The sequence below is a fragment of the Pseudomonas poae RE*1-1-14 genome (assembly GCF_000336465.1).
In the GTDB taxonomy this organism is placed as follows: domain Bacteria; phylum Pseudomonadota; class Gammaproteobacteria; order Pseudomonadales; family Pseudomonadaceae; genus Aquipseudomonas; species Aquipseudomonas poae.
The window spans coordinates 3,670,046-3,727,716 of the sequence record NC_020209.1; the positions used below are offsets into that span (position 1 = coordinate 3,670,046).

General features: G+C 59.7%; 48 protein-coding genes, 1 tRNA gene and 2 pseudogenes (2 of these 51 running past the window's edge). 15 read left to right on the top strand and 36 right to left on the bottom strand.

Going from position 1 to position 57,671, the window contains the following annotated elements:
- The 4 genes in view from H045_RS16015 to H045_RS16030 are tightly spaced (at most 44 nt apart) and all read left to right on the top strand, a layout consistent with a single transcriptional unit that may run on beyond the window.
- Nucleotides 1-1,127 carry the 3' portion of a ShlB/FhaC/HecB family hemolysin secretion/activation protein gene (locus tag H045_RS16015; RefSeq protein ID WP_015372901.1) on the top strand. 577 nt of this gene lie to the left of the window's left edge, so only the last 1,127 of its 1,704 coding nucleotides appear in the window; its start codon lies off the left edge, out of view; it ends in the stop codon at nucleotides 1,125-1,127.
- An 11-nt stretch (nucleotides 1,128-1,138) separates the two neighbouring features.
- A complete protein-coding gene (locus H045_RS16020) occupies nucleotides 1,139-1,657 on the top strand; it encodes a toxin-activating lysine-acyltransferase (RefSeq protein ID WP_015372902.1) in 519 nt (172 codons plus the stop codon).
- Nucleotides 1,658-1,701: 44 nt separating this feature from the next.
- Complete coding sequence (locus tag H045_RS16025) at nucleotides 1,702-10,797, top strand: hemagglutinin repeat-containing protein (protein WP_015372903.1); 9,096 nt, start codon at nucleotides 1,702-1,704, stop codon at nucleotides 10,795-10,797.
- Nucleotides 10,794-11,699, top strand: coding sequence for a PoNe immunity protein domain-containing protein (locus tag H045_RS16030; protein ID WP_015372904.1), 906 nt, complete (start codon nucleotides 10,794-10,796; stop codon nucleotides 11,697-11,699). The genes H045_RS16025 and H045_RS16030 overlap by 4 nt, the downstream gene beginning before the upstream one ends.
- A gap of 220 nt (nucleotides 11,700-11,919) precedes the next feature.
- On the opposite strand, the gene guaA is transcribed toward H045_RS16030, so the two are convergent.
- The 4 genes from guaA to H045_RS16050 all read right to left on the bottom strand — a co-directional run bounded on the left by guaA (nucleotide 11,920) and on the right by H045_RS16050 (nucleotide 16,612).
- The gene (gene guaA, locus H045_RS16035) at nucleotides 11,920-13,497 is read right to left on the bottom strand and encodes a glutamine-hydrolyzing GMP synthase (RefSeq protein WP_003238499.1); all 1,578 of its coding nucleotides are present in this window, start codon (nucleotides 13,495-13,497) and stop codon (nucleotides 11,920-11,922) included.
- 81 nt (nucleotides 13,498-13,578) lie between these two features.
- A complete protein-coding gene (gene guaB, locus H045_RS16040; protein WP_003238496.1) occupies nucleotides 13,579-15,048 on the bottom strand; it encodes an IMP dehydrogenase in 1,470 nt (489 codons plus the stop codon).
- 105 nt (nucleotides 15,049-15,153) lie between these two features.
- Complete coding sequence (locus H045_RS16045) at nucleotides 15,154-15,702, bottom strand: hypothetical protein (protein WP_003238495.1); 549 nt, start codon at nucleotides 15,700-15,702, stop codon at nucleotides 15,154-15,156.
- A gap of 142 nt (nucleotides 15,703-15,844) precedes the next feature.
- Nucleotides 15,845-16,612 (bottom strand): sulfite exporter TauE/SafE family protein, encoded by a 768-nt coding sequence (locus H045_RS16050; protein ID WP_015372905.1) that lies wholly within the window; start codon nucleotides 16,610-16,612, stop codon nucleotides 15,845-15,847.
- 98 nt (nucleotides 16,613-16,710) lie between these two features.
- Between H045_RS16050 and xseA the strand changes: the two genes are divergently transcribed.
- From xseA to leuA, 4 genes are all read left to right on the top strand, one after another.
- Complete coding sequence (gene xseA / locus H045_RS16055; RefSeq protein WP_015372906.1) at nucleotides 16,711-18,090, top strand: exodeoxyribonuclease VII large subunit; 1,380 nt, start codon at nucleotides 16,711-16,713, stop codon at nucleotides 18,088-18,090.
- Between the two features lie 3 nt (nucleotides 18,091-18,093).
- A complete protein-coding gene (locus H045_RS16060) occupies nucleotides 18,094-18,915 on the top strand; it encodes a M23 family metallopeptidase (RefSeq protein ID WP_003238489.1) in 822 nt (273 codons plus the stop codon).
- A 164-nt stretch (nucleotides 18,916-19,079) separates the two neighbouring features.
- Nucleotides 19,080-23,204 (top strand): membrane-targeted effector domain-containing toxin, encoded by a 4,125-nt coding sequence (locus H045_RS16065; RefSeq protein WP_236277549.1) that lies wholly within the window; start codon nucleotides 19,080-19,082, stop codon nucleotides 23,202-23,204.
- A 366-nt stretch (nucleotides 23,205-23,570) separates the two neighbouring features.
- Nucleotides 23,571-25,250, top strand: coding sequence for a 2-isopropylmalate synthase (leuA, locus tag H045_RS16070; RefSeq protein WP_015372908.1), 1,680 nt, complete (start codon nucleotides 23,571-23,573; stop codon nucleotides 25,248-25,250).
- A 120-nt stretch (nucleotides 25,251-25,370) separates the two neighbouring features.
- Here leuA and H045_RS16075 read toward each other — a convergent pair whose 3' ends face one another.
- The 21 genes and pseudogenes from H045_RS16075 to trmJ all read right to left on the bottom strand — a co-directional run bounded on the left by H045_RS16075 (nucleotide 25,371) and on the right by trmJ (nucleotide 44,211).
- Entirely contained in the window at nucleotides 25,371-26,162 is a 792-nt protein-coding gene (locus H045_RS16075) for an amidohydrolase (protein WP_015372909.1), read from the bottom strand.
- On the bottom strand, nucleotides 26,150-27,298 hold the full coding sequence (locus H045_RS16080) for a pyridoxal phosphate-dependent aminotransferase (RefSeq protein WP_015372910.1): 1,149 nt from the start codon (nucleotides 27,296-27,298) through the stop codon (nucleotides 26,150-26,152). Before H045_RS16080 ends, H045_RS16075 begins: the two co-directional genes overlap by 13 nt.
- 156 nt (nucleotides 27,299-27,454) lie before the next feature.
- Nucleotides 27,455-28,924: a ribosome biogenesis GTPase Der gene (gene der / locus H045_RS16085; RefSeq protein ID WP_003238479.1), complete on the bottom strand. Its 1,470-nt coding sequence runs from the start codon at nucleotides 28,922-28,924 to the stop codon at nucleotides 27,455-27,457.
- Nucleotides 28,925-29,058: 134 nt separating this feature from the next.
- A complete protein-coding gene (gene bamB, locus H045_RS16090) occupies nucleotides 29,059-30,210 on the bottom strand; it encodes an outer membrane protein assembly factor BamB (protein ID WP_032871575.1) in 1,152 nt (383 codons plus the stop codon).
- Nucleotides 30,203-30,844, bottom strand: a complete 642-nt coding sequence (locus H045_RS16095) for a YfgM family protein (RefSeq protein ID WP_003238475.1) — start codon at nucleotides 30,842-30,844, stop codon at nucleotides 30,203-30,205. The genes bamB and H045_RS16095 overlap by 8 nt, the downstream gene beginning before the upstream one ends.
- 42 nt (nucleotides 30,845-30,886) lie before the next feature.
- On the bottom strand, nucleotides 30,887-32,176 hold the full coding sequence (gene hisS, locus H045_RS16100; RefSeq protein WP_003238473.1) for a histidine--tRNA ligase: 1,290 nt from the start codon (nucleotides 32,174-32,176) through the stop codon (nucleotides 30,887-30,889).
- 23 nt (nucleotides 32,177-32,199) lie between these two features.
- On the bottom strand, nucleotides 32,200-33,309 hold the full coding sequence (gene ispG, locus H045_RS16105) for a flavodoxin-dependent (E)-4-hydroxy-3-methylbut-2-enyl-diphosphate synthase (protein ID WP_003238471.1): 1,110 nt from the start codon (nucleotides 33,307-33,309) through the stop codon (nucleotides 32,200-32,202).
- A 2-nt stretch (nucleotides 33,310-33,311) separates the two neighbouring features.
- Nucleotides 33,312-34,298 (bottom strand): RodZ domain-containing protein, encoded by a 987-nt coding sequence (locus tag H045_RS16110; protein ID WP_015372911.1) that lies wholly within the window; start codon nucleotides 34,296-34,298, stop codon nucleotides 33,312-33,314.
- The gene (gene pilW / locus H045_RS16115; RefSeq protein ID WP_015372912.1) at nucleotides 34,298-35,056 is read right to left on the bottom strand and encodes a type IV pilus biogenesis/stability protein PilW; all 759 of its coding nucleotides are present in this window, start codon (nucleotides 35,054-35,056) and stop codon (nucleotides 34,298-34,300) included. The genes H045_RS16110 and pilW overlap by 1 nt, the downstream gene beginning before the upstream one ends.
- 25 nt (nucleotides 35,057-35,081) lie before the next feature.
- Nucleotides 35,082-36,217: pseudogene (gene rlmN, locus H045_RS16120) on the bottom strand (dual-specificity RNA methyltransferase RlmN); the annotation flags it as partial.
- 29 nt (nucleotides 36,218-36,246) lie between these two features.
- Nucleotides 36,247-36,672 (bottom strand): nucleoside-diphosphate kinase, encoded by a 426-nt coding sequence (gene ndk, locus H045_RS16125; RefSeq protein ID WP_003175956.1) that lies wholly within the window; start codon nucleotides 36,670-36,672, stop codon nucleotides 36,247-36,249.
- A gap of 91 nt (nucleotides 36,673-36,763) precedes the next feature.
- Nucleotides 36,764-36,964 carry a Fe-S cluster assembly protein IscX gene (gene iscX, locus H045_RS16130; RefSeq protein ID WP_015372913.1) on the bottom strand — a complete coding sequence of 67 codons (201 nt, stop codon included), beginning with the start codon at nucleotides 36,962-36,964 and terminating at the stop codon, nucleotides 36,764-36,766.
- 14 nt (nucleotides 36,965-36,978) lie between these two features.
- A complete protein-coding gene (gene fdx, locus H045_RS16135) occupies nucleotides 36,979-37,320 on the bottom strand; it encodes an ISC system 2Fe-2S type ferredoxin (protein WP_015372914.1) in 342 nt (113 codons plus the stop codon).
- A 3-nt stretch (nucleotides 37,321-37,323) separates the two neighbouring features.
- Entirely contained in the window at nucleotides 37,324-39,186 is a 1,863-nt protein-coding gene (gene hscA, locus H045_RS16140) for a Fe-S protein assembly chaperone HscA (RefSeq protein WP_015372915.1), read from the bottom strand.
- 53 nt (nucleotides 39,187-39,239) lie between these two features.
- On the bottom strand, nucleotides 39,240-39,761 hold the full coding sequence (gene hscB, locus H045_RS16145; protein ID WP_015372916.1) for a co-chaperone HscB: 522 nt from the start codon (nucleotides 39,759-39,761) through the stop codon (nucleotides 39,240-39,242).
- A gap of 8 nt (nucleotides 39,762-39,769) precedes the next feature.
- On the bottom strand, nucleotides 39,770-40,093 hold the full coding sequence (gene iscA / locus H045_RS16150; protein WP_003175963.1) for an iron-sulfur cluster assembly protein IscA: 324 nt from the start codon (nucleotides 40,091-40,093) through the stop codon (nucleotides 39,770-39,772).
- A 28-nt stretch (nucleotides 40,094-40,121) separates the two neighbouring features.
- Complete coding sequence (gene iscU, locus H045_RS16155) at nucleotides 40,122-40,508, bottom strand: Fe-S cluster assembly scaffold IscU (protein ID WP_003175965.1); 387 nt, start codon at nucleotides 40,506-40,508, stop codon at nucleotides 40,122-40,124.
- A 101-nt stretch (nucleotides 40,509-40,609) separates the two neighbouring features.
- Entirely contained in the window at nucleotides 40,610-41,824 is a 1,215-nt protein-coding gene (locus tag H045_RS16160; protein WP_003238453.1) for an IscS subfamily cysteine desulfurase, read from the bottom strand.
- A gap of 49 nt (nucleotides 41,825-41,873) precedes the next feature.
- Nucleotides 41,874-42,365 (bottom strand): Fe-S cluster assembly transcriptional regulator IscR, encoded by a 492-nt coding sequence (gene iscR / locus H045_RS16165; protein ID WP_003238451.1) that lies wholly within the window; start codon nucleotides 42,363-42,365, stop codon nucleotides 41,874-41,876.
- 287 nt (nucleotides 42,366-42,652) lie between these two features.
- Entirely contained in the window at nucleotides 42,653-43,438 is a 786-nt protein-coding gene (cysE, locus tag H045_RS16170) for a serine O-acetyltransferase (RefSeq protein ID WP_003238449.1), read from the bottom strand.
- Nucleotides 43,439-43,440: 2 nt separating this feature from the next.
- Nucleotides 43,441-44,211, bottom strand: coding sequence for a tRNA (cytosine(32)/uridine(32)-2'-O)-methyltransferase TrmJ (gene trmJ, locus H045_RS16175; protein ID WP_003238447.1), 771 nt, complete (start codon nucleotides 44,209-44,211; stop codon nucleotides 43,441-43,443).
- Between the two features lie 145 nt (nucleotides 44,212-44,356).
- Between trmJ and suhB the strand changes: the two genes are divergently transcribed.
- A complete protein-coding gene (gene suhB / locus H045_RS16180) occupies nucleotides 44,357-45,172 on the top strand; it encodes a type III secretion system regulator SuhB (RefSeq protein WP_003175971.1) in 816 nt (271 codons plus the stop codon).
- A gap of 212 nt (nucleotides 45,173-45,384) precedes the next feature.
- Here the strand turns inward: suhB and H045_RS16185 are convergent, their stop codons facing one another.
- The 6 genes from H045_RS16185 to queA form a co-directional block, all read right to left on the bottom strand.
- Nucleotides 45,385-45,927 (bottom strand): glycine zipper 2TM domain-containing protein, encoded by a 543-nt coding sequence (locus H045_RS16185; RefSeq protein WP_003238445.1) that lies wholly within the window; start codon nucleotides 45,925-45,927, stop codon nucleotides 45,385-45,387.
- 124 nt (nucleotides 45,928-46,051) lie between these two features.
- The gene (gene secF / locus H045_RS16190; RefSeq protein WP_003238443.1) at nucleotides 46,052-46,966 is read right to left on the bottom strand and encodes a protein translocase subunit SecF; all 915 of its coding nucleotides are present in this window, start codon (nucleotides 46,964-46,966) and stop codon (nucleotides 46,052-46,054) included.
- A 9-nt stretch (nucleotides 46,967-46,975) separates the two neighbouring features.
- On the bottom strand, nucleotides 46,976-48,847 hold the full coding sequence (gene secD, locus H045_RS16195) for a protein translocase subunit SecD (RefSeq protein WP_003238441.1): 1,872 nt from the start codon (nucleotides 48,845-48,847) through the stop codon (nucleotides 46,976-46,978).
- Nucleotides 48,848-48,909: 62 nt separating this feature from the next.
- Nucleotides 48,910-49,248, bottom strand: coding sequence for a preprotein translocase subunit YajC (gene yajC, locus H045_RS16200; RefSeq protein WP_003238439.1), 339 nt, complete (start codon nucleotides 49,246-49,248; stop codon nucleotides 48,910-48,912).
- A gap of 44 nt (nucleotides 49,249-49,292) precedes the next feature.
- Complete coding sequence (tgt, locus tag H045_RS16205) at nucleotides 49,293-50,408, bottom strand: tRNA guanosine(34) transglycosylase Tgt (RefSeq protein ID WP_003238437.1); 1,116 nt, start codon at nucleotides 50,406-50,408, stop codon at nucleotides 49,293-49,295.
- A 5-nt stretch (nucleotides 50,409-50,413) separates the two neighbouring features.
- Nucleotides 50,414-51,463, bottom strand: coding sequence for a tRNA preQ1(34) S-adenosylmethionine ribosyltransferase-isomerase QueA (queA, locus tag H045_RS16210; protein ID WP_003238435.1), 1,050 nt, complete (start codon nucleotides 51,461-51,463; stop codon nucleotides 50,414-50,416).
- 108 nt (nucleotides 51,464-51,571) lie between these two features.
- Between queA and H045_RS16215 the strand changes: the two genes are divergently transcribed.
- Nucleotides 51,572-51,656: transfer RNA gene (locus H045_RS16215), tRNA-Leu, on the top strand.
- Between the two features lie 83 nt (nucleotides 51,657-51,739).
- On the opposite strand, the gene H045_RS16220 is transcribed toward H045_RS16215, so the two are convergent.
- Both H045_RS16220 and H045_RS16225 read right to left on the bottom strand, forming a co-directional pair.
- Nucleotides 51,740-51,988: a hypothetical protein gene (locus tag H045_RS16220; protein WP_041931524.1), complete on the bottom strand. Its 249-nt coding sequence runs from the start codon at nucleotides 51,986-51,988 to the stop codon at nucleotides 51,740-51,742.
- 167 nt (nucleotides 51,989-52,155) lie between these two features.
- Nucleotides 52,156-53,052, bottom strand: coding sequence for a hypothetical protein (locus tag H045_RS16225; RefSeq protein WP_015372918.1), 897 nt, complete (start codon nucleotides 53,050-53,052; stop codon nucleotides 52,156-52,158).
- Between the two features lie 235 nt (nucleotides 53,053-53,287).
- Between H045_RS16225 and H045_RS16230 the strand changes: the two genes are divergently transcribed.
- A complete protein-coding gene (locus H045_RS16230) occupies nucleotides 53,288-53,617 on the top strand; it encodes a hypothetical protein (protein ID WP_003238429.1) in 330 nt (109 codons plus the stop codon).
- Nucleotides 53,618-53,626: 9 nt separating this feature from the next.
- Here the strand turns inward: H045_RS16230 and H045_RS16235 are convergent, their stop codons facing one another.
- A complete protein-coding gene (locus tag H045_RS16235) occupies nucleotides 53,627-54,262 on the bottom strand; it encodes a LysE family translocator (protein WP_015372919.1) in 636 nt (211 codons plus the stop codon).
- A 154-nt stretch (nucleotides 54,263-54,416) separates the two neighbouring features.
- Here H045_RS16235 and H045_RS25295 point away from each other — a divergent pair, with 154 nt between their 5' ends.
- The 4 genes from H045_RS25295 (at nucleotide 54,417) to H045_RS16250 (ending at nucleotide 56,761) form a co-directional block, all read left to right on the top strand.
- Nucleotides 54,417-54,572 (top strand): hypothetical protein, encoded by a 156-nt coding sequence (locus H045_RS25295; protein WP_003238425.1) that lies wholly within the window; start codon nucleotides 54,417-54,419, stop codon nucleotides 54,570-54,572.
- 121 nt (nucleotides 54,573-54,693) lie between these two features.
- Entirely contained in the window at nucleotides 54,694-55,848 is a 1,155-nt protein-coding gene (locus H045_RS16240; protein WP_015372920.1) for an S-type pyocin domain-containing protein, read from the top strand.
- A gap of 7 nt (nucleotides 55,849-55,855) precedes the next feature.
- Nucleotides 55,856-56,113: a colicin E3-like toxin immunity protein gene (locus tag H045_RS16245; protein WP_003238422.1), complete on the top strand. Its 258-nt coding sequence runs from the start codon at nucleotides 55,856-55,858 to the stop codon at nucleotides 56,111-56,113.
- Between the two features lie 24 nt (nucleotides 56,114-56,137).
- The gene (locus H045_RS16250; RefSeq protein ID WP_003238420.1) at nucleotides 56,138-56,761 is read left to right on the top strand and encodes a DUF3916 domain-containing protein; all 624 of its coding nucleotides are present in this window, start codon (nucleotides 56,138-56,140) and stop codon (nucleotides 56,759-56,761) included.
- Here H045_RS16250 and H045_RS25525 read toward each other — a convergent pair.
- A pseudogene (locus H045_RS25525) lies at nucleotides 56,758-57,251 on the bottom strand (sensor histidine kinase); the annotation flags it as partial. The gene H045_RS16250 and the pseudogene H045_RS25525 sit on opposite strands and share 4 nt — an antisense overlap.
- A 106-nt stretch (nucleotides 57,252-57,357) precedes the next feature.
- On the bottom strand, nucleotides 57,358-57,671 hold the end of the coding sequence (locus H045_RS16265) for a Rho GTPase-activating protein (RefSeq protein ID WP_015372923.1). Its footprint extends 1,732 nt past the window's final position; 314 of the gene's 2,046 nt are visible here — the last part of the coding sequence; its start codon lies beyond the right edge, outside the window; the stop codon is at nucleotides 57,358-57,360.

Sequence of the window (57,671 nt, forward strand, 5' to 3'; positions counted from 1 at the left end):
TCAAGCGCGTGCCCACTGCCGATGCCGACATTCAGATCACACCCACCTTGGCGGCTGATGCCAAGCCCGGCGAAAGCGATGTGGTGATCAAATGGAGCCAGCAGTTTCCGGCCCGCGTGAGCCTGTCCGTCGACAACTCGGGCAGCAAATCCACAGGCAAGTATCAGGGCAATGTGTCGCTGTCGCTGGACAACCTGCTATCGCTCAACGATTTGTTCTACGCCAGCTTCAACCACGACCTGGGCGGCGGCGAGTCCGGCCGACACGGCTCCAATGGCAATACGCTCCACTACTCGCTGCCGATGGGTTACTGGCAACTGGCGTTCACCACCAGCGAGTATAACTACGAGCAGTCGGTCGCCGGCGCCACCCAGACGTACCAGTATCGAGGCGAAAGCCGTACCAACGATCTGCGCCTGTCTCGCCTGCTTTACCGCGATGCCGTGCGCAAGACCACGGCGTGGGGTGGCCTGTGGACACGGTCTTCTGAAAACTTCATCGACGACACCGAGATCGGCAACCAGGATCGGCGCATGGCGGGCTGGCAGCTCGGCCTAGATCACCGGGAATTTATCGGCACCTCTATTCTGGACCTTGGCGTCGCCTACCGTCGCGGCACCGGCGCACATGACTCGCTGCCGGCCCCCGAAGAAGCCTCTGGTGCAGGCACATCCCGCTCGCAGATCATCACCGCCGACGCCCAGCTGCAAGTGCCATTCGCCCTCAGCGACCAGCGCCTGCGCTATATCGGCAGTTGGCGGTCGCAATGGAACCGCACACCGTTGGTGCCGCAAGACCGCTTCTCGATTGGCGGACGCTACAGCGTGCGCGGGTTTGACGGCGAAAATATTCTTTCTGCCGATCGCGGCTGGACACTGCGCAACGAAGTAGGCCTGGCGCTGGGGCAAACCGGCCAGGAGCTTTACACCGGTGTCGACTACGGCGAAGTCAGCGGTCAGGCCAGTAAGTTCCTGATTGGTAAACGACTGGCGGGGGCTGTGGTGGGTGTGCGTGGTGGTTACAAGGGCCTGTCTTATGACTGGTCGGTAGGCACGCCGCTCAAGAAGCCCGATGGCTTCAAGACCGCCAACGTGACCAGCGACTTTACCGTCATCTGGTCGTTCTGAGGGGTAATGCCATGCGTTTTGAAACCCTGGACATCACGGCACCCGGCCTGATCGACGAGCCTTGGAACGAGGCGGCAGTGCTGGGCTCGGTCACTTGGTTGTGGATGCATTCCAGCGCTCACCGTGATGCGCCACTGCACAGCTTACCGACACTTCTGCTGCCGGCGCTCAAGCATCGCCAATTCGTGCTGGGCAGCGAGCACGGCAAGCCGGTGTGCTACCTCTCTTGGCTTAACGTCGATGAAGCAGCAGAACAGCGCTATTTGCAGCAATCACCGTTGACATTGAGCGACGTGGACTGGAATTGCGGCGAGCGCCTCTGGCTCAACGACTGGATCGCGCCGTTTGGCCATACGGCCACCTTTACCAGAATCCTCCAGCGCCACCTGTTCGCCAACCGATGCGGTCGCGCGCTGTATCACCGGGGCGACGAGCGAGGCCTGCAAATCAAGACATTCCAGGGCATCGGTGTGATCCCTGAACAGGCCAGAGCCTGGTTTGCAGCTCACCCGGTTGCCACAGCACCGTAACTTCAACTTTTGTATCGCGGGCCGGCTCCGCAAATGGAATTGCTATGAACAAGCACCTGTACCGAATTGTTTTCAACAAGGCACGCGGGCTGTTGATGGTGGTGGCGGAGAACGTCACCAGCCAGGTCAAGGCGCCGGGCACTCGCGTCAGCCTCACCACCGCCGACGCGGGCTGCACGGCAACGCTCGGGCCGATGCGTTTTGCATTGATGATCGCGCTCGGGCTGGTGTCATGGAGCACTGTACCGGCGTGGGCGGCGGGCACGATTGTGGCCGATCCGACTGCCGCAGCCGGCCAGCGTCCGACGGTGATTCAAAGCGCCAACGGCACGCCGCAGGTGAATATTCAGGCGCCCAGCGCGGCCGGGGTTTCGCGTAACACCTACAATCAATTCGATGTCGACCCGCGCGGCGTCATCCTCAACAACAGCGGCGCCAACACCCAAACGCAACTGGGTGGCTGGATCGAAGGCAACGCAGCGATGGCCAAAGGCAGCGCGCGGGTCATCCTCAATGAGGTCAACGCCAGCAACCCCAGCCAGTTACGCGGCTATGTCGAAGTCGCCGGGCAACGCGCCCAAGTGGTCATCGCCAACCCGGCCGGCATTACCTGCGACGGTTGCGGCTTCATCAACGCCAACCGTGCGACCCTGAGCACCGGTCAGGTGCAGCTGGAGAACGGCAGCATCAGCGGCTACACCGTGAACGGCGGCACCCTGAACATTCAGGGCAAGGGCCTTGATAGCCGCGACGCCGATTACACCGACCTGATTGCCCGTACCGTGCAGGTCAATGCGGGTATCTGGGCCAATGACCTTAAGGTCACTGCCGGACGCAATCAGGTCAACGCCGATAACACCCAGGCCAAGCCTCAGGCCGGCGCCGACGGCGACAAGCCAGCCGTCGGCATCGACGTGGCGCAATTGGGCGGAATGTACGCCGGGAAGATCGTGCTGGTGGGGACCGAATCGGGTGTCGGCATGCGCAATGCCGGGCAAATTGGCGCCATGGCGGGTGAAGTGGTCGTCAGCGCAGACGGCAAACTGCACAACATGGGCACAATCAGCGGCACCACGGCCACCCGTATCACTGCCACAAGCGTTGACAATAGCGGCTCGCTTTACGCCAAGGGCGATTTGAACCTCACCAGCTCCGGGGATATCGACAACAGCGGCACGATTGCCAGCCAGAATCAAACAACCCTCAGCGCCAAATCGATTCGTAGCACCCAGGGCTCAAGCCTGGCGGCGGGCACAGGCGTGGACGGCAAACTGGGCAGCAGCGGCAACCTTGCGGTGCGCGCCACCCACGTCAAAGCGCAGGGTCAAAACCTGGCGGCAGGCGATGTCAGCATCCAGGCCGATGATCTGGACCTCAGCGGCAGCCAGACTCAAGGCCGCAATGTCACCCTGACCGCCAACAACGGCGATAGCAATCTCAGTGGCAGCCGCGTGGATGCCAGCCAGACCCTCGCGGCCAACGCGACAAAAACCCTGCGCACAGACAGCGCCAGCGTCAACGCCGACAACCTGCAACTGAACGCCGGTGATCTGTCCAACGTCGGCGGCGAGCTGGTGCAGACCGGCGTCGCCGACACATCGATAAACGCCACCGTGAGCCTCGACAACCGTAGCGGACGAATTGCCTCAAACGCGACCAATACCCGGATCAGCGCCGGTCGCATCGACAACGGCAGCGGCAGCATCGAACACGCAGGCAAGGGTTCGCTGGGCATTCAGGCCAACCAACTCGGCAGTACCAAAGGCAGCATTGCCAGTAATGGCAGCGTGTCGATCAAGGCTGACGACGTGGTGCTGGATGAAGGTCTGGCCCAGGGCCAACAGCTCACGCTCCAGGCCCGCACCCTGTCCAATCAATACGGGCGCATTCTGCAAACGGGGCTGGAGCCTTTACAGATCAATGTCAGCGAGCAATTCAACAATCAGAACGGCCAGGTCAGCAGCCCTGGCGCTGTGGTGATCGACGTTGGCACGCTGAATAATCAGAACGGCAAAGTTGTTGCAACCGACGGCGGCCTGCTGACGGTGACCGCCAGTGATTTGATCGACAACAGCGGCGGAACGCTGGCTGCCAGCGGCGGCGCTGAACTGAGCGGCGCGCGCCTGGAAAATGCTCAGGGCACCCTCAGCGCCGGCAGCACGCTGCAAGCCCGCTTCGGTCAACTGAACAATATCGGCGGCACGCTCGCCTCGACCCAGCGCATGGCGATCATCGCCGGACAATTCAACAACACCCATGGCGTGCTGGGTTCGGTGCAGTCCGGGCTGTCGGTGAACGTGACCGATGGCGCACTGAACAACGACGCAGGGCGTCTCGAAGCCCAGGGCGACATCGCCGTGGCGGCGCAAGGTGTGAACAACCACAGCGGTGTGATCAGTGGCCTGGCACTGGACCTCAACAGCAACGGCAATCTGTTTGACAACAGCGATGGCACGCTCGACGCACGCGCCACGCTCGACTTGCGCAGCGGCGAATTGCGTAACGCGGCGGGCTTGATTCAGTCTGCAGGCAAACTGTTTATCGACACCGGAAATCAGGCCGTCAATAACCTCGACTCCGGCACCACCAAAGGCATCAGCGGTCAGGATGCCGTGGAAATCCGCAGCGCCAGCGTCAATAACAGCACTGGTTTTTTGAGTACTAAGGGCAATCTGTTGCTCACCGCCAGCGACGTGGTCAACACCAACGGCGGCCAAATCATTGGCGAGAAAACCGTACACGTCGACGGCGCACGCCTGGATAACCGTGGCGGCCAGTTGCAAAGCCTCGGCGACGTCGAGCTGGCACTGGGTCAGGCCCTCATCAATCAGGGTGGGCTGGTCCGCAGTGCAGGCGCGTTGAACCTGAGCACCGATGTGCTCGACAACAGCGCCACCCAGGGCACCAACCTAGGCCTTGAAGGCCGCAGCATGAACCTGGCGGTCAACACCTTCAACAACCAGACCGGTGCCGTGCGCACTGATGAAGGCCTGCTGCTGGGCGTGAGCCAAACGCTGAATAACCAGAGCGGGCTGATCTCTTCGACCGGTGACCTGACCATCCGCGACCGCGATACCGCGCAGCGTCGCCAATCGGTGAATAACCTCGACGGCACGCTGATTGCGGGCAAGCTGCTGTCGCTCAACGCCGCGTATTACAGCGGCACGGGCCGGGTGCTGAGCCTGGGTGACATCAACTTCAGGTTGCAGAGCGGCCTTGATTTGAGCGGGCAGATTCAGGCCAACAACAACGTTGATCTGAGCACCGCCGGGGCGCTCAACAACACCGGGCGTTTGCTGGCGGGCAAGTCCCTGCTAGTCAGCGCGCAGACGCTCGACAACAGCGCCAACGCCGAAATCAGCGCGGGCCAGGTTCGTCTGAACGTCGCTGACACCCTGACCAACCGCGGGCTGATCGACGGCCAGCAAGTCCGCGTGCAGGCAGCGACGCTGAATAACCTCGGCACCGCGCGCCTGTATGGCGACCAACTGGCGATAGCCACCTCGACGTTGAACAACCTCGATGAAAATGGCACCGCAGCAACGATAGCAGCCCGTGAATCACTGAATATCGGCACCTCAACCCTGAATAACCGCGAGCAATCGCTGGTCTTCAGTGCTGGCGACCTCGCCATTGGCGGGACCTTGAGCGCGCTCGATACCGCCGAGGGTCGCGCTCAATTACTGACCAATGCCAGCGCGACCCTCGAAGCGCTTGGCGATCTGTCTTTGAACGTACAAAGCGTGCGCAACACCAACGAACATTTCAGCACGCGCGATGTTGAGGTCAGTCGAACACCCGAGCAGGAGTTTCAACTCACCGGCTCGACCAACCGCTACCAAGCCAACGAGATCTCCCTACGTCACGATGAGGTGAATTACCTGGTCACCCCCGAGGGCCAGCGCGACAACTGGAACCGCTACGACTACACCCGCGTCGTCAACGAAACCCAGATCGCCACCTCGGCCCCGGCGCAGATCCTGTCTGGCGGGACAATGCAGATCAGCGCCGGCGACGTGCTCAACGACAAGAGCCGCATCATCGCCGGCGGACTATTGCAGGCAGACGTCACCAGCCTGACCAACACCGAAGTGTCGGGCCAGCGCACCACCGTCGACAGCGGCAGCGTCACCAACTTCTACCGCATCCAGCGCAAGGGCCGCGACCGGCAAGGCGCGAACACCGCAGCCTATACCCCTGCCCCGCTGATTCAGGATATCTCCCTGCAACCTACCGTCTTCGCGCAGAACACAGCGGTCAGCGGCACGGGCACCCAGATCAGCGCACGCGGTACTCAGGCCGTCGGTCAGCAGATCGCTTCCACCGGTACGGTCAGCGCTCCGGCCGCCCGTACCTTTCAAGTAGCTCCGATCGTTCAGGTCGCAGCGCAGACCACCCAGAACGCACAAGGCGTGGCCGAGCAAATTCGCACCGGGGGCCCGTCTCTGGAATTGCCGAATAACAGCCTGTTCACCACCCATCCGCAGACCACCAGCAATTACCTGGTCGAAACAGATCCGCGTTTCGCCAGCTATCGCACCTGGCTGTCGTCGGATTACATGCTGGAGCGCTTGCAAGTCGACCCTGCCTTGACCCAGCAGCGCCTCGGCGATGGCTTCTATGAGCAGAAACTGATTCGCGAACAGGTCGCGCAACTGACGGGGCGACGCTTTCTCGACGGCTACGCCAACGACGAAGCGCAATACCGGGCGCTGATCGACAACGCCGTCACCCTGGCCAATCAATGGCAACTGGTGCCCGGCGTCGAGCTGTCCCCCGAGCAGATGGCGCAACTGACCAGCGACATCGTCTGGCTGGTGCAAAAAAAGGTCACCCTCGCCAACGGCGAAACCCGCAACGTGCTGGTGCCACAGGTCTACGTGCGGGTGCAGGAAAGCGACCTCAACGGCTCCGGCTCACTGATCGCCGGGCAACGTCTGAACCTGAATATTGCAGGCGATCTGGTCAACAGCGGCAGCCTGGCCGGGCGCAGCGTGATGGCGATTACCGCGCAGAACATCGAAAACCTCGGCGGACGCATCCAGGCCGACAAGGTCTCCCTGACGGCACGGGACAACCTCGACAACCTCGGCGGCCTGATCGGCGCCACCGATACCCTGGCGATCAATGCAGGGCAAAACGTCAACGTTGTGTCCAACAGCCGTGACAGCAGCAGCACCCAGGGTACGCGCACCAATCTCTCGCGGGTGGCCGGGCTGTTTGTCAGCGGTGCTGGCGGCACCATGGACGTCAACGCGGGCAAAGACCTCAACCTGACCGGCGCTCAGGTGGTCAACGCAGGCGCCGGCGGCAGTACCTCGCTGCAAGCAGGCAACAACATCAACCTGACCACCGTTGGCGAAGCCCATCAGCAATCGGTTAACTGGAACGGCAGCAACTGGCGCAAAGACGCCAGCCAGACCGAAGCCGGCTCAACCATTCAAGGCCAAGGCGATGTGCGCCTCAGTGCCGGGCAGGACCTCAATGCCCGAGGCGCAAGCGTCACCAGTCAGCAAGGTGCAATCATCGCCGACGCCGGGCGCGACGTGAACCTGACCGCAGCGCAAAACACCCAGTTCGCCGATGAAGCGCACAAATTCAAAGGCAGCAACGGCCTGTTCTCCAGCAAGACCACCACCACACGCGACACCGTCAACCAGACCCAGGCGCAGGGCTCGACGCTGAGTGCCGAGAAAACCTATGTGCAGGCCGGTCGCGACATCAACGTCAGCGGCAGCAACGTGGTGTCCACCACCCAGACCATTCTGGTGGCTGACAACAACATCAATATCGAAGCCGCGACGGAAAGCAGCAGCGAACGTCACGACAAGTCAGTCAAGAAAAGCGGCCTGTTCAGCGGCGGCGGCATCGCGGTCACGCTCGGCACCCAGCAGCAGACGGTCAAGGACCTCACCACCAGCCAGACCGCAGCGGCGAGTACCGTGGGCTCGACCAAGGGCGATGTGCTGATGGAAGCGGGCAAAGGCTACTGCCAGGTGGGCAGCCAGGTGAGCGCGCCCGAAGGCAGCGTCGATATCACCGGGCAAACCATCGATGTCGTTGAAGCCCGCAACACCAGCAAGCGCGAACGTGAAACCCTGTTCAAACAGACCGGGTTCACTCTGACGGTCACTAACCCTGTCATCAGTGCAATCCAGACCACCCAGCAGATGAAGCAGGCATCGGAGAAAACCGATGACGGGCGCATGAAGGCGCTGGCAGCGGCCACGGTCCTGCTGGCCGGTAACAACGCCGCCACGGCGGTGGCAATGGACCCTGGCGCGGCAGGTGGTATCAACATCAGCCTGTCGCTGGGCACCAAGAAGAACGAAAGCAAAACCACCCAGACCGGCGACAGCGCCGCCGGTTCGACCATCACCGCCGGTCAAGATGTGCGCCTGCGCGCGACCGGCGCAGGTGCAGACAGCAACATCACGGTCCAAGGCAGCCAGATCAAGGCCGGGCGTGACGCCAGCCTGATGGCCGACGGCGACATCAACCTGCTCGCCGCCAACAACACCAGCCAGCAAAACACCGACAGCAAAGGCAGCAGCGCCAGCATCGGTATCGGCCTCTCGCTGGGCGGTAGCAGAAACGGCTTTACCCTGGACCTGGGCGCCACCGGAAACCGGGGCCAGGCTGACGGCGACGAGCTGACCCATACCAATACCAAAGTGGAGGCTGGCAACCAGTTGCTGCTGTCATCCGGCGGCGACACTCAGCTTAAGGGGGCGGTGGCCAGTGGCAAAAAAGTCATCGCCGACGTCGGCGGCGATCTTAATATCGAAAGCCTGCAAGACACCAACACGTACAAAGTCGATGAAAAGAGCCTGGGCATCGGCATCAGTCTTTGTATTCCACCGTTCTGCTACGGCATGAGCTCGATAAGCGGTGCCAGCGCAAACTTTGGCGCAACCAACATCGACTCCAACTATGCCAGCGTCACCGAGCAGTCAGGCATCAAGGCTGGCGATGACGGTTTCGACATCAACGTGCGGGGCAACACCGATTTGGTCGGCGCCGTGATCGCCAGCAGTGACAAGGCCGTGCAGGACGGCAAAAACAGCCTGGTCACATCCAGCCTCACCAGCCGCGACATCAAGAACAAGGCGGATTACGACGCCAATACCGTCAGCCTGGGCGGCGGCTACAACGAAGTCGGCAAGGACCAGAAGGGCAACGCGCAGACTGGCGGCAAGGTTAACCCGGGCACCGACCTGGCCAAAAACGAGAACAAGATCGGCGCCAATATGCCGATCGCCATCAGCGCCAGCGACAAGGCAAGCAGCGTGACACGCAGCGGCATCAGTGGCGGTGCCGTCGTCATTACCGACGACGCCGAGCAGCAGAAACGCACCGGCCAGACCGCTGAACAAACCGTCGCCAGCCTCAACCGTGATGTGTCCAGTGATCGCGATGGCAGCAACTCGCTCAAACCGATCTTCGACGAAGATGAAATCCGCGCCGGTTTTGAGATCGTCAGCGCGTTCTCCAACGAAGCCAGTACCTTCCTTGCGAACAAAGCCAGGGAAGCGGACCTCAAACGCCAACAGGCAAAAGAGCTGCAGTCAAAAGCAGACAATCGTGACACGCCAATGAGTGACGCTGCGCGCCTGCAACTGCAGCTCCAGGCGCGGGAGTACTCGGCACAGGCCAACGCGATCTCCGAAAACTGGGGCGCAGGCGGCACCTATCGCCAGATCACCACCGCCCTGATCGGTGCTGCAGGCGGCAATATCAGCGCGGGCAACGCTGCCTTCGTGCAAGGCCTGGTGGTCAATTATGTGCAGCAACGGGGCGCCGGCTACATCGGCGACCTGGTGGCCAAAGGCGAACTCACCGAAGGCTCGCCACTGCACGCGGCACTGCACGGCATCGTCGCTTGCGCCGGTGCCGCCGCCAGCAGTCAAAGTTGCGGCAGCGGCGCGGCAGGCGCGGCGGCATCAAGCCTGCTCACCGGCCTGTTCTCACAAAGCAGCCCCGACGAAAGCGAAGAACAACGCGAAGCCAAGCGCAACCTGATCGTCAGCCTGGTGACCGGCCTGGCAGCGACCAGCGCCTCCATCGACCCGACCACCGCCAATACCGCGGCGGGTGCGGCGGTGGATAACAACTGGCTGGCGACTCAGCAGATCGTGCAGTTCAAGAAGGAATACGACGAAGCAAAAGGCCTGATTGCCGCTGGCAAAGTCGTTGCCAAATGGTCGTACATCAGCGGCAGGCAGGATGTTCTGACCCAGTTCGGCATCGGCAAGGGGTTGGCCCAGTCAGGCTGGAATGACGTCACGGGCCTCGCCGAATTTGTTGCGCACCCCATCGAAGGGCTTACTGGCCTTGGCCAACTGATTAATAACCCGGAGGCCAGAAAGCAGTTTGGCGACAGCGTCGTCAACGAACTCAACGTCAAGATAGAAACGATCAAGACCGCGCTGGAAGTCGGCGGCGACGAAAACGCCGAAGCCTTGGGCAAGGCCATCGGCGAAATCGCCTGGCAGGTCGGCAGCATTGCAACGGGCGTCGGCGGGGCTGCGAAAGGTGGCGTGGCGCTGGCCAAGGCGGGGATCAAGGTTGGAGCGCAGCAGCTTGAAAAGATGGCTGAGGTGGCGAGCCTCGCCAAATTCGACAAGCTTGTAGCACGCGGCGGGCAGTTCAACCCTAACGGCACCCCGCTGATGGACTTCCGCGCTATGACCAACGCGCAGAAGAGCATCGTCGGGGACATCATGGGTGGCGAGCAAATCAAGACGTTGGTGCCCGGCGCTGAAAAAATTGGCCGGGCTCCCGATATTGGCCAGACAGGCATTGACGATTTGTACAAGGTAGATAAGCCTGGTGTTGACTACCTGATTGTTGAGTACAAATTTGGCTCGTCCAAGCTGAAGCCCACCCGAGATGGGCTGCAGATGAGTGATGATTGGTTGCAGGGCACAACCACTAACTATGACCGTATACTTGAGTCTGTGGGAGGTAATGCCCAAGCGGCAGAAAATATAGACAATGCCTTGCTAGCTGGCCGTGTTGAAAAATGGCTAGTTCATACTGACCCGTTTGGTAATGTGACTGTGGGTGTTCTAGACAAAAGTGGAAAATTTGTTGTAGACCCCATAAAAACTTCTAAGCTTATAGGAGCAGATAAATGATACGCGCCCCTCTTGGCGATATCAGCTACTGGAGCCGAGTAGTCAATGATAATGACGACTACATCAAAAGTTCTCAACGGACTCTCAAGGAGCCCGCTGGTGATCCTGACTACGCGCCTCAATACGCGTATAAGCTTGCCCAAAAACACTGGCATCAGATCCTGCGCAAATACTCAGCCGGATACTCAGTAACTGACTTGGCGCATTACTTCCCCGGTCTGTTAGACGCTTGGGAAGAAGCTGAGCGTCTCGGAGCAGCAGTGTGGACTGCAGAGCAGCAATTCACCCGGCACCACTGGCGCGTCAACTACGACCACTACATCATTTGCTTCTGGCTGGTCGGCTTGGCACTCGCACTCGATATTCCAGACAAGCAATGGCATCGCTTGCTGGCCTTGATCGGCAATGATGGCGAAGACGTACTTCTTGATCGGATCATTGCCAGCCGCAGTCCAGACCGCAAGATAGGAGCCGTGCTTCTATATCCCAAGCCGTATGGTCGTTTGTTGAAGGCCGTGGATGCACCCGCAGACTCTCAGCCGCCGCTGCTCAACGCCTTTGTCGAGCACTGGTATCTGGAAGTGCGCACTGGCGCGAAATCCGGATCAGACCCGCAAGCGGTCAGCTATCGACATCCTTATTGGTATACCTATGGCGACCAGAACTTTGAAGGCGGGGCTTATTTTGGTCGTTGGTGTGTAGAGGCCGTGGCTGCCGTGAAGGCGTTTGGAATGGATGACTCGCCATGTCTAGGTCAAGAGCATTATCCGGGAGACCTTTTGAGACCTGATGGCCCTGGCACTCACCCGGCAAGAGAGACAACAGAGCCACATCCACCGTTGGCTTCAGCAAAGAAAGCCGGCTTTTGGGCCCGAATTTTCACCCGGTCCAGTGATAGATAAGCGCCAGTGTGATCAAGCAAGACACGGCTATCGCAAGGCACGCACCCGCCGAGAAGTGCCAACGTCGATGCCGGAGATGGGAGGAATAAAGTGCTTTGAACTTGGTTTGATTCACCGACAGATGAATGCCTTCAAAGCTTTCACGTCAGCAAGAATAAGCCCTTATCGCGGGCATGAAAAAACCGGCAAAAGCCGGTTTTTTTCATGCCTCGCTGTGGGCTCACTCCCACTCAATCGTCGCCGGCGGCTTGCTCGACACGTCATACGTCACGCGCGAAATGCCTTCGATCTCATTGATGATCCGCCCACTGACCGTTTCCAGCAGTTCATACGGCAGATGCGCCCAACGCGCGGTCATGAAGTCGATGGTCTCCACCGCACGCAGTGCAACAACCCAGGCATAACGACGGCCATCACCGACAACGCCCACCGATTTCACCGGCTGGAACACCACGAATGCCTGGCTCACTTTGTGATACCAGTCAGCCTTGCGCAGTTCTTCGATGAAGATGTGGTCGGCGCGACGCAGCAGGTCGGCGTATTCCTTTTTCACTTCACCGAGGATGCGCACGCCCAGGCCCGGGCCCGGGAAGGGGTGGCGGTAGACCATGTCGTACGGCAGGCCGAGTTCCAGGCCGAGGCGGCGGACTTCGTCCTTGAACAGTTCGCGCAGCGGCTCGACCAGCTTGAGGTTCATTTCCTCGGGCAGGCCACCGACGTTGTGGTGGGACTTGATCACGTGGGCCTTGCCGCTCTTGGCGCCGGCCGACTCGATCACGTCGGGGTAGATGGTGCCCTGGGCGAGGTACTTGATGTTGTCCAGGTGTTTGGCCTGGGCATCGAAGACGTCGATGAAGGTGCGGCCGATGATCTTGCGCTTCTTCTCCGGGTCGGACTCGCCGGCCAGGTTGTCGAGGAACTGGTCCTCGGCGTTGGCGCGAATCACTTTGACGCCCATGTTCTCGGCGAACATGGCCATCACTTGCTCGCCTTCGTGCAGGCGCAGCAGGCCGTTGTCGACGAACACGCAGGTCAGCTGATCGCCGATGGCCTTGTGCAGCAATGCGGCAACCACAGAGGAGTCGACGCCGCCGGAGAGACCGAGCAGCACGTTGTCGGTGCCGACCTGGGCGCGCACGCTGGCGATGGCGTCTTCAGCGATTTTCGACGGGGTCCACAGGGCTTCGCACTGGCAGATGTCGAGGATGAAACGCGACAGGATGCGCCCGCCCTGCTTGGTGTGGGTCACTTCCGGGTGGAACTGCACGCCATAGTAGCCGCGTTCGTCGTTGAACATGCCGGCAATCGGGCAGCTCGGGGTGCTGGCCAGGATGTGGAAGTCTTCCGGCAGTTTGGTGACCTTGTCACCGTGGCTCATCCACACGTCGAGGCCGAACAGGCCGTCGGCGTCGATGTGGTCTTCGATGCCGTCCAGCAGGCGGCTCTTGCCGACCACGTCGACGCGGGCATAACCGAATTCACGCAGCTCGGACCCTGCCACCTTGCCGCCCAGTTGCTCGGCCATGGTCTGCATGCCGTAGCAGATACCGAACACCGGCACGCCCAGGTCGAATACCGCTTGCGGACAGCGCGGGCTGTCGGCTTCGTGCACGGACTCGGGGCCACCGGCGAGGATGACGCCTTTGGGGGCGAAGGCGCGGATCGCGTCGTCATCCATGTCGAACGGGTGCAGTTCGCAGTACACGCCGATTTCACGCACGCGGCGGGCAATCAGCTGGGTGTACTGGGAACCGAAGTCGAGGATCAGGATGCGGTGGGCGTGAATGTCGAGGGCCATGAAGTCAGTCTCGTCTAATGAATCAGAAACAACTCGGGGCTGAAAGAACAGCCCCGGTTACTTAACGTTTTGCTGGAAGCCTCAACCTACGCGGTAGTTTGGCGCTTCCTTGGTGATCTGCACGTCGTGGACATGGGATTCAGCCATGCCGGCGCCGGTGATCCGCACGAACTCTGGCTTGGTGCGCATTTCTTCGATGTCGGCGCTGCCGGTGTAGCCCATCGAGGAACGCAGGCCGCCCATCAGTTGATGGATGATCGCGCTCAGGCTGCCCTTGTACGGCACACGGCCTTCGATGCCTTCCGGGACGAGTTTCTCGGCGCCCGCCGAGGAGTCCTGGAAGTAACGATCGGACGAGCCCTGTGCCTGGGACATGGCGCCCAGCGAACCCATGCCGCGGTAAGCCTTGTAGGAGCGACCCTGGAACAGTTCAACCTCGCCCGGCGCCTCTTCGGTACCGGCGAACATCGAGCCCATCATCACGCAGGACGCACCGGCAACGATGGCCTTGGACAGGTCACCGGAGAAGCGGATGCCGCCGTCGGCAATCAATGGAACGCCGGTGCCTTCAAGGGCTGCGGCGACGTTGGCGATGGCGCTGATCTGCGGCACGCCCACACCGGCGACGATGCGCGTGGTGCAGATCGAGCCAGGGCCGATACCGACCTTGACCGCGTCGGCGCCAGCTTCGGCCAGGGCCTTGGCGGCAGCGCCGGTGGCGATGTTGCCGCCAATCACCTGCACGTCGGGGAAGTTCTGTTTGACCCAGCGCACGCGGTCGATCACACCCTTGGAGTGACCGTGAGCCGTGTCGACCACCACCACGTCAACGCCGGCAGCCACGAGGGCCGAGACGCGGTCGCCGGTGTCTTTACCGGTACCGACCGCCGCGCCAACGCGCAGACGACCCTGGTCATCCTTGCTGGCCAGTGGGTAAGCCTTGGCTTTTTCGATGTCGTTGACAGTCATCATGCCTTTGAGGGCGAATTTGTCGTCGACGATCAGCACGCGCTCGATGCGGTGCTTGTGCAGCAGCTCACGCACATCGTTCTTGTCGGCGCCTTCCTTGACAGTGACGAGACGCTCTTTAGGCGTCATCACTTCACGGACGGTGACTTCAAGGCGATTCTCGAAACGCACGTCACGGGAAGTGACGATGCCGACCAGGTCGCCATCGTGCAGCACCGGAACGCCGGAGATGTTGTGCATGCGGGTGAGGTCGAACAGGTCACGCACGGTGGCGTCGGCTTCGATGGTGATCGGATCTTTCACCACACCGGCTTCGTAACGCTTGACCTTGCGCACTTCGGCAGCCTGCTGCTCGATGGTCATGTTCTTGTGGATGATGCCGATGCCGCCTTCCTGGGCCATGGCAATGGCCAGACGGGCTTCGGTGACGGTGTCCATGGCAGCGGAAACCAGGGGAATATTCAGCTCGATGCCACGGGTTAGGCGGGTCTTGAGACTGACTTCGTTAGGAAGCACCTCGGAATAACCGGGCACTAGGAGAATGTCGTCGAATGTCAGAGCTTCTTGGCTGATACGCAGCATCGCGGGGGCTCCCGAGCGGGAAAATGGAAGCGCGCCATTATACTCAGACACCCTTCAGGTCTCAATGTAAAACTCTGACATATTTGGGAATACGGATAGGAGGGGTTACAGCTCGACCTTCACCCAGGCGATCTTCTGGTCCAGCCAATCGGCGAACTCATCGATAAAGCTCTGCTTGAACCCCGCCTCCGCCCAGTTGTTGAAGATGAAACCCAGGTTGGAAAACCCGCATTCCTGCAGGAACAGAAACCCGTTGATGTCATCTTCATGCCCACACAGCGGGCAGGTGAAGTTGTCGGTGTGACCGGGCATCCAGTCCTCCAGGCTTTCGAACAGCGCCTCGCCGATTTCCTTGAGGCACTCCGGGCAACCGGCCTCCTCGAGAAAGCCCTTGGCCGGGGTATAGATGCAGCGCTTGTAAATGATCTCCAGCCCGTTCACCGGCTCGTTGAACGGCAGCGCTTCGGGGTGCAGCACCACGGCGCGGGCGCCGTCGGCCAGGCCGTAAGCCATGCGGTCGCCGGTACGGCCGCAGGTGGTGAGTTCTTCCTTGATGATGTTCTTGCGCACCAGCCAGCGCACGATCGCCCGTGCGCGGGGTTCGTGGACGGGCAAGGTGGAGATTTTCGGAACAAGGATGCTTTGGGAGTTCATTGGAGTCCTGCGGTGTGGCGGCTGGCGCCATCGGGAGCAAGCCCCTTCCACATATTGATCTGTGAACACGTTCAAATGTGGGAGCTGGCTTGCCTGCGATGGAGCCTTGAAGGCAGGCAGCTTAATCCCTGCCCCACGCAGGTCAAGTGCTCACATACCGTCCGATCAACGCAAGGCCGCTCGCCAGCACCAGCCACGTCACCACTTTCACGAACGCCTCGCGGGACAGGCGCCTGGTCAACCGGCGCCCGAACCATAGCCCCAACCCCATCGCCGGCAACAGGCACAGCGCCAACAATAGCAGCGGCAAATCCGCATACACCCCGGCCAGCAAAAACAGACTCAAGCGCACCAGCGTACTCGCGCTGATCAGCGCACTTTGCGTGGCCCGCGCCGGCTCCTTGGGCAACCGGCTGTTCAGGTAGATGGCATACAAAAAGCCGCCACTGCCGAACAACGCCCCGAACAGCCCACCGACGGTGCCCATGGGCACTGACCAGCCTGCCGCCAGTTGTGTCGGACGCGCCTTTACCAGGAGGCTGTAAATCGCGTAAGCGCTGATAAACAGCCCCATCAACAGCAGCAACACATCCGAATGCAGGTTGAGCAAAAACACTACACCGAGGGTGCAACCAATGGCCATGCACGGCAGCAGTCGCAGCAGTTCGGCCTTGCTCACCTCGCGCCGGGTTTGCAGCAGGCCGCCAAACGCGGCGACGAAATCCAGCAGCACCAATAGCGGAATGATCTTCGACAACGGCATGAAAAAAAGCAGAATTGGCCCCGCGATCAGCGCCGTGCCAAAGCCCGCGATGCCGAACACGACGTAGGCCAGCACCACACCCAGGCCAATGACCAGCCAGTCCATCCCGTTAAAAGACCACTGGTTCAACAGTTCGATTGCGGTCATGCAGGCTCCTTGCTCATCGGCGCCCCTCATCATAGTGCAGCCGCGCATGTGCACAAGGCCGTGGTGATTGCCCAGGGATTACCTATAAACTGCCGCCCATGATTAAAGACCCGTTTGCCCGCCTGGGCCTGGACCGCGAAGTCCTGACTGTCAGCCAACTCAACGGCCGCGCACGCGTGTTGCTGGAAGACGTGTTCACCAATATCTGGGTTGAGGGCGAGATCTCCAACCTCGCCCGCCCGGCCTCCGGCCATGTGTATTTCACTCTCAAGGACAGCGGCGCGCAGGTGCGTTGCGCGCTGTTTCGCAACAATGCCGCGCGGGTGCGCCAAGCGCTGAAAGATGGCCTGGCGGTGAAAGTGCGCGGCAAGGTCTCGCTGTTCGAGGGCCGTGGCGACTACCAGTTGATTCTCGACACGGTGGAGCCGGCCGGCGACGGCGCGTTGCGCCTGGCATTCGATGCGCTGAAGGAAAAGCTCAGCGCCGAAGGCCTGTTCAGTGCCGAGCGCAAAATGCCGCTGCCGTTGCACCCTCGGCGCATCGGCATTGTCAGCTCACCCACCGGCGCGGTGATTCGCGACATTATCAGCGTGTTCCGCCGCCGCGCGCCGAACATCGAACTGACGCTGATTCCCACCGCCGTACAAGGCCGCGAAGCCATCCCGCAGATTGTCCGTGCGCTCAAGCGTGCCGACGCGCGTGGGTTTGACGCGCTGATCCTGGCGCGCGGCGGTGGCTCGCTGGAAGACCTGTGGTGCTTCAACGAAGAAGCCGTGGCCCGCGCGGTGGACGCGTGCGTCACGCCTATCGTCAGCGCGGTCGGCCATGAAACCGATGTATCGATCTGCGACTTTGTCGCCGACGTGCGCGCCCCTACCCCGTCCGCAGCCGCCGAATTGCTCGCCCCCGACGCCAGCCACCTGGTGCGTCAGGTGGAGAACCTGCACCGCCGCCTGGTGATGCTGATGCGCAATCGCCTGCGCCACGACCGCCTGCGCCTGGAAGGCATGGCCCGGCGCCTGCGCCATCCCGGCGAACGTCTGCGTCAGCAGGCCCAGCGTCTGGACGACCTCGACATGCGCCTGCGCCGCGCCTTCGAGCGCAGCCTCAATACCCGCCGCGAGCGCCTGATTCGCCTGGAGACGCGCCTGGCCGGCCAGCACCCCGGCCGTCAGCTGGCCCTGCTGCGCCAACGCCTGGACAGCCTCGCCGAACGCCTGCCCCGCGCCATGCGCGAAGGCCTCAAGGCACGCCGTCTGCAACTGCAAAGCCAGGTGCAGACGCTGCAGGTGGTCAGCCCGTTGGCGACCCTGGGCCGCGGCTACAGCATCCTGCTGGACGAGCGCGGCCAGGCGATTCGCAACGCCGCGCAAACCCACACTGGCCAGCGCCTGACCGCGCGGCTCGGTGAAGGCCAATTGCAAGTGCGGGTGGAAGACAACCACCTCACCCCTGTCACCCTTTCGTTACTGGATTGATTGATGCCACGTCTCCTGAGCCTGCTGATGCTGTTGTGCCTCGCGTTCAACGCCCACGCCGACAGCTACATCACCCGCACCCTGAACAAACCGGTGCCCGGCGGGGTTGCAGTGGTCGACCTCGGCCCCGCGACCGCCGCGCCAAAAGCCAGCTACCAGGGCAAGCCGGTGCTGGTGGTGAAGGAACAGGACAACTGGCTGGCGATTGTCGGCATCCCGCTGACGGTGAAGCCAGGCAACGAGCGCATCAGCAGCGGCGGGCGCAGCCTGCCGTTCATCGTGGGTTACAAGAAGTACCCGGAACAGCGCATCACCCTGAAAAATAAAAGCCAGGTCAACCCCGAACCCGCGCAGCTCAAGCGCATCGAGGGTGAACTGGCCGTGCAGCTCAAGGCCTATCGCAGCTTCAGCCCCACGGTGCCAAGCAATCTGGTGCTGGACAAACCGGTGAACGGGCCGCTGTCCAGCCGGTTCGGCGTGCGTCGTTTCTTCAACGGTGAAGAGCGCAACCCCCATTCGGGCCTGGACTTCGCCGTGCCCGCCGGCACGCCGATCAAGACGCCGGCCAATGGCAAGGTGATTCTGGTGGGCAACTACTTCTTCAACGGCAACACCGTGTTCGTCGACCATGGCCAGGGCTTTATCAGCATGTTCTGCCATATGTCGAAGATCGACGTGAAGGTCGGCCAGCAACTGGTGCGCGGGGCCGTGGTAGGCAAGGTCGGAGCGACGGGCCGAGCGACCGGGCCGCACATGCACTGGAATGTCAGCCTCAACGATGCGCGGGTGGACCCGGCGATCTTTATCGGCGCCTTTGAGCCGTAGTCAGCCCACGAGACATCCGTTCAACAAGCCTGGTACTCCGTACTACGGAGTACCCAGCATGCTCTTACATTTACTGCGGAACCCGATACGCCGAAAGGTCACTTACCCAGCGAGTTACAGGGAACGTGACACACATCCTTTCAGGCTAGTTGGAGACGCGCTTCGTGCCTACATCCGTCAGTTCAAAACCTATCCAGTTACTTCACTCTGAGCCAGCCCCGGCTTTGTCGCTCGCTGATACACTTCCTGCCACCGAAAAAGAGACAGATCAGTCCCCCCAGGAGCCGAAGTCGCGGCAATTGAGAAAAGGACCAGATGCCCCAATAAAACCGACGATACTGTCATTAGAACCGGCGAGCTTATCCAACGAGCTCTCAAGACACTTCAAAGTCGGCCCCGTTAAGTTCCTCACCTCCGAGTACGACACTCTCAGCCTCAAGATGGCCAGGCTGCAACGAAAACAGCCTGTATTCAGGGATTTCGTAAACGCTCAGATTGAACAGGCATTTCCTCAGCTCAAACCCCTTGATCCAGACATGCTGTCGTTCGAGCGATCCAGACTGGGCGATGACGGCCGCACATCCGTTGCTGTGTCCAAAGAGCCGCTTCTGGACGCGCTGACACGGGCAATTCAGGAAATCCACGCCTACCCGGATAAACCGTTTACCGATGAGCCAGGCGTCACATCGCAATTCATGCTCAAGACGACGCCGACCGAAGCGGCCCGGCCCATCACCGCTGCGGACTCACTGCACACAATAGCCAGGCGTATTGCGACCCAATTTCCAGAAACCGTGAAAAATTTCTGGACCCAACCGAATCCAAAAGAAATCCTCAAAGACGCACCACAGGATCAGTTGCTGTCGTTACACAAGAAACAGCTGTCAACTCTGGCGGCATTGGGCGAACAGGATGGCTATCTGAGTTCGCAAGCCAAGCGGCTGGTGGATACCGTACTCCAGTACCCAACGCGCGAAGAACGCAACCAGGCGCTTGCGCCAGAATCGAGACCAGGCGTCTACCCGCTCGTGATCAATGACAACAGCGCCAGTGGTGCACGCTTGGCGGGGGCATGGCTGGTCACCAGCAAGGAAGGTTCTGCACCTGGGAACGACGATGGGCCTGTGGTGCTGTGCACGCCAAGTGAGGGCCTGGAACCCTTCGAGAACAGCGCTCAAGCGTTCCAGGCGCTGGCCCAACGATTGGATGCGCGGGGCACAGCTGCAACCCTGCTCGAAGAGGGTCTGCCTCTGTCGGCACAAAAGACTCACAGCCCTTTACAGGGCCAGGACCTGATTGCAAGTCTTGTCCCCATTGAGGGAGACGTGATTGCCGAAGGGTTTACCCAATTGCTGAAGCGCCAGGCCGATGAGGTTCAAGCGACCCTCATGCAGACCCTGTCCACGGAAAACCAGGTACTGCACCCCACGCCCCTGCAAGACGCAGATATAGGAGCGGCTATCGACGATGCAGCAGACTGGTCAACGCAGGTTGATGGCAACAACGCCATGCTCGCCCGTTACGAACGACTGGCCGACAAAAAACAGCCGCAGTGGCTGAAAAATCTCACGTCCAGCCAGATCAGGGGTTATCAGTATCTTGACCGTGTAGAGCAAAAGAGCGTCGAGAGGCTGGCGCCGATGCTCGAGAAAATTCCTACGTTGCATCAGTTCGCCAACCAGCAATTGAACCTGGCCCTGCAAAAAAAATACCCTGGGGCGAACATCGACGCCCAGAAGACAACAGTCGTGACTACGACGAAGTCGCGCGTTCATACACGTTTCAGGCACGGAGCGTACACCCCGGCCAACTACCAAACCAAAGTGTTATCGCTCACCGACCTGTCACTGAAAAACCCGACGGCATTTCCCGCAGGTGACAGCAACGAACACGTTCAGGACACCCTGCAATCCAAGCTTCTTGATGCCCAGGGCAAGCCGGTGCTGGACAGTGACGGCACACCCATCGTGCTGAAAACCGCAGAACTCCTGGCATTGGTGGAAGATGCCGATGTAGGGGGCAAATACCTCGATAGGCTCCAATCGCAATTGGCACCGGATGCCAGCACCGGTGAGCCGCACAAACTGCGTTCAGCATGGAAACACGCCCTGCGCAGCACCATGAACAAGCATGCCTATCTGGCAAAACTCAGCCCAACGGCCTATACGGCGTCAGAAACAGACAGCGCGGGCAAATCATTGGCCCCACAGTGGGTAAGGGCAGTGATTGATTATCCTGACCCGGCTACACGCCCCAAGGTCGACGGGAAAACCGTTATCGCCAACACGATGTCGTTCTATGGCGCTCCAATTCAGGGCGTCACAGTGCTCAGTGACCAAGAGCACTCATCTCGGGTCTTGTACAGTCCCGAGGCGCCTGACGGCATAGCATGGCGCGCACTGGCCAGCCAGCAAGAGCTGGAGACCTTGATGGCTAAACCGGAGTGGAAAGCCTACGCGCGCGCTCGCACTCACTCGACTCCCATGGAGTCGCTACAGAAAACGGTTAAAGACTATCGCGACAAAAACATCATCGGCACTCTGGAAAACGTCCAGAAAGCCCTTGAACCGAAAATCGCCTATCTCACCCCCATCGATGGGAATCTTCGAGATGCAATGTACCAACAGGTGTCGGATATCCTGCTCAAGAATGCCGATTTGAGTTCGATCAGCAACGCCGAGGTGGCCAAGGAGTCGCGTTATAACAAAATGATGTTTGGCATCGAACTGGCAGGTATCTTTCTGGACATAGTGCCGATCATTGGCAAAGGGGTATCAGTAGCTTCTCGGCTGGCAAGAGCAGGGTTGAAGATAATGCGGATGCCGGGAAACTCTCTTGGAAAAATGCTCGGCAAACCCGGTCACCTCTCCAGGGCATTCTCCGATTTCACCGTTGTCGCCACCGGCCAGCCCATTCCCACTGTTCCGATTTCACGTCCCGTGTTCAAGCCAACTGCACAGGCGCAAACCCTGGCGCCTGGCACTGGCACCCTGGCAGTGCCATCCGGCCGGGCTACGCGGATAATTCCTGCACCACCAAACGGCGCCGCTGCAAATCAAATTCAGTTGAACGTGCCCTCCACCTCCGCCGGCACGGGCACGCTATCCACAGCCAGCAAGATCAGACAGCCGCCGCGCCTGCCGGACTTCAGCCAGCACGCAGCGCCGCAGAGTGTGCTTGACGGCACAAAACGAGCGGATGGAACGTTTCAGGTCGGCGATGATTTCTACATTCCCTTCACCGACGGTACGGGCGTGGCGCGTGCCTATAAAATCAGTCCGATTTACAAGCTTGAAAGTGGTTCGGTAAGGGCTATCGATGCAAGCAGCGGAAAACAATTCGCCTCGCTGGTACGCACCGGCACCGGAGAATGGAGGCTCAATAAACTGAAAGGCGGAAAACCAGACCTTCCTTTGGACGACTATATGGACAGGGTATTGAAGGGTTCAGCCGCAGATGACTTCGTTGATTCGGCCGAAACAGGCAGGCTCAGGGAATGGTTCAGGCGTGACATGGGTGAATTCTATGATTCCTTTTCTATCAGGCCGCAGGCCCCGCGCCCGGCGATAGCGCCTGTCAGTGCTGACATAGCCCCAAGTGAGCTGATCAAAAGCACGCTTTCCCGCCCTGATGTCAACGGCTGGGTGATAGGGGAAAACCATGAACAATGGGCGAGCCTGGATTTTTTGATCAACAACATGGATCGATTCAAAGAATCAGGCGTTACCACGCTTTATCTGGAAGGCGGTTACTTTTTGGAACGCTCACCGACGCTCGCTGGCAACGCCTACACGGCAGATGACGCGAAATACCTGACTGCAGACTATCCGACTGATAGATACGGCGACAACAGACTGAGCCGGACCGATGTGCTGGAAGCAGCACATAAAAATGGCATCAAAGTCATCGGGTTGGAACATGCCGAACTGACAGTTCACATCAGTGATTTTCAGGGCTTCGAAAACAGCGAAAGTTTTTATATAGATCGTCTGGAAGAATTCAATTATTTCGCCACTAAAATTATCGAAAACACCCCAAAAGGGGAGAAATGGGTAGCGCTGGTCGGCAACTACCATATGAACAATTACGTTGAACCCTACACGGGCGCCGCCGTACCTGGTATCGCGGAGCTTACAGGAGGGCTGGGTGTTTCAATACGTGATGCCGCCAAAGGAGCTGCCAGCACCACCAGCGTACCTGCGCATGCCCACCATCTCACTGACGAGATGGAGTTCTGGAGAGGCGATGTGCAGATTGAACACAATATGGATAAGTACCTGAAGGCATAACGTATCGAGGGTTCGGGAAGGTGTGCCATGGTGCCCTTCCCTTCCCTCTAAAATTGCGACCGTACGATTTCTGACGCAAAAAAAGATCAATAAAATATAAAAAACGGCTTTAAAACATCATAAAAAATAAAATAAAGAGTAATTCCATCAATTTTCTTCACCGACTTGCCATCTTTCACCCCCGCGGTTAGGGTTGAGCACATGAAAACCTCTCACACCCTCATTCAGCTCCGCCAGCACCTCAGCTTGTGCCTTGTCAGCGCACGACTGCCAGGCTGAATCGATCTGCCTCGTCCAACGCTTTATCCCCAATAACAGTTTCACGGCAGGCCGCCTTTTCTCGGCCCCTCAACCAAGGATTTCCCGATGAGCATGCTCAAAGACCCGTCTTCGAAGTACCGCGCATTCCCGACCATCGATATCCCGGACCGCACCTGGCCGTCGAAGACCATCACCAGCGCGCCGATCTGGTGCAGTTCCGACCTGCGTGATGGCAACCAGTCGCTGATCGAGCCGATGGACGCCGCCAAGAAATTGCGCTTCTGGAAGACCCTGGTGGCCGTCGGCGTGAAGGAAATCGAGGCTTCGTTTCCGGCCGCTTCGCAAACCGACTTCGACTTCGTGCGTACGCTGATCGAGGACAACCACATCCCCGAGGACACCACCATCCAGGTGCTGACCCAGGGCCGTGAAGACTTGATCGCACGCACCTTTGAATCACTGCGCGGCGCCAAAAAAGCCATCGTGCACCTGTACAACGCCACCTCGCCCTCGTTTCGCCGTATCGTTTTCAACCAGGACAAGGACGGCATCAAGGCCATCGCAGTCAATGCGGCCAAGCTGTTTGTCAAATACGCCGCGCAGCAGCCGGAAACCCAGTGGACCTTCGAATACTCCCCGGAGACCTTCAGCGCCACCGAGCTGGAGTTTGCCAAGGAAGTCTGTGATGCCGTGATCGAGGTATGGAATCCGACGCCCGAACACAAGATGATTCTCAACCTGCCGGCCACCGTCGAATGCGCCACGCCGAACATCTATGCCGACCAGATCGAGTGGTTCGGTCGCCATATCAATCGCCGTGACAGCGTGATCATCAGCCTGCACACCCACAACGACCGTGGCACCGGCGTGGCCGCCACCGAGCTGGGCCTGATGGCCGGCGCCGACCGTGTCGAAGGTTGCCTGTTCGGTAACGGCGAACGCACCGGCAACGTCGACCTGGTGACCGTGGCCCTGAACATGTACACCCAGGGCCTCGACCCACAGCTGGATTTCTCCGACATCGACGGCGTGCGCAAGGTCGTCGAGGAATGCAATCAGATCCAGGTGCACCCACGCCATCCGTATGTGGGCGATCTGGTACACACCGCGTTCTCCGGCTCGCACCAGGACGCGATCCGCAAGGGTTTCACCCAGCAAAAAGACGATACCTTGTGGGAAGTGCCGTACCTGCCGATCGACCCGGCCGACATCGGCCGCAGCTACGAGGCGGTGATCCGCGTGAACAGCCAGTCGGGCAAGGGTGGCATCGCCTACCTGCTGGAGCAGGAATACGACATCAGCTTGCCGCGTCGCATGCAGATCGAGTTCAGCCAGGTAGTACAGGCCGAAACCGACCGTGTGGGCCTGGAGATGACCGCGCCGCAGATCTACGCATTGCTGCAACGTGAATACTTGCAGGCCAACACTCCGTACGCGCTGGTCAGCCATCGCCTGCAGGAAGAAAACGGCAACAGCTATGTCGAGGTGGAAGTCTCGGGCAAGGGCCAGGGCGAAACCAACCTGCACTGGAAAGGTAAAGGCAATGGCGCGCTGGAAGCTCTGGTGGCCGGCCTGCCGATTGGTGTGGAGATCATGGACTACAACGAACACGCAATTGGCGCCGGCACCCATGCCAAGGCAGCGGCTTACATTGAGCTGCGGGTGAACGGCGAGCGTCCGGTGCATGGGGTGGGGATTGATGAAAACATCACCACCGCCAGCTTCAAGGCGCTGTTCAGTGCACTGAACCGTTCGCTGAGTCAGCAGGCAGCGAAGGCGGCATAAGCAAGCAATCCAGAAGCGTTATTGACTGGGCCGGCCTCATCGGGAGCAAGCCCCCTCCCACATTTTGAATGTATTCACAGATCAAAATGTGGGAGGGGGCTTGCTCCCGATAGCGGTCTGTCAGACAAACCGAAAACCATCAGCATCCAGATTCGCCGGAAACCGCGTGCGATACGCCGCCAGCTCCGCGGCATCCAGGCACACCTGAAACACCCCGTCCGCCTCCCCCGCACTCAGCAAGGTCTCGCCCTGAAAGTCCAGCGCCTGACTGTCGCCGGTATAGCCAAAGCCTTTTCCATCCGTGCCCACCCGATTCACTGCCGCCACATAGCACAGGTTCTCGATGGCCCGCGCCGGTAACAGACGATTCCAGTGCTGACGTCGTGCGCCCGGCCAGTTGGCGGTGTACAGCAGCAGATCAGTGTCCTCGGCATCACGACTCCACACCGGAAAGCGCAGGTCGTAGCAAATCAACGGACGAATGCGCCAGCCCTTCCACTCAAACTGGACCTGCCGCTCGCCCGGCGTGTAGTGGTGGTGTTCGCCGGCCATGCGGAACAAATGGCGCTTGTCGTAGTGCAGCACCTCGCCATCGGGCCGCGCCCACAGCAGGCGGTTGCGATGGCTGCCGTCGGCGGCCCGGATGATCACGCTGCCGGTGATGACCGCAGCGTACTTTCTGGCCTGGGCCTGGAGCCAGCGGTGGGTCGGGCCGTTCTCCGGCTCAGCGAGGGTTTGCGATTCCATCGAGAAGCCGGTGGTGAACATTTCCGGCAATACAATCAGGTCGGCGCCCCTGGCCTGCTCCAGCAACAGCTCGAAATGGTCAAAGTTGGCCTGGCGGTCGTGCCAGGCCAGGCTGGTCTGGACCAGGGCAATCGTCAGGTTCGGCAGTGCATTCAAATCACGCATAGTTTTTCGGCTGCTTGCTGCAGCGTCTCCTCGCGTTTGGCAAAGCACAGACGCACCAGGCGCTGGCCTTGGGGTGGGTGCTGGTAGAACACCGAGATGGGAATGCTCGCCACGCCGTGTTCGCGGGTCATCCACAGGGACATGGCGACATCATCCAGATCCGGGCGAATCTGTGAGTAATCCACCAGTTGAAAGTAAGTACCGGCCACCGGCGTGAAACTCAAGCGCGACGGCGCCAGCAGGTTACAGAACAAGTCGCGCTTGGCCTGATAGAACGCCGGCAGTTCGTCGACGTGTTCCGGGTGAGCGGCCATGAAGTCAGCCAGCGCGAACTGCAAGGGGGTCACGCAGCAGAAATTGACGTACTGGTGCACCTTGCGCAACTCGACGGTAAGCGCGGGTGGCGCGACGACATAGCCGGTTTTCCAGCCGGTGACGTGGTAGGTCTTGCCGAAGGAGCTGACGACAAAGGCGCGCGGGTACAGCTCTGCGTGGGCCAGCACACTCACATGGGGCACCCCGTCGAACACCAGGTGCTCGTAGACCTCATCGCTGAGCAGGTAGATATCGCGATCGCGGATCAGGTCGGCCAATTGATCCAGCTCGGCGCGGCTGATCAATGCTCCGGTGGGATTGTGCGGCGTGTTGAGGACGATCATGCGCGTACGCGGTGACAGCGCCGCCTCGACCTTCTCGAAATCCAGCGCGAACCCATGCAGGCTTAACTGCACATGCACGCAACGGCCACCTGCCAGTTCTACCGAGGGCGCATAACTGTCGTAGCAGGGGTCGAAAATGATGACCTCATCGCCTTGGCGAACCACCGCCTGGATCGCGCAGAAAATCGCGGCGGTCGCCCCGGGCGTGATGGTCACTTCACTGTCGGGGTCGACCGATACGCCATAGCTACGGGCAATCTTCGTCGCCACTTGCTGGCGCAGGGCCGGCAGGCCGGTCATCGGTGAATATTGGTTATGCCCGCTGGCAACGTGTTGGCCCACCGCATCGAGTAACGCCTTCGGGCCGTTGAAGTCGGGGAAACCCTGGGACAGGTTGAGCGCGCCGGTTTCGGCAGCCAGTTGCGACATCGTGGTGAAAATGGTGGTGCCGACGTTCGGCAGCTTGCTGGTGATCATGGGAGCCCCCCTTCGGGTGAGCTGCAAGTTTTAAGCTGCAACTCGCAAGCAGGTCAAGCAAGCAAACCGTCAGGCACAAAAAAGGGCTCGTTCAGAGCCCTTTTGTGCATCGCGGTTTTAGCGGCAAGCAATCGTGCTTGCAACTCGAAGCTGTCGCTATTTCTTGTCGCGACGCTTCTTGTCGGCTTTCTTGTGGTGAGTCATCAAACGACGCTTCTTGTTCACCTGACGGTCCGTCAGTGTGTTCTTGTTGCCTTCGTATGGGTTCTCGCCACCCTTGAACTCGATGCGAATCGGCGTACCGACCAGCTTCAAGACACGGCGGTAGGTGTTTTCCAGGTAACGCACATAGGACTTGGGCACTTTCTCGATCTGGTTACCGTGGATCACGATAATCGGCGGGTTGGCACCACCCAAGTGGGCATAACGCAATTTGATCCGGCGGTTGTTGACCATCGGCGGCGCGTGCTCGCCTACCGCATCTTCCAGGATCTGGGTAAGGCGGTTGGTCGGCCAGCGGGTGACCGCGGACTTGAACGAGTTCTGCACGGACGCGTAGAGGTTGCCCACGCCGGTGCCATGCAGGGCCGAGATAAAGTGGATATCAGCAAACTCGACGAAGAACAGCCGACGCTGCAGCTCGATCTTGACGAAATCGCGCTCGCTGGGCGTCATGCCGTCCCACTTGTTGATCGCGATCACCAGTGCCCGACCGGCCTCCAGGGCAAAGCCCAGCAGGTTGAGGTCGTGGTCCACCACGCCTTCGCGGGCGTCCATCACAAAGATCACCACGTTGGCGTCCTTGATGGCCTGCAGGGTTTTCACCACGGAGAACTTTTCAACTTCCTCGTGGATCTTGCCGCGCTTGCGCACACCAGCGGTGTCGATCAGCGTGTACTTCTCCTCGTTACGCTCGAACGGGATGTAGATGCTGTCGCGGGTGGTGCCGGGCTGGTCATACACGATTACGCGGTCTTCACCGAGCATGCGGTTGACCAGGGTCGACTTGCCCACGTTGGGACGGCCGATGATGGCGATCTTGATACCGTCTTTTTCACTCGGGCCTGGAATGCGCTTGGCTTCCTCACCTTCGGCGACGATTTCTTCCTCGCCCTCTTCTTCCTCGGCGTCATCCTTGGGGAAGTCGCGCAGGGCGATTTCCAGCATCTGAGTGATGCCGCGACCGTGAGCGCCGGCGACCGGGATGGCGTCGCCCAGGCCCATCGGGCTGAACTCGGCACGGGCCGCCTCAGGATCGATGTTGTCGATCTTGTTGGCGATCAGATAGGACCGCTTGTTGCGCTTGCGCAGGTGCTCGCCAATCATCTGGTCGGCAGCGGTGTAGCCCGCGCGGGCGTCCACCAGGAACAACACGACATCGGCTTCTTCGATGGCCAGCAGCGACTGCTCGGCCATCTTTTCATCCATGCCATGCTCGTCACCGGAGATACCACCGGTGTCGACAATAATGTATGAGCGCCCTTGCCACTTTGCCTCACCGTATTGGCGATCACGGGTCAGACCGGACAAGTCGCCGACGATGGCGTCGCGAGTCCTGGTCAGGCGGTTGAACAAGGTGGACTTGCCGACGTTAGGTCGGCCCACCAGGGCGATTACGGGAACCATGCGGCTCTCCACTTCGTTATTTCAGAAAATACAAAAGCCGCTGCAAGGCAGCGGCTGGTGCTCGGGGCAGCATCGTCAGATGCCGCATGCCCCGCCGAAACGGGGCCGCCTGGGTGTTACCCCAAGCAGGGTTCTTACTTGATAGTCAGGGCTTCCAGCTTGCCGCTGTTGCCAAACACATAAAGCATGTTACCCACGACCAGCGGACGCGCACGCAGGCCGTCGCTGTCAATACGCTCACGACCCACGAAGCGACCATCCACCTGGCTCAGCAGGTGCAGGTAGCCTTCGAAATCGCCTACCGCCACGTAGCTGGAGAACACTTCCGGTGCCGACAGTTGACGGCGGGCCAGGGAATCGTTGCTCCACAGTGCAGTGGTGGAACGCTCGTCAACACTTTCAACGGTGCCGGACGCCAGGCTTACGTAGACGCTGCCAAACCCTTGGGCGACACCCGCGTAGCTGGAAGCATCACGCTGCCAGTTGACGCGGCCGCTCTGCAGGTCCAGCGCGGCCACTCGGCCCTGGTAAGTGGCGACGTAGAGGGTCTCGCCTGACAGCAACAAGCCACCGTCGATGTCCACCACGCGATCCAGCTCGGAACGACCTTGCGGGATGGCCACCCGGGTTTCCCAGGCCGGCACGCCGTTCTGGGTATTCAGGGCGACCACTTTACCGGTCGACAGGCCTGCGACGGCCAAATTGTTGGTCACAATCGGACCACTGGTGCCGCGCAGGGTCAGTACCGCCGGCGTGCTGTCGTACAACCAGCGCTGCTCGCCAGTGCTGGCGTCCAGGCCGATCACTCGATCATCCTGGGTCTGCACCACGACGATATCGCCGTTGGTGGCAGGCGGTGCGAGGACTTCGCTGGTCACGCGAGCGCGCCATTTCTCTTCACCGGTACTGGAATCCAGCGCCACGACTTCGCCCTTGAGCGTGCCGAGCATGACCATGCCGTATCCCACGCCAACGGCGCCAGACACTGGCAACTCGAGGTCTTTTTTCCACTTCACGTCGCCGGTCATGCGATCCATGGACACGACCACGCCGGTCACGTCAGCGGCCACAATGTTTTCGCCGTCGATTGCCGGCACCAACATGTTGTAGGTGTCGCCCTGGCCGTCACCGATGGAACGGCTCCACTGCTTTTGCAAAACCACTTCTTCCTTGAAGGTGGTCAGCTCGGCCGGTGGCAGTTCTTTTTTACTGTTGCTGCTGCAACCCGCGGCCAGAACGGCCAGAGCCAGCAATGCTGCATGTTTCCAACGGATCACGTCACGCATCCCCTTTGGCCAAGTCGTCGAGCTTGATTTGTAAGCCACCGACCGCCGCTTCATCAGACAGCGCAGCCTTGGCCTTCTTGTACGCAGCATTGGCTTCGTCGGTACGACCCAATTGGACCAGGAGGTCGCCCTTGAGCTCTTCGCGAGTGGCTACAAATGCCTTGTCCGCATCGCCGTCGAGCAGTTTGAGTGCTTCGTCGGCCTTGTTCTGTGCAGCCAGTACCTGAGCCAGGCGCTGACGGGCGATTTCACCCAGGGTCGGGTTGGTCGGTTTGTCGGCGATGGCCTTCAGTTCAACGGCGGCATCGTCCAGCTTGCCGGTATCGACCGCCACCTTGGCGACGAACAGGCTACCGTATTGAGCGTAGGTGCTGCCGCCAAATTCGCTTTTCAGCTTGCCGGCCAGGTCTGCAACCTGGGCTGGGTCGGGCTTGCCGTCCGGCGTGAGCGTGGTTTCCAGCAACTGCTGATACAGCACCGAGGCGCCCTGGGACTGGTTGGCCTGATATTTGTGCCAGGCCTGCCAGCCGAACACCACCACCAAAGCGAGCAGACCGCCAGTCACCAGAGGCTTGCCGTTACGCTGCCACCAGTCCTTGAACTCGGTCAGTTGATCATCATCAATACTCGACACCCCAATACTCCTTAAATCGCTAAATTCGGCTGTTCGACAGCTTCAACCCTGCACAACGCAGGTGGCCAGGTGCGCGGCGAGCGCATCAAAGGCAATGTTCTGTTGCTCGCCCTGGCCACGCAGGGGTTTGAAACCTATCACTTGCTGGGCCAGTTCGTCATCGCCGAGGATCAGCGCATACAGCGCACCGCTCTTGTCAGCCTTCTTGAACTGGCTCTTGAAGCTGCCGGCGCCGGCATTGATCTGCAGGCGCAGGTTTGGCAGTTGGTCACGCACCTGTTCGCTCAAGGCCAGGGCGGCCAGTTCGGCGGCCTCGCCAAAGGCGCACAGGTAGACGTCCACTTGCCGGGCGATTTCTTCCGGGATCTGCTCCAGGGTTTCCAGCAGCAGGATCAACCGCTCGATGCCCATGGCGAAGCCTACGCCAGTGGTGGGCTTGCCGCCCATCTGTTCGACCAGCCCGTCGTAACGACCACCCGCACACACGGTGCCCTGGGCACCAAGCTTGTCGGTAACCCACTCGAACACCGTCTTGCTGTAGTAATCGAGGCCGCGAACCAGTTTCGGGTTGATGACGTAGGGAATGCCGGCGGCGTCCAGACGCGCCCTAAGGCCGTCAAAGTGCACACGGGACTCGTCGTCCAGGTAGTCAGCCATCTTCGGCGCGTCTACCAGCACGGCCTGGGTGTCGGCGTTCTTGGTATCAAGCACGCGCAATGGGTTGGTTTTCAGACGGCGCTGGCTGTCTTCATCCAGTTTATCCAGGTGGGCGGACAGGTACTCGACCAGGGCTTCGCGGTAGCGGCCCCGGGATTCGCTGGTGCCCAAGCTGTTGAGTTCAAGCTTGACCGCGTCACGGATGCCCAACTGTCCCCATAGACGCCAGGTCATCACGATCAGCTCGGCATCGATGTCCGGGCCGTCGAGGTTGAACACTTCGAGGCCAATCTGGTGGAACTGGCGATAACGGCCTTTCTGCGGACGCTCATGGCGGAACATCGGGCCGATGTACCACAACTTCTGCGGCTGACCGCCACCGGTGAGGCCGTGCTCGAGTACCGCGCGCACGCATGCGGCAGTGCCTTCCGGACGCAGGGTCAGGGAGTCGCCGTTGCGATCTTCGAAGGTGTACATCTCTTTTTCGACGATGTCGGTCACTTCACCGATGGAGCGCTTGAACAGCTCGGTGAACTCGACAATCGGCATGCGGATCTGTTTGTAGCCGTAGTTATCCAGCAGGCGCGCGACCGTGCTTTCGAAGTAGCGCCACAATGGCGTCTGCTCCGGCAGGATGTCGTTCATGCCACGAATGGCTTGCAGAGACTTGCTCACATCAAATCCTTAAATTCGTTCAATCAGCCGCGAGCGATCAGCGCTGCGTCAGCGGCGACCTTTTCGGCCGCTCTCTCGCGGATCAGCTTTTCCAACTGGTCCACCAGATTGTCATTCGTCAATTTCTGCGACGGCTTGCCGTCGATGTAAATCAGGTTCGGCGTGCCACCGGTGAGGCCGACATGCGCCTCCTTGGCCTCGCCCGGCCCGTTGACCACGCAACCGATCACCGCAACATCGAGCGGCACCAGCAAGTCCTCGAGACGCAACTCCAGGTCGTTCATGGTTTTCACCACGTCGAAGTTCTGCCGCGAGCAGCTCGGGCAGGCAATGAAGTTGATGCCACGGGAACGCAAACGCAGGGACTTGAGAATGTCGTAACCGACCTTCACTTCCTCTACGGGGTCTGCCGCCAGGGAGATTCGGATAGTGTCGCCGATCCCTTCGGCGAGCAGCATACCGAGACCCACCGCAGATTTCACTGTGCCTGAACGCAGACCGCCCGCTTCCGTGATACCCAGGTGCAGCGGCTGTACGATTTCCCTGGCCAGCAGGCGGTAGGCTTCTACCGCCATGAACACGTCGGAAGCCTTTACGCTGACCTTGAAGTCCTGGAAATTCAGGCGTTCGAGGTGTTCAACGTGGCGCAGCGCCGACTCAACCAGCGCCGCCGGGGTAGGCTCGCCGTATTTCTTTTGCAGATCTTTTTCCAGGGAGCCGGCGTTGACGCCGATGCGGATCGGAATGCCGCGATCACGGGCAGCATCGACCACGGCGCGCACGCGGTCTTCACGCCCGATGTTGCCCGGGTTGATACGCAGGCAGTCCACACCGAGTTCGGCCACGCGCAGCGCGATCTTGTAGTCGAAGTGAATGTCGGCAACCAGCGGCACCTTGACCAGTTGCTTGATGCGGCCGAAAGCTTCGGCAGCGTCCATGTCCGGCACGGATACGCGCACGATGTCGACGCCAGCTGCTTCCAGACGGTTGATCTGGGCCACGGTGGCGGCCACATCATTGGTGTCGCTGTTGGTCATGCTTTGTACAGCAATGGGAGCATCGCCGCCCACGGGTACGGAGCCGACCCAGATCTTGCGCGATACGCGACGTTTGATTGGAGATTCGCCGTGCATGACTATTGTCCCAACTTGAGGCGAGCGGTCTCGCCACTGGTGAACGGCGCCACGTCCACAGGCTGGCCGTTGTAGACCACTTGCGCGCCACGGGCATAGCCCAGACGCAGCGTCAGAGGAGGCTTGCCGCCCTGGTCAAGCGTGTCGCCCTTGCGCTTGAGGCCGCTGAACAGCACTTTGCCATTGCCATCGGTGACTTGCGTCCAGCAGTCGGCGATGAAGGTAACTTGTACGCGCCCGTCACCGGCGATCAAGGCGGGGGCTGTAGGTGCCGAAACCGCCGGAGCGGCCGGCGTAACAGGAGCGGTGGTCGCCGGTGCCTGGACGGGAGCGGCCGGCGCATGAGCCTGGGCCACAGGCGCAGCAGGAGTGGTCGGCGCTGGCACTGAAGCGGTTGCGGCCGGAGCGGTTTCCGGCGCTGGCTGCTCGGTGGAAGGCGGCGTCTCAGGCGCGGCCTGGCTTTGCACAACGGCCTGGTCTTCCGGCTCATCCAGCGGATGAATCTGGGTGGTGCCGTCGGCGCTTTCGACTTCGACGTGCTCCATGGCGTTGCTGGTCATGTCCTTGGTGCGCTGGGCTGCCTGGTCCTGCCACCAGACAAAACCACCGCCAATCACCGCGATCAGCAGCAGCAGGCTGACGATCCGCAAAATTGTGTGGGAGACCCGAGTGGGCTCTTCGATACGGCCCAGGCCATGGACATTGCTGCCCTGGGAGTCGGTGCCGGTGAACTGATCGAACTGCTGAACCAGCACGGTTTGATCGATGCCGAGCAACTTGGCATAAGCACGGATATAACCACGGGCAAAGGTGTGCCCCGGCAGCTTGTCAAACGCGCCGGCCTCGAGGTTGCCCAGCGACGTGGCCGTCAAGTTGAGCTTGAGGGCCACTTCCGCCAGCGACCAACCATTGCTTTCGCGGGCCTGACGCAAGGTGTCGCCTGGGTTTACGCGATTAGCTGCTACAACTTCCGGGTGCGCCGCTTTCATCATTGCTCCGACAGGTATTGCTGATATTCCGGCGTACCGGGATAGAGTCGTTCGAGTTGCTGGCCAAAACGTGCGGCCGTGTCGCGTTCTTCATGAACCGTCGCCAGGCGCACACCGAGCAATAGACTACGTGCATTTTGCCCGCTGAGCAGGCTAAAACGCTCGTAATAGTCACGTGCCGGCACATAATGCCTGTCTTCGTAGGACAACTCAGCCATTTCGAGCAAGGCGCGAGGCTGGTGACCGTTCAGGTGCAGGGCTTTTTCCAGCTGCTGACGCGCTAAATCCCGCTGGCCGAGGCGCATCGACGTCACCCCAAGGTTTTCGAATACCCGCGAACGCTCGGGATACAACGTATCGGTGCTGGCCTGCTGGAAATAACGGGCGGCCTGCGCATAGCGTTTCTGCTCGAACAGGAAGCTGCCGTAGTTGTTTAGCAGCCGAGAATCGGCAGGCCGCGCGGACAGCGCCTTGGTGAAATACCGGTCGGCCAGTTCAGGCTCGGCCTGGGCCTTGAACACTAATGCCAGCGCTGCATTGGCGTCGGCGGCGTCGCCGTCCAGCTCGAGCGCCTTTTTCAACGGCACCTTGGCCTGCTCGCTCATGCCTTGCTGCAGGTAACCCAGGCCCAACTGCACATACGCCACTCGCGCCTCGTCACGGCCTTTGTCGGTTTGCAAAGGGCTGTCATGGCCCGATGAAACACAACCGGCCGCAAGACCGGTAACCAGTAACAGCAGCGCAAGGCGCAAGGGCATAGAGATCCTCTCTCAGATTCGATTCACAGCGATTTGCGGCAGATCGTCGGCGGCATTCAATTCACGCACGGCGATATAACGTTCGCTGCGGCGGGTGCGGTCCATCACCTGCCCTACCAATTGGCCACAGGCGGCATCGATGTCTTCGCCGCGCGTGGTGCGCACGGTGACGTTGTAGCCGGCCTGGTGCAGTTGATCCTGGAAACGGCGGATGGCATTGTTGCTCGGCCGCTCGTAGCCAGAATGTGGAAACGGGTTGAACGGGATCAGGTTGATCTTGCACGGTGTGTTCTTGAGCAACTCGATCATCTCGACAGCGTGTTCGACCTTGTCGTTGATGTCCTTGAGCATGGTGTACTCAATGGTCAGCACGCGCTTCTCGCCCAGGGTCGCCATGTAACGCTGGCAAGATTCGAGCAGCATCTTAAGCGGATACTTCTTGTTGATCGGCACCAATTGGTTACGCAATGCGTCATTGGGTGCGTGCAGCGACAACGCCAGGGAGACGTCGATATGCTTGGCCAGCTCATCGATCATCGGTACCACGCCGGAGGTCGACAGGGTCACACGGCGCTTGGAGATGCCGTAGCCCAGGTCGTCCATCATCAGGTGCATGGCCGCAATCACATTGTCGAAGTTCAGCAGCGGCTCACCCATGCCCATCATCACCACGTTGGTGATGGCACGGTCGACGGTTGCCGGGACGCTGCCAAAGGATTTGTTGGCAATCCACACCTGGCCGATGACTTCGGCGGCGGTGAGGTTGCTGTTGAAGCCTTGCTTGCCGGTGGAGCAGAAACTGCAGTCCAAGGCACAGCCTGCCTGGGACGAAACGCACAAGGTGCCGCGTTTGCCCTGGGGGATGTAAACGGTCTCGACGCAGCTGCCGGACGCCACGCGCACCACCCACTTGCGGGTGCCGTCGCTGGAGATGTCCTCGCTGACCACTTCCGGACCACGAACCTCGGCAATGGCCTTGAGCTTGTCGCGCAGGGCCTTGCTAACGTTCGTCATGGCGTCGAAATCATCGACGCCAAAGTGGTGAATCCATTTCATTACCTGACCGGCACGGAAGCGCTTCTCCCCGATTGAGTCGAAGAATTTCTCCATTTCCGGCTGAGTCAGACCCAGCAGGTTGGTTTTAACAGTCGATGTCGTCATGGATTCACCCTCACTCTTTAAGCCGATGCTTAGCGAGCGGTTACTTCAGTAGCAGCGAAAAAGTACGAAATTTCGCGGGCAGCGGCAGCTTCGGAGTCCGAACCGTGTACGGCGTTGGCGTCGATGGACTCAGCGAAATCAGCACGAATGGTGCCGGCAGCAGCTTCTTTAGGGTTGGTAGCGCCCATCAGCTCGCGGTTCAGAGCGATGGCGTTTTCGCCTTCCAGAACCTGAACAACAACAGGACCGGAGATCATGAAGGCAACCAGGTCGCCGAAGAAACCACGGGCGCTATGTTCAGCGTAGAAGCCTTCAGCTTCAGCCTTGGACAGTTGCTTGAGTTTCGAAGCTACAACCTTCAGGCCGGCTTTTTCGAAACGAGTGGTGATCTCGCCGATGACGTTTTTTGCAACAGCGTCAGGCTTGATGATGGAGAAAGTACGTTGAACAGCCATGGTGTAACTCCAGAAACGGTAATTTACGAAAAATTAAACCCGCGAATTATACGCGGGTTATCAGGTATTGCCTAACTGCGTAAAAGGCGACTCAGTCTGCTTCTTCGATCCACAGGCCTTGAATCGCCTCGAGAACCTTTTCGCCACCCCGGTCCGGGATGTCGTCAAAATCCGGCAGTTCCATTACGAGGTTGCGCAGCTTGACGAAGTTCACCGCAAGAGGATTGACCTCTGGATGGGCCTCAGCAAGCTGTATAGCGATTTCTTGTACATCAACCCATTTCAGGCTCATGACATTTCCTTGAATCAATGCGGCGCTTCGGCTGCATGGTTGAGGGAATATTTCGGAATTTCGACAGTGATGTCCTCAGTCCCGACCTTGGCCTGGCAGCTGAGGCGCGAATGCGCTTCCAGGCCCCAGGCGCGGTCGAGGAAATCCTCTTCCAGCTCGTCTGCTTCTTCCAGCGAGTTGAACCCTTCGCGGATGATGCAGTGACAGGTCGTGCAGGCGCAGACACCGCCACAGGCGCTTTCGATCTCGATGTGGTTGTCATGGGCAACCTCGAGGATGGACTTGCCGGTCTCAGCCTCAACAACCATACCGTCCGGGCAATGCTCGGCGTGTGGCAGAAAAATGACCTGCGGCATTAATTATTCCTCGATTTCATTCAGGTTGCGGCCCGCCAGGGCGGCTTTTACCGACTGGTCCATGCGACGGGCGGCAAAGGCATCGGTCACTTGCGACAGACGCTTGGTCTGCTGCTCGATGGCATAACCATCGGTGCCTTTCATCAGTTCGGCCAGTTCCTGCATCTGCAGATCAATGACCATGCGCTCTTCGGCGTCCAGCAGGCGTTCGCCGTCGGCCTCAAGAGCGCCCTGCACCGCTTCGAGCAGGCGCTGAGCGTCGACTTGCTGCTCACGCAACACGCGGGCGACCTTGTCGTCACCGGCATATTGGAACGAGTCCTTGAGCATCTTGGCAATTTCGCCGTCGGTGAGGCCGTAGGACGGCTTGACCTGGATGCTGGCTTCAACGCCCGAGCCGAGTTCACGCGCAGCCACGCTGAGCAAACCATCGGCATCGACCTGAAAGGTCACGCGAATCTTCGCTGCGCCGGCGACCATCGCTGGAATGCCGCGCAACTCGAAGCGCGCCAGGGAGCGGCAGTCACTGATCAGCTCGCGCTCACCTTGCAGCACATGGATCATCATGGCCGTCTGACCATCTTTGTATGTGGTGAAGTCCTGGGCGCGGGCAACGGGGATGGTGGTGTTGCGCGGAATCACCTTCTCCATCAGACCGCCCATGGTTTCCAGCCCCAGGGATAATGGAATCACGTCCAGAAGCAGCAGTTCGCCGCCCTCGCGCTTGTTGCCAGCCAGAGTGTCGGCCTGGATGGCGGCGCCAATGGCGACCACTTGATCCGGGTCGATTTCGGTGAGGGGCTGACGGCCAAATGCCTCGGCCACCGCATCACGCACACGAGGTACGCGAGTTGAGCCACCCACCATGACCACCGCGACGACTTCTTCAAGCTCGATGCCGGAATCGCGTACCGCGCGGCGGCAGGCCTTGAGGCTACGCGCGACCATCGGCTCGATCAGCGCGTCGAAGGCTTCGCGGGTCAGTTGGGCCGACCAGCTACCGTAGGACACCTCAACAGAAGCAGCCTCCGTCAGCGCTTCCTTGGCCGCGCACGCAGTTTGCAGCAGATGACGCTGCGCGCCTGGGTCCAGGTCGGCGGACAAGCCGGCGCTGGTGATGATCCAGCCCGCGATGGCGTGATCGAAGTCATCGCCGCCCAGGGCACTGTCGCCACCAGTGGCGAGTACTTCAAACACACCGCCGGTCAGGCGCAGAATCGAGATATCGAAGGTGCCGCCGCCCAGATCGTAGATAGCGACCAGACCTTCAGCATGCTGGTCGAGACCATACGCCACGGCGGCTGCGGTCGGTTCGTTGAGCAGGCGCAGCACGTTGAGGCCGGCGAGTTTCGCCGCGTCCTTGGTGGCCTGGCGCTGAGCGTCATCGAAATAAGCCGGCACGGTAATTACCGCGCCGACCAGTTCGCCGCCCAAGGTGGTTTCCGCGCGCTGGCGCAGCACCTTGAGAATATCGGCGGACACTTCCACCGGGCTTTTCGGACCCTGTACGGTGTCGATGAACGGCATATGGGATTCGCCACCGACAAAGCGGTACGGCAGTTGCTCGCCCAATTGCTTGACGTCGGACAGGCCACGGCCCATCAGGCGCTTGACTGACAGCACGGTATTCAAGGGATCGGTGGAGGCTGCCAGCTTGGCCGACTCGCCCACTTCGATGCGGTCCGCGTGGTAGCGCACAGCGGACGGCAGGATCACTTTGCCATCAGCGTCGGGCAACGGCTCGGACAGACCGCTGCGCAGGGCGGCGACCAAAGAATTGGTGGTGCCCAGGTCAATCCCGACCGCCAGGCGACGCTGGTGCGGTTGAGGGCTTTGGCCGGGTTCGGCGATTTGCAGTAGAGCCATGGTAATCAGGTCTTATCTGTCTATCAGGCGTGCATCACGGGCAGCACACTGGGTTAATCGTCGAGGCGCTCTTCAAGCTGGCGCACTTCGTAGGTGAGCTTGTCGAGGAACTGCATGCGCCGCATCAGGCGTTCGGCCTGCTCACGTTGCGCTGCATCATCCCAACAGGCTGCGAAGCTTTCGTTGAGTTCTTCCTGGGCCGCCTTCAGCCGACGCTTGAAGACCACGACACCCGCCACATCGGCTTCGTCCTGCAAGTCTTCGAGCTCTTCGCGCCACTGCATCTGCTGCATCAGAAAGTCCGGGTCGTGCACCGTGACTTCAAGGGGCAGCTCGCCACCGTTTATCGCAAGCAGGTAACGCGCGCGTTTCGCAGGGCTCTTGAGCGTCTGATAGGCTTCGTTGAGGCTGGCCGATTGCTCCAGCGCCTGGCGTTGCTCGCGCTCGGAAGCGTCAGCAAAGCGGTCCGGGTGCACTCCACGCGCCAATTCTCGGTAGCGCGTGGCAAGCTGCTCAAGGTTCAGCCGAAAGCTCGGCTGCAGCTCGAATAAAGCGAAATGACAAGGAGTACCCACAAGTAGCCTCAGATGTTGAAGCTTTCGCCGCAGCCACACTCACCGCGTACGTTGGGGTTGTTGAACTTGAAGCCTTCGTTCAACCCTTCCTTGACGAAATCGAGTTCGGTGCCGTCCAGGTAGGTCAGGCTCTTGGGGTCGATGATCACTTTCTCGCCGTGACTTTCGAACACCTGATCTTCCGCAACCACCTCGTCGACAAACTCCAGCACGTAGGCAAGGCCGGAACAGCCCGTGGTGCGAACACCCAGACGAATCCCCTCACCTTTACCGCGCCCATTCAGGGAGCGGCGTATGTGCTGCGCAGCCGCTTCTGTCATGCTGATAGCCATCGTTGACTCCTTACTCGTCGCCAAATGCTTAAATCAAGCCTTTCTTCTGCTTGTAGTCGCGAACGGCGGCCTTGATGGCGTCTTCAGCGAGTACGGAGCAGTGGATTTTCACTGGCGGCAATGCCAGTTCTTCGGCCAGCTGGGTGTTGCTGATGGTGACAGCCTCATCCAGAGTCTTGCCTTTCATCCATTCGGTCGCCAGCGAGCTGGAGGCGATGGCCGAACCGCAGCCATAAGTCTTGAATTTGGCGTCTTCGATAACGCCAGCATCATTGACCTTGATCTGCAGGCGCATTACATCGCCGCACGCCGGAGCGCCGACCATGCCGGTGCCGACATCAGGGTCTTCCGCGTTCATCTTGCCGACGTTGCGCGGGTTTTCGTAGTGGTCGATGACCTTTTCGCTGTAAGCCATGGTACTGAATCCTCACTCATCAGGGCCGCTCTGGAACCCTGTAGTCACGTCTGCGGTTTCCGCCACGTTCCTACAGAGCCTTGGGTGGCGGCTTCTATAATTTAGTGTGCCGCCCACTCGATCTTGGAGATGTCGACACCGTCTTTGAACATGTCCCACAGCGGCGACAGAACGCGCAGCTTGTTGACCGCTTCGCAGACTTTCTGCGCGGCGTAGTCGACCTGCTCTTCGGTGGTGAAGCGGCCGAAGGTGAAGCGGATCGAGCTATGTGCCAGTTCGTCGTTGCGACCCAGGGCGCGCAGTACGTACGAAGGCTCAAGGGAGGCCGAGGTGCAAGCCGAACCGGACGAAACCGCCAGGTCCTTGAGCGCCATGATCAGCGACTCGCCTTCGACGTAGTTGAAGCTCAGGTTCAGGTTGTGCGGTACGCGGGCGGTCATGCTGCCGTTGACGTACAGCTCTTCAAGGTTCTCGACCTGCTTGTAGAAGCGATCACTGAGGGCCTTGATACGAATGTTTTCGGCAGCCATGTCTTCCTTGGCTACGCGGAAGGCCTCACCCATGCCAACGATCTGGTGAGTGGCCAACGTGCCCGAACGCATGCCGCGCTCGTGACCGCCACCGTGCATGCCCGCTTCGATACGCACGCGAGGCTTGCGGCTTACGTAGAGAGCGCCGATGCCTTTAGGGCCGTATGTCTTGTGGGCCGAGAACGACATCAGGTCGACTTTCAGCTTGGACAGGTCGATATCGACCTTGCCGGTGGACTGAGCAGCGTCGACGTGCAGCAACACACCCTTGGACCGCGTCAGCTCGCCGATGGCGGCGATGTCGTTGATGGTGCCGATTTCGTTGTTCACGTGGATCACGGAAACCAGAATGGTGTCTTCACGCAGCGCGGCTTCGATCATGGCCGGAGTGACGATACCGTCGGTGGTTGGCTCAAGGTAAGTCACCTCGAAACCTTCACGCTCCAGCTGGCGCATGGTGTCGAGGACAGCCTTGTGCTCAATTTTGGTGGTGATCAGGTGCTTGCCCTTGGTCGCGTAGAAATGCGCCGCGCCCTTGATCGCCAGGTTGTCGGACTCGGTGGCACCGGAGGTCCAGACGATCTCACGCGGATCTGCGCCAACCAGGTCGGCGACCTGACGACGCGCGTTCTCGACCGCTTCCTCGGCTTTCCAGCCGAATACGTGGGAGCGGGAGGCCGGGTTGCCGAAGTTTCCGTCGACCAGCAGGCATTCACTCATCTTTTGCGCAACACGCGGGTCAACCGGGGTGGTCGCTGAGTAATCAAGGTAAATTGGCAATTTCATGGACTTTCTCCTAATCAGGCTGGCTGGCGTGCCGTTAGCTCTTCGGCTGTCACTCGACGGCGGACGCTTCAATCTTGTCCAGACGCGGCGCCTTGGTGTTGCAACGGCGCTGGTCCTGACGCTGGGCTACTTCTTGCACCTCACGGCGAGTCACAAGATCAGCCAAGCTGATACCACTCAAAAACTCATGGATCTGCAGGCTCAAGTCACACCACAGGTGGTGAGTCAGGCAGGTGTCGCCGGCGTGGCAATCACCCAGGCCCTGGCATTTGGTGGCATCGACGGATTCGTTGACCGCGTCGATCACCTGGGCCACCTGGATACCCTGCATCTCGCGGGACAGCTGATAGCCGCCCCCTGGACCGCGAACGCTGGAGACCAGATTGCTGCGGCGCAATTTGGCGAACAGCTGCTCGAGGTAAGACAGTGAAATGCCTTGGCGCTCGGAAATATCGGCCAGGGACACCGGGCCAGTTTGCGCGTGCAAGGCCAAGTCAAGCATGGCGGTCACCGCGTATCGGCCTTTCGTAGTCAGTCTCATGGACAAGTACCAAGGTGTTTCAGAATGGGAGCAAGTATGCGATTCCCGAGTATTTAAGTCAACTATAAGACCTAGTGCTTTAGTCGGGATTACCCGCAAAAAGGGCGCGCGAATCATAGCAGGATGGGGTGGGATCGAATAGCTTAAGCAGGCCTGCTGCAAGACCACGGAGCCAATGGAGATCAAATGTGGGAGCTGGCTTGCCTGCGATGGCTGTCTATCAGCTAACTTATAGGTTGCTGACCCACCGCAATCGCAGGCAAGCCAGCTCCCACAAGGGACCGCGCTCAGCCTGCCTTGGTGGTAGCGGCTTCGTCCTTGATTTCAGCAAAATCTTCTTCGCGCAGCTCAGGCAGATCTTTGGCGCAGTACGGGCTGCCCAACTCCTTCAGCGCACCGCACATGCCCTCCAGTTTGCCATCCACCGCCTGCAGATGATCAAGCAATTGGCCGATGGCGCGAGCCACCGGGTCGGGCATGTCTTCACTGACGCCATAGGCATCGAAACCAATCTTCTCGGCCATGGCCTTGCGCTTGGCTTCCTGCTCGTCGCCGACTTCCGGCTTGACGATGATACGACCGGGAATACCCACCACTGTTGCGCCAGCCGGCACCGCCTTGGTCACCACGGCATTGGAACCCACTTTGGCGCCTGCACCCACCGTGAACGGACCGAGCACCTTGGCGCCCGCCCCCACCACCACGCCATTTTCCAAAGTCGGGTGGCGCTTGCCTTTATTCCAGCTGGTGCCGCCCAGCGTCACGCCCTGATACAGCGTCACATCGTCGCCGATTTCAGCGGTTTCGCCGATCACAATGCCCATGCCGTGGTCGATGAAAAAACGACGCCCGACCTTGGCGCCCGGGTGAATCTCGATCCCGGTCAGCCAACGGCCGAAGTTCGACACCAGCCGCGCCACCCACTTCCAGCCCATGCCCCAAAAGAAGCCGGACAGGCGGTGGATCCAGATCGCATGCATGCCCGGGTAGCAGGTCAGCACTTCAAAGGCATTGCGCGCCGCCGGGTCGCGGTGGAAAACGCTTTGGATGTCTTCTCGCAAACGCTCGAACATTGTCAATCCTTCCGCTTAAGCAGCTCGCCACGGGCCGCTTTCTGGGTTTCCGTGAGGATGCCACGCAATATGTTCATTTCCGCTCGACTCACCGAACTGCGCCCATACAGGCGACGCAAGCGCGCCATTAGATGGCGCGGCTTTTCCGGATCGAGAAACTCGATCGCTACCAGGGTTTGCTCCAGGTGCTCATAGAAACGCTCCAACTCGTCCATGGTGGCCAACTCGCCACTTTTGGTCGACGCCACTTCATCCTTCTCGACCTTGCTCGGCTGACCTGCCGCAGCCAGCCAGGCCATGCGCACCTCGTAGCTCAACACCTGCACCGCCGCCCCGAGGTTCAGCGAGCTGAACTCCGGGTCGGATGGAATGTGCACATGGTAATGACATCGTTGCAGCTCTTCATTGGTGAGGCCGGAGTCTTCACGGCCGAACACCAGGGCGATTTCAGCACCGCCGGCGGCCTCTTCGATCACCTTGGTGCCGCACTCACGCGGGTCCAGCAGCGGCCAGGGGATGCGCCGGTCACGAGCGCTGGTGCCGAGCACGAGATTGCAGCCCACCAGCGCATCTTCCAGGGTGGCGACGACCTGGGCGGTCGCGAGCAGGTCGTTGGCACCGGACGCACGAGCATCGGCCTCGTGGTGCGGGAACACCCGCGGCTCGACCAGCACCAGGCGCGTCAGCCCCATGTTTTTCATGGCTCGCGCCACTCCGCCGATATTGCCGGGGTGACTGGTATTGACGAGGACGACACGAATGTTTTGCAGCAAGGGAGGCGCTCTCGGACACGGGAAAGGGGAGCAAATCTTACAGAACAGCCTAAGGTTATGCCACGAAAGCTAACGCCGCTCTTCACCTGAAGAAAGTTTCTGCTAAACTGCCCGGCTTTCTTTAACAACCTTAGGTGACCTATCCATGCAGCCCATGCTGAATATCGCGCTGCGCGCCGCCCGCAGCGCCAGTGAATTGATCTTCCGCTCCATCGAGCGCCTGGATACCATCAAGGTCGACGAAAAAGACGCCAAGGATTACGTATCCGAGGTGGATCGCGCCGCCGAACAGAAAATCATCGACGCCCTGCGCAAGGCCTACCCGACCCACGGCATTCTCGGCGAAGAAACCGGCCTGCATAAAGGCAGCGGCGAAGGCGAAGACTACCTGTGGATCATCGACCCACTGGATGGCACCACCAACTTCCTGCGCGGCATCCCGCACTTTGCCGTGAGCATTGCCTGCAAATACCGTGGCCGCCTGGAGCACGCTGTCGTACTTGACCCGGTTCGCCAGGAAGAATTCACCGCCAGCCGTGGCCGTGGCGCGCAGCTCAATGGTCGCCGCCTGCGCGTCAGCGGTCGCACCAGTCTGGACGGCGCCCTGCTGGGCACCGGCTTCCCATTCCGTGACGACCAGATGGATAACCTGGAAAACTACCTGGGCATGTTCCGCGCCCTGGTCGGCCAGACCGCCGGCATCCGTCGCGCCGGCGCTGCGAGCCTGGACCTGGCGTACGTGGCCGCCGGTCGTTTCGATGCGTTCTGGGAGTCGGGCCTGTCCGAGTGGGACATGGCTGCAGGCGCCCTGCTGATCCAGGAAGCGGGCGGCCTGGTGAGCGACTTCACCGGCGGTCACGACTTCCTTGAAAAAGGCCACGTGGTTGCGGGCAACACGAAGTGCTTCAAGGCCGTGCTGACAGCAATCCAGCCGCACCTGCCGGCCTCGCTGAAGCGCTAAGCGAGCAGGCACAAAAAAGCACCCCAAGGGGTGCTTTTTTCATGCCTGGAATTTGGCATGAACACACATGCCAGCAACACCAGAAATCAACTGTGGGAGGGGGCTTGCTCCCGATAGCTGCTTGTCAGCCACCTAATGTATTGACTGACCTACCACCATCGGGAGCAAGCCCCCTCCCACATATTTACTGCACAAACCTTTGAATCTCTGAATTATTGCTGGTTCTGGCCAAGGATCAAACGACCCTCTTTATCCACTGGAATCTGGCCGCCTGGATCGCGGTCCATGCGCACGGTGCCTTCCTTGCCATCCAGGGTGTAACGCACGTCATAGCCGACAACCTTGTCGCTGATGTCGTTGACGGTATTACAGCGGGTCTGGGTGGTGGTGTAGGTATCGCGGTTCTGCATGCCTTCCTGAACCTTGTTACCGGCGTAACCGCCACCGACCGCACCGGCCACGGTGGCCAGCTTCTTGCCGTTACCGCCACCGACCTGGTTGCCCAATAGGCCACCGGCCAGCGCACCGACCACGGTGCCGACGATCTGATGCTGATCCTGCACCGGCTTCTGCCGAGTCACTGCGACGTCCTTGCAGACCTCACGCGGAGTTTTAATCTGGGTTTTTACCGGCTGTGCCGCCAGTACTTGCGCATACTCAGGGCCGCTTTTAACCAGGCTGTAGGTGGCAACAGCGCCCCCGGCAGTCACACCGACAGCACCCAATACCGCACCAACCAGCAACGACTTGTTCACGTTGAACCTCCTGACCATCACAAGCGGACCGAAAGATCCGCGCTATACCCAGCCTTGGAGCAAAAAAAAAGGCACGAGTTCAATTCTCGTGCCTCTTTTGTAACAGCGTGTCAACAAACGCCCATCAAGGGCGGTCGTCGACCTCCTTGCCAGTGCTGGCCGGAGGGATCAAGTCTTCGCTGTTGAGGTTCAGCCAGATCAACACCACGTTGGCGATGTAGATCGACGAGTAGGTACCCGCCAGAACGCCGATGAACAACGCCAGGGAGAAGCCCCACAGGTTGTCGCCGCCGAAGATCATCAACGCGGCAATCGCCAGCAAGGTGGAGATCGACGTCGCCATGGTGCGCAGCAGTGTCTGGGTGGTCGAGATGTTGATGTTTTCGATCAACGACGCCTTGCGCAGTACGCGGAAGTTCTCACGAACCCGGTCGAATACCACGATAGTGTCGTTGAGCGAGTAACCAATGATCGCCAGCACCGCAGCCAGCACGGTCAGGTCGAAGGTAATCTGGAAATACGCCAGGATACCCACGGTGACGATCACGTCGTGGATCAGCGACACAATGGCGCCGACACCGAACTTCCACTGAAAGCGAAAAGCCAGGTAGACCATGATGCCGACCAGCGCCATCAGCATGCCGAGGCCGCCCTGGTCGCGCAGCTCTTCACCCACTTGCGGCCCCACGAACTCGACGCGCTTGACCGACGCCGGGTTGTCGCCACCGACCTTCTGCAAGGCCTCGGCCACTTGGTGACCCAGTTGCGGGTCTTCACCCGGCATACGCACGAGCAGGTCCGTGGTTGCACCAAAGCTCTGCACGATTGCTTCGTGATAGCCGGCCTTGACCAGCTCATTGCGCACCAGGGTGACGTCGGCGGGCTTCTCGTAGGTCAGCTCGATGAGCGTACCGCCGGTGAAGTCAAGACCGTAGTTCAGACCCTTATGGAACAGGCTGAACAACGCCAGAACGGTAAGGAGCACGGTGACGCCGAACGCAACGTTGCGAACGCCCATGAAGTTGATTGTACGTAACATGGCAGCCCCTTAAATCCACAGCTTCTTGAAGTCACGTCCGCCAAAGATCAGGTTGACCATTGCGCGGGTCACCATGATGGCCGTGAACATCGAGGTAAAGATACCCAGGGACATGGTCACCGCAAAACCTTTGACGGGGCCGGTGCCCATGGCAAAGAGAATCCCGCCGACCAGCAGAGTGGTCAGGTTGGAGTCGAGAATCGCGGTAAATGCCCGGCCGAAGCCTTCGTTGATTGCACGCTGCACGGTCATGCCAGCGGCGATCTCTTCACGAATCCGCGAGAAGATCAGCACGTTGGCATCCACCGCCATACCCATGGTGAGTACGATACCGGCGATACCCGGCAGGGTCAGCGTTGCCCCCAGCAGCGACATCAGGGCCAGCAGCATCACCATGTTGCCCGCCAGGGCCACGGTGGCGATCACGCCGAAGAAGCGGTAGATAGCGATGATGAACAGCGACACGAACAGCATGCCCCACAAGGCCGCATCGACACCCTTGGTGATGTTGTCGGCACCCAGGCTCGGGCCAATGGTGCGTTCTTCAGCGAAGTACATCGGCGCGGCCAGGCCACCGGCACGCAACAACAGCGCCAGCTCAGAGGACTCGCCCTGACCGTTCAGGCCGGTAATCCGGAATTGAGCACCCAACGGCGACTGGATGGTCGCCAGACTGATGATCTTCTTCTCTTCCTTGAAGGTCTGCACCGGCACGTCTTTCTCGACGCCATTGACCATCTGCTTGGTGTAGGTGGTCACCGGGCGCTGCTCGATGAAGATCACCGCCATGCTGCGACCAACGTTACTGCGCGTGGCGCGGTTCATCAGGTCGCCGCCGTGGCCATCCAGGCGGATGTTCACTTCAGGAGTACCGTGCTGCGAGTCGAAACCGGCCTTGGCGTCGGTGACCTGGTCACCGGTGATGATCAGGCCGCGCTCGATCAGAGCAGGCGGACGATTGCCTTCGCGGAACTCGAACTCTTCGGAGGTGGCGCGGGTAGCACCCGGCTCAGCCGCGAGACGGAACTCCAGGTTGGCGGTTTTACCCAGGATACGCTTGGCTTCAGCCGTGTCCTGCACACCCGGCAATTCAACCACGATACGGTTGGCGCCCTGACGCTGCACGATCGGCTCGGCCACGCCCAGCTCGTTGACACGGTTACGCACCGTGGTCAGGTTCTGCTTGATCGAGTATTCGCGGATTTCCGCGATCTTCGCCGGGCTCATCGCCAGACGCAGTACCGCCTGACCATTGAGGTCGGCCGGCACGATGTCGAAATCATTGAAGTTCTTGCGGATCAGTGCACGGGCCTGTTCGCGGGAGGCTTCATCGGAGAAGCCCAGCTGGATGGCACCGTTGAGCTGCGGCAGGCTGCGATAACGCAACTTTTCTTTACGCAGCAGGCTCTTCACGTCGCCTTCGTAAACTTTCAGGCGTGCGTCGAGGGCCTTGTCCATGTCGACTTCCAGCAGGAAGTGCACACCACCGGACAAGTCCAGACCCAGCTTCATCGGGTGCGCGCCAATGCTGCGCAGCCATTGCGGCGTGGTCTGTGCCAGGTTCAGCGCGACTACGTAGTCGTCACCCATGGCCTTGCGCACGACGTCCTTGGCCGGCAATTGGTCTTCGGATTTGGTCAGGCGCAGCAAGCCGCCCTTGGCACCCGCAGCCAATGTTGCCGCCTTGACCTGGATACCCGCGTCATTGAGCGCTTTGCTCGCACGTTCCAGGTCGGCCTGATTGACCTGCAGCGAAGTGCTGGCGCCCGTGATCTGGATCGCCGGGTCATCAGGATAAAGATTGGGAGCGGAATAAATAAAACCGATCGCCAGCACCGCCAGGATCAGTACGTATTTCCACAGAGGGTATTTGTTCAGCATCACGCCGCCCGCTTATAACGCGGGGCGCCTTGCGCGCCCCGTCGATTGGTAAAGGTTGTTACTTAGATCGCTTTGAGCGTGCCTTTGGGCAGCGTGGCAGCGATGGCGCCTTTCTGGAACTTCATTTCCACGGTGTCGGAGACTTCCAGTACCACGAAAGCATCGGCAACCTTGGTGATCTTGCCGGCGATACCGCCAGTGGTCACCACTTCGTCGCCCTTTTGCAGGCTGCCCAGCAGGTTCTTCTGCTCTTTGGCGCGCTTTGCCTGTGGACGCCAGATCATCAGGTAGAAGATGACCAGGAAGCCGACCAGGAAAATCCACTCGAAACCACCGCCCATAGGGCCGGCAGCGGCAGGCGCAGCGGCGTCAGCCATGGCGTTAGAGATAAAAAAGCTCATTTAGCACTCCAGTTGCAAATAGTGAATCTTAGGGTCGGGAAAACTCAGTCCAAGGGCGGCACAGGGAGCCCGCGCTTGGCATAGAAGGCATCGACGAAGGCGGCCAATGTACCCTGTTGAATAGCCTCGCGCAAACCAGCCATCAGGACTTGGTAATGACGCAAATTGTGGATGGTATTCAACATGCTACCCAGCATTTCCCCGCACTTGTCCAGATGGTGCAGATAAGCCCGGGAGAAGTTCTGGCAGGTGTAGCAGTCACAGGTGGGATCGAGCGGCGATTCATCATGGCGATGGAACGCGTTACGGATCTTCAGCACGCCTGTATCGATGAACAGATGCCCATTGCGGGCATTACGGGTTGGCATCACGCAATCGAACATGTCCACACCGCGGCGCACACCCTCTACGAGATCTTCCGGTTTGCCAACGCCCATAAGGTAACGAGGTTTTTCAGCAGGCATCAGGCCCGGCAGATAATCCAGCACCTTGATCATCTCGTGCTTGGGCTCGCCCACCGACAGACCGCCAATGGCCAGGCCGTCGAAGCCGATCTTGTCGAGGCCTTCGAGCGAGCGCTTGCGCAGGCTTTCGTGCATGCCGCCCTGGACGATGCCGAACAGCGCCGCCGTGTTGTCGCCATGGGCGTTTTTCGAACGCTGGGCCCAACGCAGCGACAGCTCCATGGAGATGCGCGCCACGTCCTCATCGGCCGGGTACGGCGTGCACTCGTCGAAAATCATCACGATGTCCGAGCCAAGGTCGCGCTGCACCTGCATCGATTCTTCAGGCCCCATGAACACCTTGGCGCCGTCGACCGGCGAGGCGAAGGTCACGCCCTCCTCCTTGATCTTGCGCATGGCACCCAGGCTGAACACCTGGAAACCACCGGAATCCGTGAGGATCGGGCCCTGCCACTTCATGAAGTCATGCAGGTCGCCATGCTTCTTGATCACTTCGGTGCCCGGGCGCAGCCACAGGTGGAAGGTGTTGCCGAGGATGATCTCGGCGCCAGTGGCGACGATGTCGCGCGGCAGCATGCCCTTGACGGTACCGTAGGTGCCGACCGGCATGAACGCCGGGGTCTCGACGGTGCCGCGCGGGAAGGTCAGGCGACCACGACGGGCCTTGCCGTCGGTGGCCAGCAGTTCAAACGACATACGACTCATGATTGTTCCTCTGGGCCGCGTGGCGCCGGATTGCGGGTGATAAACATCGCATCACCGTAACTGAAAAAGCGGTACTCGTTGGCGATGGCGGCCTGGTAGGCGGCCATGGTTTCGGGGTAACCGGCAAAGGCCGACACCAGCATCAACAGCGTGGATTCCGGCAAATGGAAGTTGGTGACCAGGCAATCGACCACATGGAACGGGCGGCCTGGGTAGATGAAGATATCGGTGTCACCGCTGAACGGCTTGAGCACGCCGTCGCGCGCGGCGCTTTCGAGGGAGCGCACGCTGGTGGTGCCCACGGCAACCACCCGCCCGCCGCGCGCCTTGCACGCCGCCACGGCATCCACCACGTCCTGGCTGACTTCCAGCCATTCGCTGTGCATATGGTGATCTTCGATGTTATCCACACGCACCGGCTGAAACGTGCCGGCCCCCACGTGCAGGGTCACATAGGCGCTTTCGACGCCCTTGGCGGCAATCGCATCGAGCAGCGGCTGATCGAAATGCAGCCCGGCAGTAGGTGCGGCCACCGCGCCCAGGCGCTGGGAGTAAACCGTCTGATAGCGCTCGCGGTCCGCCTCATCGTCGGGACGGTCTATATAAGGAGGCAACGGCATATGGCCAACGCGCTCCAGCAGCGGCAACACCTCTTCGGCAAACTTGAGCTCGAACAACGCGTCATGGCGCGCCACCATCTCGGCTTCGCCACCGCCGTCGATCAGGATGCTCGAACCCGGTTTGGGCGATTTGCTGGAACGCACATGGGCCAGCACGCGGTGGCTGTCCAGCACCCGCTCCACCAGAATCTCCAGCTTGCCGCCGGACGCTTTCTGACCAAAAAGCCGCGCCGGAATCACCCGGGTATTGTTGAACACCATCAAATCGCCTGGGCGCAAATGCTCAAGCAAATCAGTGAATTGACGGTGTGCGAGGGCACCGCTCACCCCGTCCAGGGTCAGCAGTCGACTGGCGCGACGCTCGGCCAACGGGTGGCGAGCGATCAGCGAATCAGGGAGATCAAAAGTAAAGTCAGCAACGCGCATGATGGGGTTCGTCTAGCAGGGCCGGGAAGTCTAGCGGAATTAGTCAAAATTGACCATGAAACGTGATTGACCAACGGTAATCTCGTCTCTATACTTCGCCGCCATTGAGCCCTGATGGCGGAATTGGTAGACGCGGCGGATTCAAAATCCGTTTTCGAAAGGAGTGGGAGTTCGAGTCTCCCTCGGGGCACCATCTTAAAAAAAGACCTTGAAATTCAAGGTCTTTTTTTTCGTCTGCAGGAAAGTGAATGGCCAGGCCTTAAAACCTGCCAGCTGTCACTTTTTCTTCTTGGCAGGCTTTTCCGCCTTCTCTGCCTTCTTGGCCTTTTCCGGCTTGCTATCCGCCTTCTTCACAGCTTTCTTCGGTTCAGCATCCTTTTTCTTGTCTTTCTTCTCGGAAGATTTCGAAAGGGTCGCGGCCGCTGCTGATTTTTTTGCCGGTGATGACTTCTTGTCTTTCAATTCCTTACTGGCTTTCGAAGACTCGCCTTTGCTTTTCTTCTCGTCTTTAGCCACGTTGACCACCTCTCGAAAGATGCCGGTATTGGCACGCCGCCTGAGGAATTATCCACAGGCTAATCATTAGGCGAGCGTGCCCAAAAGCGGTTCCATTTTTTTGCTGCCGAGAGGGGTGGAACCCGATCGCCCCTGCAGAGCGGTGGGTGAGAGTGTCTCAACAGGGTAATCTCGGCTCAGACCAGCTCGCGCGCTGGTTCTTGTGCGGCAAACAACGCATCGAGCGTGTTTAGAAACACGTCATGGCTCAAGATCCCTGTGGCAATAGTCGACAGCACCACTTTGCCGCTCTCGTCCTTGATCACCACATTTTCAGTCCAGGCATTGAGGTCGACGGTACGCAACGATGCCATCGACACGTTCTCGCCCTTGTAGTGTAAAAACGTACGGCTGACGAGAATCGGCGAGGTGGTGATTTTCAGGAAATTGCCGCTCACTCGCTTGCCCCAGACCTGTCCTGAATTGATGCAGTTGAACGTCACCGACCCGCCCGCCTCCAGCGTCGCGACCACTGCCGGCATGCGCGAGAGTACGTGACGCTCACGTACCAGTTGCTGGAATTGGTAAAAGCCCTTGAGGCTTTCGATCACGCGGTGAAACGGCTCGGACGCATTACGGCGATAGGCCAGATTGGTGATCATGCCGGTCATCGCGGTTTGCCCGGAGCCGAACAGGTACAGGTCTTCGATATCGGCAAATGCGGTGTAGTGGCGCTGATCGTTGACGATACGCTCGATGCCCAGCTCGAACACGTTGTAGACCGGTGCGCGCAGTCTCTTGTGCCAGGCGTAGGCCGCAAACACGCCCAATGCGATCACCGCGAGCAAGGCGCTGGTGCCGTAGATCAGCGTCTGTGGGCTGCTGAAGCTGAATGACAGACCGCGGGAAGTCTCGCCGGCTACGGGGCCTTCACTGCCTGCAGGCAAAATGGTTCCCAGGTACAGCACAAACACGGCGAGGCCCAACAGCACGACGCCAAAGATCAAACTGAACATCAGAAAGCCTTTGCCGTGACGGAAGCTGGCAATCAGTTCGCCGGTGGCCGAAGGTGCCTGGGTGGGAGATGGCTGCATGGTAGTTGCGTCCTTTTCATGAAAGAAAGGCGCCGCTGTTAAGGCAGCGCGAGTTAGCTCCGCACTCTGGATCTCCGAGAACCGGATGCATGACGAGTTGGAGCATGGCTAATTAGTATTGTTCCTTGGACTGCCCTTTGCGGGCGCGCGAGCCCCGTTGTATGGCGCCTGGGTCTTTTTTTTCAGACACAGAACAGTGATCATCGCCCCCTCCCAATGAACCAGGACCCAAACCATGGAATTGACGCTGGAAGCGGTTGCGCTCTTTGCACTTAAGCTTGTGCACGAGACAGACGGCGGCAGCCCGGTTTTGCGGGATGATCTGGTGATGGATGGGTATGAGCGGGAGGTGTTTGGGTTACTCGTACGCAAGGGCGATCTCGCTACGACTCAGCAAAAAATCAGCGAGTGCATCGCGCTGGCCCTGGTGGCACTGGGCGGCCCGAACACGGTAATGGGCCGTGAACTGCAACGGCTGGCGACGGACGTGCGCCAGGCGCCTACGTTTGAAGCACTCACGGCCCCGCTCGACGCGCTCAAGCAGTACCTGAAAGCAATCCTGTGAGGTGGTCGCCTACCGCCGCCCCTCCACCACCATCCGCACCGCCAACCCCATCAACACCGACCCCATCACCCAGCGTTGCACCACCTGCCAGCGCGGCCGAGTGACAAAGAACACCGCAATCGAACCTGCCATGCAGGCGATCACCGCGTTGACGCTCACGCTGATAAAAATCTGTGTGAACCCCAGCACCAGGGACTGCGCAAGCACACTGCCATGGCCGTTCGGGTCGATGAACTGGGGCAGCAGCGACACATACATCACCGCTACCTTGGGATTGAGCAGGTTGGTGACCAGGCCCATGGTGAACAACTTGCGCGGGCTGTCCTTGGGCAGGTCGCGCACTTGGAAAGGTGACCGTCCGCCCGGCCTGATCGCCTGCCACGCGAGGTAGGCCAGATACAGCGCGCCACCAAGGCGCAACGCGTCGTAGGCAAAGGGAACGGCCATCAGTAACGCCGTGATCCCCAGCGCCGCGCTCAGCATGTACACGACAAAACCCAACGCAACGCCGCTGAGGGAAATCAGCCCGGCCATGCGCCCCTGGCAGATCGAGCGGGAAATGAGGTAAATCATGTTCGGCCCGGGCGTCAGCACCATGCCGAGTGAGATCAGGCCGTAGGCAAGCAAGCTGGACATATCGGGCATTGTTTGGCTCCTGGATTTTTGTTCTGCCGGCGTGGAATCCTTCGCCAGGGCCGCCATGGTAGAGCGTACAAATCCCGCGCGTCAGATACAGATCCACAAGCAAAACGCCATACACCGGCACCCGTTTGAAACACCACCCACCCAGGACAGGCAGATGATCGACTTCAACAACAAAGGCTTCTTCAAGCTCAAGCAAAACAACGAATACGCCGAACGCGTATCGGCGCTGCTGCTGGACGGCGAAGGATTGGGGGCGCTTCGCACCCCAACGCGGGGCAAGCCCGCTCGCCACAGAAGCATTCGGCGGTGATGGAAAAGGCACCGACTGGACATCAGTCCACTTTTCCCACGCCCAGCAGCGAACAAAGACGACATTCGCCTCTTTGCCTACCTCTTAGGCTCACTCCCTCGCACAAGGAAGTGAGCCCTTCATGTCAGAGCGCTTTTACCCACCCACCGAAGAAGATTTACGCAAGCGACGGATCCTGACCCCGCAGCCATCGCGTGTGCCGTATTCGCCGTCTGTTGATTTTTTCGAGCCATCGCCTGCTCCAGTGCCCGAGCCAGCCAAACCTCCAGGCTGCGTTTTCATCAAGCCTTGCCAACTGCCTGACGGCGTCACTCATTACTTCAACCCGGCCGGGTATGTCCCGTTGGAGCTGATCAAGGAGTACGGCCATTTAAGCCTGCTGGGTGGACGTGAGGTGGACAGCCGGGGCGCAGTCGCCTTGCGCAAGATCAGCGGCAGCACATTGCCCGCGGGCTTGGGGCAGCTGGCATTGCGTTCAGCGGTTTGGGAGTCGGCGGCCACTGCCGTTGGGTCCGTCGCCGGAGGCCTGCTGACGGGGTTGGTGGCGCTGGCTTGGCCTTCGGCGCTGGGTGATAGCGCGCTGTACAGCGAGGAGCAGTTGCGTTCGATGCAACGAGCGCGTTCGCAGATGCGGTTGCATATCGAGCAACGTGAGAACGGCACGCTCAAAGGGTATGGGTTTTACACGGGCAATCATGCCGCGTGGCAGATGATTGATGTGGTGCAGTTTCAAAGCCGTGGCGATCAGTTTGTGGCGGATTTGGGTGAGGGCGTGGAGCTGATCTGGACGCCTGCGGTTGATCCCAGTGACACGTTAGGTATTCCGGCATTGGAAGCTGCGCCGCAGGCGCCGGTGATCTGGATTTATCCGCCGACGGAGAAGGCCGCACAGATTCTGGTGAACCCGATTTATCCGCCGCAGTATCGGGATTTTATTCTGGTGTTCCCGGTGGAATCGGGGGTTCGGCCGCTGTATGTGGTGGTGAGTGTTCGGGCAGGGGATCACAAGTACCACAAGGCGCCTAACACTGAACAAATAACTGGCTTTGAAAACTTGATAAAAGCAAAACCCATGACTCCCAGGCAGGGAGGTGCCGGGCTGAGAGAGCGCTGGGTTGAGGAAAAGGGTCGGAGGATCTATGAGTGGGACTCACAGCATGGAGAGTTGGAAGTTTATCTAGCCAGTGATGGAAGCCATATAGGTGCGTTCAGCCACCTAACGGGTGAGCAACTAAAAGGGCCGAAAAAAAAACGAAATATCAAAAAATACCTGTGAGGGCAACATGGGACTAAAAGTGAGATTGGAATGGTTCGACAGAACCACAGAGCGGCTGTGCGGAATGGAGGACTCAGCGGATTTAGGAGACGACTATTCAGTAATTTCCGAGCTTGGGCTGTCGGTGAGAGAGGATATCAATAACGGCATGTTTGAGCTGCGTCCGGAGTGGCTGTCACTGATACAGACACGCTTCTCTCATGAAATTGCTCTTTCAGAAAACGACTACTTCATCGCGTTTGATTACGAAAACGCAAACGAATAAAGCAGACTTAGAGAATTCAGCCTCATGCGCAGACTGTCACTGACAAACAAAAAAATCCGCAACATCCCCAGGCACCTCAGAGCCCTTACCCGGTGGGCAAATAGCTTCGAAGGCTGCTTTTACGAAGAGTTACCGCCGCAACCCGACTACATAAACATAAAAATTCCGGTTATCGAAAATCTTGTTGAAGGTGAGCAAACCACACCGGAAATTCTGGCGCATTGTGCTCAACAGTTGATCAAGGTTGCAGGTCACTTGCTTGAAGCACGATCAGGCGATGACCCTGAGTGCTGGGTCGTCGCCTGCATCATGGTCCCAGACACGTTCTCAAGCCGAGTCTGTGTCTACACCGACAAAGCCCGCTATCTCGGCCACACTCAACCCTTCGACTACGAGTACTTCCGTCAAACCCGCATTACCGGCCGAAGCCTCGTCAGCGAATGGGGCTTGACCCTGCCGCCGGGCCTCCACGAAGTTGGTTTTTACTTCACTCATGAGGATGAAGAGGGAAACACCTTTGAATCTGAACATTGGTACTTCGGCGAAGTCAGCACAACCGATGAAGCCTCTGGTGGAGAGCGCTGGAAGTATCAAACCTTTAAATCCTTCCAAGCGCAGCATCCGCATTTGTTCGGTCCGTCCAACTAACTTGCCTTAACCTCAACCCGCGCCACCTCAATCAACACCCGATTCGCCGGCTCCGAAATATCAAACACCAACCGCGCGCGCAAGCTGCCCTGCTCCTGGTTGTGCAACGCCAGGCGGCAGCCGATTTTGCTGGCGATCATTTCCATTATCGCCAACCCGAGCCCGGCACCATTGGCATTGCCACGGCTGTAAAAGCGTTCGGACAGGCGCTCTATTTCGGCTTCTTCAATGCCCGGCCCTGGTCTTGTACGCTCAGGCAGTGGGTACCTATCACCACTTTTACTTCGCTTCCCGGCGGGGAAAAGTTGAGGGCGTTGGTCACCAGGTGCTGCAGGGCAATGGCCAGCGCTATCGGTTCGGTTTCTACCCAGCAATCCTCGTTGTCTTCCAGCACCAGTTCCTCACCCTTTTCCATCGCCAACGGCGCCAGCTCAGCCAGCTCTTCGCGTACCAGCTCGGTGAGTTGCACTCGGTGGCAAACCGGGTTGAGTTTCAACGCTTGCAGGCGCTCACGTGTGGGCTGCATGAAAGCGCGCGGTTGATGCTGTTCAGAAATGTACGCGAACAACCTTAAGCGACCATCGACGCCAACGTCCTCAGTCGTACATTTTTTCCAGACGCCCACCTGACACCGAATTGGCCGCGGCCAGGTACTCGTCGAATGAAATGTCTGACAGCGTGTAAAACAGACTGCGTACGGGCGGCAAATCACTGCCGGGTATCGGATGGTTATGCAGGCGGGGTTTGACCAGGGCGCGGAGGATCTTGATCAGCGCCGGGTCAGCGGCATACGCGGCGAAACCGCGCTGTGCTTGCTCGAGATCGCTGTACAGCGAAAACCCATATTGATGGTCGACATCCGAACCGGGCTGCCCGCCAAAACGGGCCTGTGCATCCTTGAGGAAGTGCT

Coding starts and splice junctions, on each gene's coding strand:
- H045_RS16020 (WP_015372902.1), top strand. CDS start 1,139: ATGCGTTTTGAAACCCTGGACATCACGGCACCCGGCCTGATCGACGAG.
- H045_RS16025 (WP_015372903.1), top strand. CDS start 1,702: ATGAACAAGCACCTGTACCGAATTGTTTTCAACAAGGCACGCGGGCTG.
- H045_RS16030 (WP_015372904.1), top strand. CDS start 10,794: ATGATACGCGCCCCTCTTGGCGATATCAGCTACTGGAGCCGAGTAGTC.
- guaA (WP_003238499.1), bottom strand. CDS start 13,497: ATGGCCCTCGACATTCACGCCCACCGCATCCTGATCCTCGACTTCGGT.
- guaB (WP_003238496.1), bottom strand. CDS start 15,048: ATGCTGCGTATCAGCCAAGAAGCTCTGACATTCGACGACATTCTCCTA.
- H045_RS16045 (WP_003238495.1), bottom strand. CDS start 15,702: ATGAACTCCCAAAGCATCCTTGTTCCGAAAATCTCCACCTTGCCCGTC.
- H045_RS16050 (WP_015372905.1), bottom strand. CDS start 16,612: ATGACCGCAATCGAACTGTTGAACCAGTGGTCTTTTAACGGGATGGAC.
- xseA (WP_015372906.1), top strand. CDS start 16,711: ATGATTAAAGACCCGTTTGCCCGCCTGGGCCTGGACCGCGAAGTCCTG.
- H045_RS16060 (WP_003238489.1), top strand. CDS start 18,094: ATGCCACGTCTCCTGAGCCTGCTGATGCTGTTGTGCCTCGCGTTCAAC.
- leuA (WP_015372908.1), top strand. CDS start 23,571: ATGAGCATGCTCAAAGACCCGTCTTCGAAGTACCGCGCATTCCCGACC.
- H045_RS16075 (WP_015372909.1), bottom strand. CDS start 26,162: ATGCGTGATTTGAATGCACTGCCGAACCTGACGATTGCCCTGGTCCAG.
- H045_RS16080 (WP_015372910.1), bottom strand. CDS start 27,298: ATGATCACCAGCAAGCTGCCGAACGTCGGCACCACCATTTTCACCACG.
- der (WP_003238479.1), bottom strand. CDS start 28,924: ATGGTTCCCGTAATCGCCCTGGTGGGCCGACCTAACGTCGGCAAGTCC.
- bamB (WP_032871575.1), bottom strand. CDS start 30,210: ATGCGTGACGTGATCCGTTGGAAACATGCAGCATTGCTGGCTCTGGCC.
- ispG (WP_003238471.1), bottom strand. CDS start 33,309: ATGCACGGCGAATCTCCAATCAAACGTCGCGTATCGCGCAAGATCTGG.
- H045_RS16110 (WP_015372911.1), bottom strand. CDS start 34,298: ATGAAAGCGGCGCACCCGGAAGTTGTAGCAGCTAATCGCGTAAACCCA.
- pilW (WP_015372912.1), bottom strand. CDS start 35,056: ATGCCCTTGCGCCTTGCGCTGCTGTTACTGGTTACCGGTCTTGCGGCC.
- ndk (WP_003175956.1), bottom strand. CDS start 36,672: ATGGCTGTTCAACGTACTTTCTCCATCATCAAGCCTGACGCTGTTGCA.
- iscX (WP_015372913.1), bottom strand. CDS start 36,964: ATGAGCCTGAAATGGGTTGATGTACAAGAAATCGCTATACAGCTTGCT.
- fdx (WP_015372914.1), bottom strand. CDS start 37,320: ATGCCGCAGGTCATTTTTCTGCCACACGCCGAGCATTGCCCGGACGGT.
- hscA (WP_015372915.1), bottom strand. CDS start 39,186: ATGGCTCTACTGCAAATCGCCGAACCCGGCCAAAGCCCTCAACCGCAC.
- iscA (WP_003175963.1), bottom strand. CDS start 40,093: ATGGCTATCAGCATGACAGAAGCGGCTGCGCAGCACATACGCCGCTCC.
- iscU (WP_003175965.1), bottom strand. CDS start 40,508: ATGGCTTACAGCGAAAAGGTCATCGACCACTACGAAAACCCGCGCAAC.
- H045_RS16160 (WP_003238453.1), bottom strand. CDS start 41,824: ATGAAATTGCCAATTTACCTTGATTACTCAGCGACCACCCCGGTTGAC.
- iscR (WP_003238451.1), bottom strand. CDS start 42,365: ATGAGACTGACTACGAAAGGCCGATACGCGGTGACCGCCATGCTTGAC.
- cysE (WP_003238449.1), bottom strand. CDS start 43,438: ATGTTCGAGCGTTTGCGAGAAGACATCCAAAGCGTTTTCCACCGCGAC.
- suhB (WP_003175971.1), top strand. CDS start 44,357: ATGCAGCCCATGCTGAATATCGCGCTGCGCGCCGCCCGCAGCGCCAGT.
- secF (WP_003238443.1), bottom strand. CDS start 46,966: ATGTTACGTACAATCAACTTCATGGGCGTTCGCAACGTTGCGTTCGGC.
- secD (WP_003238441.1), bottom strand. CDS start 48,847: ATGCTGAACAAATACCCTCTGTGGAAATACGTACTGATCCTGGCGGTG.
- yajC (WP_003238439.1), bottom strand. CDS start 49,248: ATGAGCTTTTTTATCTCTAACGCCATGGCTGACGCCGCTGCGCCTGCC.
- tgt (WP_003238437.1), bottom strand. CDS start 50,408: ATGTCGTTTGAACTGCTGGCCACCGACGGCAAGGCCCGTCGTGGTCGC.
- queA (WP_003238435.1), bottom strand. CDS start 51,463: ATGCGCGTTGCTGACTTTACTTTTGATCTCCCTGATTCGCTGATCGCT.
- H045_RS16225 (WP_015372918.1), bottom strand. CDS start 53,052: ATGCAGCCATCTCCCACCCAGGCACCTTCGGCCACCGGCGAACTGATT.
- H045_RS16230 (WP_003238429.1), top strand. CDS start 53,288: ATGGAATTGACGCTGGAAGCGGTTGCGCTCTTTGCACTTAAGCTTGTG.
- H045_RS16235 (WP_015372919.1), bottom strand. CDS start 54,262: ATGCCCGATATGTCCAGCTTGCTTGCCTACGGCCTGATCTCACTCGGC.
- H045_RS25295 (WP_003238425.1), top strand. CDS start 54,417: ATGATCGACTTCAACAACAAAGGCTTCTTCAAGCTCAAGCAAAACAAC.
- H045_RS16240 (WP_015372920.1), top strand. CDS start 54,694: ATGTCAGAGCGCTTTTACCCACCCACCGAAGAAGATTTACGCAAGCGA.
- H045_RS16245 (WP_003238422.1), top strand. CDS start 55,856: ATGGGACTAAAAGTGAGATTGGAATGGTTCGACAGAACCACAGAGCGG.
- H045_RS16250 (WP_003238420.1), top strand. CDS start 56,138: ATGCGCAGACTGTCACTGACAAACAAAAAAATCCGCAACATCCCCAGG.